This is a genomic window from Pseudomonas sp. EA_35y_Pfl2_R5 (assembly GCF_963970805.1).
Classification (GTDB): Bacteria; Pseudomonadota; Gammaproteobacteria; order Pseudomonadales; family Pseudomonadaceae; genus Aquipseudomonas.
In genome coordinates this window covers 57,539-114,398 of sequence record NZ_CAXAOW010000012.1, presented here as the reverse complement: position 1 = coordinate 114,398, position 56,860 = coordinate 57,539, and the positions used below count along the sequence as shown (strand labels likewise).

The window sequence follows — 56,860 nt, the reverse complement described above, 5'->3', positions numbered from 1 at the left end:
ACTAGCCCCATAAAACAGTCTTTGCCCAGCGAAAGTTGTTAGATCCTGTATCGGGCCGGCTGCGCGTCGGCGATACGGCGTTAGAAATGGCCTCGGGCTGCTCATTTACAACCGTAAACTCCGCGCCCTCGGCCATTTCTGCCTTGTCTCGCTCTAGCTCACGCGCCCCGAAACAGGCTCTAGCCTATATATAGCCAGGTAGTTACTCGCGACTTAACCAAGCCATGATGCGCCGGCTCAGCCAAACAGGCGTCAGTTGGCCGGACCAGTACAACAGCTTGAATGGCAGGCTGATCGGCCGGTGTACCGCATGGCTGCGGCTTTGCGCCCAAGCAGCCTGGGCCACGCGGCCTCGGCCTCAAGCTTGACGCCCAGACGGCGCAGCACCGGGGCCTGGAAGCGTTGGTTATTGAGCATCGGCGTGCTGACAAACGGCGGCATCAAATCGCCGACGCGGATGCCGTGCTTGGCCCATTCCAGATCCAGTGCCTCGGTCAACCCGCGTACAGCGAACTTGGACGCCGAATAGCTGGCCAGATGCGGCACACCGTAAACACCCGAGGCCGAACCCATATTGATCACCTGGGCGTCGGGCGTGGCTTTCAGGTAAGTAAAAGCCGCGTGGGTCATGTTCAGCAGGCCCTGCACATTGATCTGCAGGATGCGCGCATGCTCACTCAGTTCGATTTCTTCAAAGTGTCCACATTGCAGAATCCCGGCGCTGTTGAACAGCAGACGCAACTGGCCGCCATGTAGGCCGCAAAAGTCGGCCAGAGCAACCTTGACCGCGGCCGGATCAGCCACATCCAATTCGGCATGCCAGACATTGCCCAACTCACCGGCCAGTTTGGCCAGCGCCTGATGGTTGATATCCAGCAAGCCGACCTGCCAGCCATGCTGGTGAAACAGCCTGGCAGTCGCTGCGCCGATCCCCGAGGCCGCGCCGGTAATCAGGATATTGCTCACTCAGCAGCCTCGCTCACGCAGAAAGCTCACCACTTCAGCCAGGGCAAAATCGGCAGCCTTTAGTATGCCCGCGTGGGCCTGGAACACATGCCATAGGTCCGGATAACGCTGCAGGCGCACATCCACACCCGCCGCCTGGGCCTTGTCGGCAAAACGCAGGCTGTCGTTACGCAAAATCTCGTCTTCACCCACCTGGATCAACACAGGGGCCAAGCCATGCAGGTCAGCAAACTGCGGCGACAAGCCAGGGTCGTCGTGGGCCAAGCCCGCCGGGCAATACAGCGCCAGGGCCTGTTCCACCCATTTGCGGTGGATCAGCGGGTCACCGGCTGGCGGCTCGTGCAGCTGCGTGCCGGTAAAGTCAGTGACCGGAGAGAAGCACACCAACGCTGCCGGTTGCGGCAGATCCAGATCACGCAAACGCAAACTGGTAATCAACGCCAAGTTGCCACCAGCAGAGTCGCCGCCAATCACGATCTGCTCGGGCGTATAACCCAGCGTCAGCAGTTCCTGAAACGCCGCCAAGGCATCGTCACGGGCGGCTGGGTACTGATGCTCGGGTGCCAGGCGGTAATCCAGCGCGCAAACCTCCATCTGCCCGCGCTTGGCCAGGTTGGAGCAGATCGCCCTGTGGGTATTTGGCCCGCCGATCAGGTAAGCACCGCCATGCAGGTACAGCAGCACCGTGCCGCGGCCGCTCTGCGGTTTATGCCACTCACAAGGTCGCCCGCCCAGGTTGCCAGCGCTACGAGTGATGCCGCGCGGCGCCGGGCTGGCAGCCGTCAGCAGGCGCAGCACCGCACGCTGGCCGGCAATCGGCATCGGTGGGCGCACCAGGCCACGGAACAACAGACGCAAGCTGGTACGCAGCGCACTGCGCAGTAACGCCTGGTCAGCTACGGGTGCGGTGAATTCAACGGGTGCATTCATAGTCATTGGGCTCCGGTGCACGGGTCTGCAGACGGTAAGTGAAGGTATAGCCCGGCCAGTTGTTGGTGCTTTTGCCGGCGGCGGTTTTGTACCAGCTTGAGCAGCCCTGCTCCCATATCGTTCGATGTGAACTGGCTTGAATCTGCTGGTTGTAGCGCTGCTGTACTGCGGCCTTTACGTCGACATAACGGGTGCCTTGCTGGCGCAGCAAATCGATGCAGCCGAGCACATAGCGGAACTGGCTTTCGAGCATGTAGATGATCGAATTGTGTCCCAGGTTGGTATTGGGCCCGTAAAGGATAAACAGATTGGGAAAGCCGCTAACGCTGATGCCCTTGTAGGCCTCGGCGCCGTCGCGCCAGGCCTGGTTCAGGTCTTGCCCGTCGAGGCCGCGAATCTGCATCGGTGCGAGAAAACTCGTGGCGGCAAAACCGGTGCCGTAGATCAGCACATCGCACGGGTGCTCGCGGCCATCGGCGGTGATGATGGCGCGCTCGCTGACGCGGCTGATCGCCTCACTGATCAGCGTCACATTGGGTTGCGCCAGGGCCGGCAGATAGTCATTGCTGATCAGGATGCGCTTGCAGCCCATGGGGTAATCCGGCTGCAGCTGGGTGCGCAGTTGCGGATCACGGATGTGCTGCTTGAGGTGACGTTCGAAGCTGAAGCGAAACAGCTTCATCAGCCACGGCATGCTGATAAAGGCCAAGCCGCGCGCTTCGTATTGCACGTATTTGAGGCCACGGTCGATACGCTGCACCCAGGGCAGCCGGCGCATCACCGCCAGCTCCCACGGCCGATAGGCGCGGTCCGGCTTGGCCAACACATAGGCCGGCGAGCGTTGAAACAGCTGCAGCTGCGCCACCTTGGGCTGGATCTGCGGAACAAACTGAATCGCCGAGGCGCCAGTGCCGATCACCGCCACGCGCTTGCCGGTCAGATCTAGATCGTGTCGCCAGCGCGCCGAGTGAAATGCCTCACCGGCAAACTGCTCGATCCCCGGCAACGCCGGATAGGCCGGCTGGTTAAGCTGACCACAGGCGCTGATCAGCACCTCGGCGCAGAGTTCTTCGCCATTGCTCAAGGTCACCCGCCACAGCGCTGCTGCCTCATCAAATGCCGCCGAGGCCACCTCGGCATTGCAACGAATGCGCGAACGCAGCTGGTACTTGGCCACGCAGTGCAACATGTAGCCGTGGATTTCCGCCTGGGGCGCGAACTTGCGGCTCCAGTCGCTTTTCGGCTCGAAGGAAAACGAATACAGGTGCGACGGCACATCGCAGGCCGCCCCAGGGTAGCTGTTGTCACGCCAGGTGCCGCCGATTTCTGCGGCCTTCTCCAGGATCAGAAAGTCCTCGACCCCAGCCTTCTGCAACTGGATGGCCATGCCCAGGCCGCCAAAGCCGCTGCCGATAATCAGCACGCGCAACGGGGCCTGGTTCTGGGAGTTGTTGTGCATTGTTATGTCCCCAACCGCAATCAGTGCGGATGCCAGGATGCTACTTACCTGGGTAGACAAAGGTTATGGCATAGCCGGACAAAGAATTGTGACTTTCGGACAGCCCGCCTGAGCACGGAGGAAGGCTCTGGCACTAAAAGTAAATTTCCGAGTAATCGGAACACCCACAGAGCTCGAATCAGCAATGGCAAAGTACGCAGATCAACACTCAGTGGGCGCGGATGTGTTCGCAGCGACTACCAGAACTTCCACCAGTGCTTGGGCCGAGTCATGCGGTTGCCGGTGTAGGTCTTCTGCGAAAACTTGGGGAACTCGCCAAAGACTTCGGGTAGCCGGTAGTTGTTCAGGCTATAGCCGTTGTCCAGCGCCTCCTGATAGTAGCGATCAAAGAGGCTCTGCAGGTCTTTGCGTGGGTGCGCCATGATCTGACCATCGAACCAATGCTTTCGCCCTTCCTCGGCCAGACGCGGAACCGAGAGATAGTGGGAGAACTGGGTGCCCATATCCGAGTAGTGAAGAATCTTGATCTGCTCAATCGGACTGTTCTCGCCGTCGATGTTGTTGTACTGGGTATCGAACGGCTGTATCACTCCCGTGTTGACCTTATAGTACTTCTTGAGTTGCTGATGCATCTCCGGCCGGCTCTTGATCTCCTCAATCGCGGGCAGGTGCTTTTCAGCCGCAGCGCAGTCCCACATCGACACGCAGAACCGCCAGGACTCCTGCCCACCCTTAGCCATGACTACCTTGCCGGGCTCAAAAGGTAGCTGCCAGAGCTCAGCCAGGTCGCACAGAACGATAACATCCGTGTCCATATAGATGGCCTTGCCCTGGTAACCGCAGTAGGCCGGAATGCCCCAGCGAAAGCCCGAGAACGGCGTAGTCCAGGCTTCGGTACGCCACCCCTGCTGCTGCGCAGGATTGGAATGCCAGAAACTCTGCGGGTCGCGGGAAAGCTGCATCCAGTGGATCTCGACAGGCATGGAGCAGTGTTTGCGAATGCTGTAGTCCAGCACCATCATTTGCTCCAAATCGCAATCGTTGGGGTCGCAGCCAACGAAAACCTTGATTACTTCCTGCATATATTGGAGTTCCTCTGCCACTGCCTGGCTCCGCTAAAATCTGATGCACTCAGCCCTGGGAGCCGGAGGCAAATTTCGGCGTACGCTAATGCTTTGCCGCTGGTAGATCAAGCACAGGTCTGCTGCCTCGGCAACTGTCTGGGCAGCCTTCGCGCAGCGCACCATCGCTATGGCATATTCGATCACTCTATTGTGACTTCCGGACAAACTCATGTCGGCCGCCCTCACCTCCCTGCCACGGCGCAGCATCACCAGCGTGCAACTGCTCACCCAACTGGGCATCGACCATGGCCTGAGTGTCGAACGCTGCCTGCACAACACCGGCCTCAACCCCCTGCAGCTGGCCGAGCTGCACAGTGAAATCGACGGCGAGCAGGAACTGCAACTGATCCGCAATCTTATCGACGCCCTGCCCGCGCAATACGACTTGGGCCTGCAAGCCGGCCTGCGTTATCAGCTGACCACTTACGGCATCTGGGGTTACGCCCTGCTCAGCAGCCAGACCTTCCGCCAGGCCGCCGAGCTGGGCCTGCGCTACCTGGACCTGACCTTTGCCTTCACCCGCATCACCTTGCGCGAAGACGCCAGCCAGGCGCATCTGCAGCTGGATGGCAGCCATTTGCCGGATCAGGTGCGCGATTTCCTTCTGCTGCGCGACGCCGTGGCGGTGATGGTGATTCAGCGCGAACTGACCGGCGCCAAGCTGCCCCTGTGCCGGGTGCAGCTGAGCATGCCAGCGCCGGCTGATCCTGCACGCTTTATCGAGCAATTCGGCCTGCTGCCGGAGTTCGCCTGCGCACAGAACTGCATCAGTTTTTCCCGTCATCTGCTCGACCTGCCCCTGCCCCGTGCCAATCCGCACAACGCGCAACTCTGTGAGCTGCAAAGCCAGGCTTTGCTAGCCAAACGGCAAGTGCGCAGCGGCCTGGCCGGACAGATTCGTGACCGTTTGCTGAGCACACCTGGCCGGCTGCCGGATATGGAGCTGATCGCCAGCGAGCTGAATCTCAGCGGCCGCACCTTGCGCCGCCGCCTAGAAGATCAGGGCAGCAGCTTTCGCCAGTTGCAGGAAGAAGTGCGCCAGGCCCTGGCCGAAGAACTGCTGGCCATCGCCAGCCTGAGCCTGGAGGAGATTGCCGAACGCCTGGGCTATAGCGAAGTGTCGAATTTTCTGCATGCCTTCAAACGCTGGAAAGGCCAGACGCCAGGCCAGTACCGCCAAGCACTGACCTGAAAGCGCGGCTGACAAGTCGTCGGCGCAGATGGCACTTTGCTATTTCATCCGCCAAATTGGCAGTTTCCACGCTCAAGTCGGCGATCATTTGCGCCGATACTGCTGAACAACCTACTGACTGGAGTTTTCATGCGACAGGGTTTCCTTGGGCAGTTCCTGCCACATGATTTGACCGACCAGGCCAGCATTCTGTTGGCCCGCACCCTGGCCTTCAGCGGCTTGTGCAGCGTGGTGATCGGCCTGTACAGCTGCATCAAATGGGGCCGCATGGGCAACGAGGCGCTGATGTACGGCTCGCTGCTGCTGGTACTGGGCATGCCGCTGATGTTGCTGGTCATGCGCAGCGCCGTGCTGCCGCTGGCCGTGGCGGCGAATATGGCGCTGGCCTGCATGGCCAGCTACTCGATGCTGCTGATCTACCAGCTGGGCGGCCTGCACTCGGCGCATATCTATTGGCCAGCGGTAATCATCGTCTTCGCCTACCTACTGGCCGGCGCACGTAGCGCCATGGTCTGGAGCCTGGTGCAGGTGCTGTTCGTGTTCTGGCTGATCCGCCTGGAACGCAGCGGCGCCAGCCTGCCAGTGTTCGAACTGAGTCCTCGCGATGCCGCAGTGAACACCTATTCGGGGTTTATCCTGCCGGTGCTAACCGTATGGCTGGCGCAGTGGTACAGCGCACAGCTGCGCAATCAGGCGCTGGCCGATGCCGGGCTGGCGCTTAGCGAGTCCCGCGAGTTCGGTCAGCGCGCCGCACGCAATCAGGAGCAGCTCGGCGGCATCGTCGATGAAGTGCGCAGCACCGCCAGCGACCTGCTGAAGATGGCCGGTCAGCTGCAACAGACCCTCGGCGGCATTCGCCAGCGCTGCCAGAGCATCGACACCGATGTGCAACAGCAGGCCGACGCCATGCACCAGTTGGATCTGGCCCTGCATGAAGTGCTCGACAGCCTTGCTTCCAGCACCGACCACATGCAGCAGCTCAGCCAGGACACCCAGCACAGCAGCAGCCAGGTGAATGCCTGCGCACAACGTATGGAAGATGCCCAGGCCAGCATGCAGGCGATTCAGCAGAGCAACCAGCGCATCGCCGAATCCATGCAGATGATCAGCGCCATCGCCCAACAGACCAACCTGCTGGCGCTTAACGCAGCCATCGAAGCGGCCCGTGCGGGCGAACATGGCCGCGGCTTTGCCGTGGTCGCCGATGAGGTGCGCAACCTCTCGCAGCGCAGCAACGAAACCGCGGATACGGTGCAGAACGTACTGGGCCAGTCGCAGCAGATTATCGACACCGGCGCTACCCAGGTCAGCGATGTCGGCACCGCGCTAAGCAGCAATGCCGGGCTGACCGACAACCTATCCAATTCGATCCTGCAGCACAGCCAGGCGCTTACCCACGCCCATCAACAACTGCTGCACGTACGCGACAACAGCGCCGCACAGCGTGACGCTAGCCAACGCCAGCGCGCTGCCAGCGCCGAGTTACTGCAAGCCCAGGAATCCTTGGTGCAGCTCGGCCAGCAGCTGGAGCAGTTATCGCATCAATTGCATCAGCGAGTGGCCAGCGCTTAGCTATGCAGGACCCTCTCCCACATCAGGGAGAGGGTAAAAGCCTCAACCACTCCAGTTTGAAAGTCAGTTCTACGCTGACAGCCAGCCGAGCGACGGGTATTGTTCGGCCATGAGCCAAACACCCAACACCTTGTTACTGACCTACCAACCGCCCTGGCAGTGGCAACAATTCCATGCGCACTTTGCCCTGCGCGCCCTGGCTGGGGTGGAGAACCTACAGTCACATAGCTATTCCCGCAGCGTGCAGTTCGATGACCAGCGCGGCTGGTTCCGCGTGCAAGCGTTGGATGATCAGCACGCACTGCAGCTGCACTACAGCGAATCGCTGCAGCCCTGCCTGGCGACACTTACCGCGCGGGTGCGCAAGATGTTTGATCTAGACTGCCAGCCACAGCAGATTAGCGCGCACTTTGCCGCCGATACGCAGCTCGGACCGCTGGTCGCGCGTAATCCCGGCTTGCGCCTACCAACCGCCTTCGAGCCGTTCGAGCAGGCGGTGCGAGCCATCGTTGGCCAGCAGGTCACGGTCAAGGCAGCAGTGACCATCACCGGTCGCCTGGTTACCCGTCTGGGCGAGCCACTGCAGTTTGCCGATGCACCTGCTATTCAACGGCTGTTCCCCAGCCCAGCTGCCATCGCCGAAGCCAATCTGGATGGCATCGGCATGCCCGGCAAGCGCGTACAGACCTTGCAGCACTTCGCCACGCTGGTGGCCAGCGGTGCGCTGCGCCTAGATCTGCAGGCTGGCTACACGGCCTTTGTCGAGCAGCTGTGCGCCCTGCCCGGCATCGGCCCGTGGACGGCGGAATATATTGCCCTACGCGCCTTTGGCGAGGTCGATGCCTTTCCCGCCAGCGACCTGGGCCTGCTCAAGGCACCGGTGTGGGGGGCGGTTGGCATCGACGCCAAACAGCTCACAGCCCGCGCCGAAGCCTGGCGGCCTTGGCGCGCGTATGCCGCCGCACACCTGTGGCACAACTACTCGGAGGGTTGAAGCGATGTTCTACCGCTACCACGACAGTCCTATCGGCCGCCTGCTGTTGGCGGGTGACGAAACCGGCCTGCAAAAGCTGCTGATGGATATCGACGACAAACCCTGGCATATCAGCGAACACTGGCGCAGCGCCGCAGGCGAGCTGGATGAGGTATGCAGGCAACTGGATGAATACTTCGCGGGACGCCGGCTGTGCTTCGATCTGCGCCTTGCCCCGCAGGGCACCGCTTTTCAGCAGGCCGTGTGGCAGGCGCTGCAGACCATCCCGTTTGGCCAGACAAGCTGCTACAGCGACCTCGCCACCGAGATCGCGCGGCCCAAGGCAGTGCGCGCTGTCGGCGCGGCCAATGGCGCTAACCCGATTGCCATCATCATTCCCTGCCATCGGGTGATCGGCCGTGATGGCAGCCTTACCGGTTATGCCGGTGGCCTGCCGCGCAAGGCGCTGCTGCTCAAACTGGAAGGGTCGCAGCTACCGGAACAGCGCCTGCTGAGTATTTAACCTGCGTCGCGTTTCAGGGCTTAACTCGCGCCAGTACGCGCGCCTGGGCCTCTAGCGGTAACGCCAGAATCAGTCCCTCACCTGATGCCGGGTAAATGCCGGTCAACGCAGTGATATTGACCTGATGGGAAACCAGCACCAACGACGCGCCACGAGCTTGCGCGTTGATCTGTTTGATCAGCGCAGCCGTCTGCTCGCGGGCGGTTTTGGGTGTTTGAAAGAATGAATCCAAAGCAGGCAGCGCTTCGACTGCGCCCAGGCCCATTTCGCGGGTCGTATCCTGCGCGCGGCACCAGCGACTACTGAGCAGGCGCGGCTCAATCCATTGGCTACGCAACAACTGTCCCCAGCGCTGTGCCTGTTCGCGACCAAACTGACTGAGATTGCGCTGAGTACGGCAATCAGTCAGCTGGAAATTCGCCGGATCACCCGTACCCGGCGCTGTGGCATGGCGTATCAGCAGTACGGCGCGGTCTTCACGCAGTGCGGCCCAGGCGCCGTATTGCCAGCCCAAGTAGCTTTTCAACGGCCTGCTAAAACTTGACCGTACCGCGCGGTCCCATCAGCGCCCAAATAATCAGGCCGATTACCGGCAGCAAGACGATCAGCAATATCCACAACACCTTGATGCCCGTTTCGGCGTTGCTTTTGATGACACTGAGAATCGCCCAGATATCCAGCGCCAGAATGACCAGCCCCAATAAACCGTTGAATGTTGAACCCATTATTTGCCGCTCCTATGCGAAGGTTTCGCTTAATTAGGATAGACGCTAGTCATAAGAGTTCAGCACTGCGGCCAATCAGCAGCCATCCAGCCCGGCAAAGGCGGCGGCAAAATCACCCTCAACAGGCACAAAGCCCGGCACCTGCGGGCTATCGAACAGGCGCACTAGCGCAAAGCGCGGATGCTCGCCGCCATCGAACCAGTGCGCGGTGGCAGCGGGCAACTGCAACAGATCGCCCTTCTCGCACAACAGGCTGTAGACATATTCACCGATATGCAGCGCCAGTAAGCCGCGGCCAGCCAGGTAGTAGTGCAGGTGCGCCGGCTGGCAGCTCTGTTCCTCGCGCAGCGCACGGGCCAGCTCACTGCCCTCGCCGCGCTCATCACACAGGCTCAGGACCTCAGCGCTGGCGTAGCCAGACGTCGTCATCAGTTGATCAATCTGTGCGCTGCTGGCCGCCATCAACTCAGCGCTGGCAGTACCGGCCGTAACCGCCTGCTGTACTGGGATCTGGCTGAACTGCACGCCGACCGCAGCCAGGGTGCTGGCAATGTCTTCAATATGGGTCAGCAGCTTGTTCGGGTACTCGGGCGAGGACTGGTGGTAAACGGTCAGGCTGCTCATGGTCAGGGCTCTCGTACGGTCGGTTTCAATTCAGGTGTTCAATTCAACAGATAAGGGCTCAAGATCGCTCATCGCGCATATAGCACGCGGTAATCACCGCAGCCGCCAGAGCAATCAAGCTGGCAATGGCAAAGGTCCAGGCGGCGCCGAGGCTGTGCCAGCTGTAACCGGAATACAGTGCACCCAGCGCACCGCCAACGCCTGCCAATGCGGCGTACAGGGCTTGGCCCTGGCCCTGCTGACGGTCGGCAAAGCTGCGCTGAACAAAATGCATGGCCGCCGCATGGAAGCTGCCAAAGGTTGCCGCATGCATCAGCTGAGCGAACAGCAACACCGGCAGATGCCCGGCCAGGTTACCCAGCAGCAGCCAGCGCACCGCGGTAATCAGAAAACTCGCCAGCAGCACGGTACGCAGGGAATAACGCGCCAGCAACCGGGCCATAACCATAAACAGCACGATCTCGGCAAGCACGCCCAACGCCCACAGCTGGCCGATCACCCCGCGCGAATAACCCAGCGCCTCCAGGTGCAAGCTGAGAAAGGTGTAGTAAGGGCCATTACTCAGTTGCATCAGCCCAACGCTGAGGTAGAAGGCGAGAATCCCCGGCCGCCGCAACTGTTGCAGAAAGCCGCCCTGCTCCATGGTATTCGGGCGCATCTGCGGCTGCGCATTGGGCACCCACCAGCTGCTCAACACGATGCCGCTCATGATCAGGATCAGCGCCCAGGGATAGGCATTCAGGCTGAGCACCTCGAACAGCTTGCCCAGCCCCACCACCGCGACGATAAAGCCGATGCTGCCCCACAGGCGAATCTGGCTGTAGCGCGGCGCCTGCTCCTTGAGGTGGGCAAAAGTGATGACTTCAAACTGCGGCAGCACCGCATGCCAGAAGAACGCATGCAGCGCCATGACCAACGCCAGCCAGGCGTAGCTCTGGCTGATAAAAACCCCGGCAAAGCACAGCAGCGTACAGAGTGCGCCGAAGCGCACGATGGCCAGCCGCCGCCCGCTGTAGTCACCCAGCCACCCCCAGATATTCGGCGCGATGCAGCGCATCAGCATGGGAATGGCGATCAGCTCGCCAATCCGCGCGGCAGAAAACCCCAGATGGTCGAAATACAGCGCGAGAAACGGCGCAGTGGCCCCGAGCAGTGAAAAATAGAAGAAGTAGAAACCGGACAGGCGCCAGTAAGGCAATACGCCGCTCATGGTTTGGCCGTAGCCTGGGTTGAGCAGAGCGATTCCCAGGGGGCGCAGTGTTGGGTATCGCTGCGCTCAACCCAACCTACGCGGGCTGTCACAGCTGCGGCAGCACCGGGGTGCTGACCCGCACGTCGGCATTCTGCGCGCGGTGGCGCAGCAGATGGTCCATCAGCACGATGGCCATCATTGCCTCGGCGATTGGCGTGGCGCGTATACCCACACACGGGTCGTGACGGCCCTTGGTGATGATATCCACCGGGTTGCCGTGAATATCAATCGAACGCCCCGGCGTGGTGATGCTCGAGGTCGGCTTGAGCGCCAGGTGCGCAACAATCGGCTGGCCACTGGAGATACCGCCGAGGATGCCGCCGGCGTTATTGGAGAGAAAACCTTCCGGGGTCATCTCGTCACGGTGCTCGGTGCCGCGCTGCGCCACACTGGCGAAACCTGCGCCGATTTCCACACCCTTGACCGCGTTGATGCTCATCAGCGCATGGGCCAGTTCGGCGTCCAGACGGTCGAAAATCGGCTCGCCCAGCCCCGGCATCACACCTTCGGCAACCACGGTGATTTTTGCGCCGACCGAATCCTGATCACGGCGCAGCTGATCCATATAGACTTCCAGCTCCGGCACCTTGTCCGGATCGGGGCTGAAGAAGGCATTCTGCTCGACGCTGCCCCAGCTCTTGAACGGAATTTCAATCGGCCCCAGCTGGCTCATATAGCCGCGAATCACGATACCCTGGGTGGCCAGATACTTCTTGGCGATGGCACCGGCGGCCACGCGCATGGCGGTCTCGCGCGCCGAACTGCGGCCACCACCGCGGTAGTCACGCACGCCGTACTTATGGTGATAGGTGTAATCGGCGTGGGCCGGGCGGAAGGAATCCTTGATCGCCGAGTAATCCTTGGACTTCTGATCGGTATTGCGGATCAGCAGGCCAATCGAGCAACCGGTGGTCTTGCCCTCGAACACCCCGGCGAGGATTTCCACCTCGTCGTCTTCCTGGCGCTGCGTGGTGTGGCGGCTGGTGCCCGGTTTACGCCGATCAAGATCACGCTGCAGGTCTTCCAGGCTAATCTCCAGCCCCGGCGGGCAGCCATCGACAATGGCGACCAACGCCGGGCCATGGCTTTCGCCAGCGGTGGTGACAGTGAACAGCTTGCCGTAGGTATTGCCGGACATGTGCAAAACGCTCCGCGAAAATCAGCTCCGAGGCTACGCCAGCCGGCGCAAAACCCCACTTGAGTAAAGGCGGCGAGTATACCCGTGGCGTCCGTACAGATCATCCTCGAACCTTCAGGACGGATAAACGTCCAATCGGCTTATCCCTGGCAGTTGCTATTCATGAACCGAGTTCTTTTGTTGCCTCTTCTGCTCTGCAGTACCTTGCTGAACGCCGCTCCTCCTAGTACAGCAGGCAGCAGCAACGCCCACAGCAGCGTGCAACAATCCATGCGCCTGCAGACAGACCAAGGCACTCTGCATGGCACCTTGCTCAAACCCAGCAGCACCACACCCATGGCAGTAGCGCTGTTGATTGCCGGCTCCGGCCCCACCGACCGTGACGGCAACAACCCCGAAGGCGGCCGGAGCGACAGCCTCAAACGCCTGGCCCAGAGTCTGGCCAAACAGGGCATCGCCAGCCTGCGTTATGACAAGCGTGGCGTAGCCGCCAGCCGCGCCGCCACCCCTGATGAACGCGACCTGAGTGTCGAGGGATATGTCAGCGATGCGGTGAGCTGGGCGCAACGACTCAGGGCTGATCCGGCGTTTGACCGGTTGATTCTAATTGGCCACAGCGAAGGCGCACTGATTGCCAGCCTGGCTGCCGAACAGGCCCAGGCCGACGCCCTGGTGGCAATTGCCGGCAGCTCGCGGCCGATTGATCAGCTATTGCGGGAGCAACTCGCTTCCCGTCTGCCGCCGCATCTGCTGGCGCAGAGCAATCAGTTGCTCGACCGACTACTGGCCGGGCAACTCAGCCCACAGGTGCCCAAACAGTTGCAGGTGCTGTTTCGCCCCAGCGTGCAGCCCTATTTGATCTCACTGCTGCGGCAGAACCCCGGCCAGGCCTTTGCCCAGTTGCAGATCCCGGCGCTAATCGTACAGGGCAGCCATGACATCCAGGTTAGTGTCGCCGACGCCCAGGCACTGCAAGCGGCCAAGCCGGATGCCGAGCTGCTGATCATCCCCGGCATGAACCATATGCTGCGTATCAGCGCGCTGGATTTACCGGCGCAACTGGCCAGCTATGACAACCCTCAGCTACCGTTGGCACAGGGGCTGGGCGAGCAGATCGCCGAGTTCATCCAGCGCAGCGGCAAAAAGCCAGCCTCCAGTTAGCCGAGCGGCGGCCGATAAGCGCAAAAGCAGGCGCCCTATAAATTGGCGTCGCGTAAAGGACCGCCGTTTTATGACCGACAGCCCCGCGCCGCAAACCGACACCGACGTTGCCCCACAGGAAGTCGTCGAGCAAGCCCATCCCTGGGCCGAGCTTGCGCCCGAACATTTTCACCTATTGCGCCTGGCTGCCCTGCCCACCGACCGCCACACCGGCGCACGCCCCTTGCGCTTTATCCAGTTTGGCCGCGTCGAGCGGCTGGGCAAGCAACACAGTTTGCTGCGTTTAACCTTGCAGCTCCCCGGTCAGCGGGTGCGCAAGGAGCAGAATATCTTCGAAGTCTGGGCCAATCATGAACAGCGCACCGTGCGCTTCGGCCCCGACACTGGCCTGCTGGTACAGCCGGAAAACCGTGGCCTGGGGCGTTTTATGCTGGCCCAGGGGATTATCTGGGCACGCCAGCACTTCGCTCATTACCAGGTGGAAAACACCCCGCTGGCGAGTAAGGACGCCTTCAGCGATGAAGCCCGCGCCCGTCGCGACCACTGCCTGCAGGCCCAGGGCTTTGTGGTCGAATACCTCGACCCACTAAAGATCAAGGCGCAGTGCGGCGCGCCACGGGTCAGCTCACTGCATGGCGACTGGCATACGGAAAAGGTGCAGATCATCGAGTTACTGGACGCCGCCAGCATGCTGCAACAGGCCGACCAGAGCCTGCGCGAACAAGAGGTGAAAGTACGCAAGCTGGAAGCGCGCATTGATGTATTCAAACGCGAAGACGGCGGTTTGCGCTTCACCATCACCTGTCTGGTGGCCTTCTGCGTGTTTCAGGCGGGGTTGCTGATCTGGATTGCCACGCGCTAACGAATTGTTTGCAGAGGCTTGCTAAGAAATAGTGCTGGCTTGACGGTACTGTTCTGGCGCAACGCCGTAGGCCTGCTTGAACTGCCGACTGAGATGGCTCTGGTCGGCAAAACCCAACTGCATCGCCACACTCAGCGGCGCACAACCATTCCTTAATAAGGCGCGAGCCTGCTCCAGACGGCGCTGCATCAGCCAGCTATGCGGCGGTAGGCCGGTGGCGCGGCGAAACACTCGCGCGAAATGAAACGGCGACAACCCCACCGCCTGCGCCAGTTGCTCCAGTGACGGCGGTGCCGCCAATTGGCTGACCAGTAACTCCTTGGCACGGCTGACGGCACGGGGTTCATCACCTGGCGCCAGGCCTTCAGGCAAGCGCGCATGACGCTGAAACAGCAGCAGAATGGCCTCACGCCAGGCGGTTTGCAGTTGCAGCGCCGATGCTTGGCTGTCCAGCAACTGATGCAGGGCGACGAACTGACGATGCAGCTGCGGATCATGCAACACGCTGAGGGCGAATGACGGCATGCCCTGCTGCCCCAGTTCCAGCTCGGCCAGTACGCCGCAGACTTGCGCGTTGTCCGGGTAGAAGCCGCGGTAGTGCCAGCCTTGGTCATGGGCCTTAGAACCGGTGTGCAACTCATCCGGGTTGATCAGCACCATGCTGCCGGCTGGGGCCAGATGATCACTGCCACGGTGGCGAAAGCGCTGGGCACCCTGCTCGATCACAGTGAAGACAAAGCCTTCATGCACATGGGGTGAAAAACGCTGCTCGATATAGTGCGCGTGCAGCAGCTCGATACCGCCCAGCTCGCGCGCCTGCCAGAAACGTGTCTGTTCGCCACCCGCCTGCGCCATACCTAACCGCTGAAACGCGCCTCCAGCTGCAGCTTGATCACCGGCCAATCATGGTCAGTGATGCTGTACATCACCGTATCGTCCAGGCGCCCATCGGCCAGTCGACGGTGATTGCGCAGCAGGCCTTCACGCTGCGCCCCGAGTTTTTCGATGGCGCGTTGCGAACGCAGATTGCTGGCTGCGGTTTTCAGCTGTACGCGCACTAGCCCCCAGTTCTCGAACGCGTGCTTGAGCATCAGGTACTTGATGGTGGTGTTGAGGCCCGTGCCGTGCTGGCTACGATCCAGCCAGGTCCAGCCGATCTCCGCCGCAGGCAGGGTGTTCATAAAATCGCCGAAACGAGTGGTGCCCAGCAACTGGTCGCCTAGGCGAATAACAAAGGGCAAGGCCCGCCCTTCACGCTGCTCGAGCAAGCCCTGGCGATACCAGTCGAGACGCTGGCTGCCACTCATATAGATCAGCTCCTGGCGATTGGCTTCGGCAAGACTGATCAGGGCGGGAATGTCGGCATCGACCATGGGCTCGATGCGTAATCCGCCACGTTGCAGGGTTATTAGTTGCGGCTTGAACATAGGGTCCCTCCTCGGACAGAGTCGCAGGCGCGACACGCTAACAGGGCCGGCATGTGTGCACAATCCACAACAGCAACACATTCTGCGCCAGTGCGACCTTGGTCGTACCTGACGCACCGTCACTTTGCTGCGAGACTGGCACCCATGATTTGCCGTGGACGCTGATGCGGTAGGCTCCAGGCAGCCGCTGCGCTGCCAGATATGACCCCGGCAGCCCCCTATAAGTTTGTTTTCGGAGTTTGCATGACTTTGTCTAGCGGGCTGATCGCCGCGGTTGCGCTGATTTACATGGCCGTTCTGTTCACCATTGCCTTCTATGGCGACCGCCGTGCCGCGCCCATGCCACCGAAAATTCGCGCCTGGGTGTATAGCCTGTCGCTGGCGGTGTACTGCACCAGCTGGACGTTTTTCGGCGCGGTAGGTCAGGCCGCCGAACAGCTCTGGTCGTTTCTGCCGATTTACCTGGGACCGATCATCATTCTGGTCTTCGCACCCTGGGTGCTGCAGAAGATGGTGATGATCAGCAAACAGGAAAACATCACTTCAATTGCCGACTTTATCGCAGCGCGCTACGGCAAATCCCAGGCCCTCGCAGTGGTGGTGGCGCTGGTTTGCCTGGTCGGTGTATTGCCCTATATCGCCCTGCAGCTCAAAGGCATCGTGCTTGGGGTCAGCCTGCTCAGCGGTGCGGGCTCGGGCGCCAATGGCACTGGCGCCCAAGACACGGCGCTGATCGTCTCGCTGGTGCTGGCGCTGTTCACAATATTGTTCGGCACGCGCAACCTGGATGTCACCGAACACCATCGCGGCATGGTCCTGGCGATTGCCTTCGAGTCACTGGTCAAATTACTGGCCTTCCTCGCTGTCGGCGCATTTGTCACCTACGGCCTGTATAACGGCTTTGGTGATTTGTTTAGCCAGGCCAAGGCCAGCACCGAGTTGGAGAGTTTCTGGGCGGAAACCGTCAACTGGCCGGCCATGATGACCCAGACGGGCCTGGCGATGATCGCCATCATCTGCCTGCCGCGGCAGTTCCATGTGACGGTAGTAGAGAACATCGAACCCAAGGACCTGCGTCTGGCGCGCTGGGTCTTCCCCGCCTACCTGATACTCGCCGCGCTGTTTGTGGTACCCATCGCCCTGGCCGGACAGATGCTGCTGCCGGCTGGTATCACCCCTGACTCCTTTGTGATCAGTCTGCCGCTGGCTGAAGCACATCCCGCGCTGGCGATGCTGGCTTTTATCGGCGGCGCCTCGGCGGCCACCGGCATGGTGATTGTCGCTTCGGTGGCGCTCTCGACCATGATCTCCAACGACATGCTGCTGCCCTGGCTGCTCCGCCGGCAGAACACCGAGCGACCCTTTGAGGCCTTCCGCCACTGGATGCTGAGCGCACGCCGGGTAAGCATCGTGGTTATTCTGCTACTGGCCTATGTGTGTTATCGCCTGCTGGGCTCCAATGCCAGCCTGGCGACCATCGGTCAGGTGTCTTTTGCCGCCATCGGCCAGTTGGCGCCGGCGATGTTCGGCGCGCTGGTGTGGAAACAGGCCAACCGTCAGGGCGTGTTTGCCGGGCTGTTCGTTGGTGCGCTGATCTGGTTCTACACCCTGGTCATGCCGCTGGTGGCACGTGGCCTGGGCTGGCCAGCGGATGCCTTGCCAGGGGTGCAAACCCTACTGTACGGGCCGATTGGTTTTCAGGTAGACCCGCTGACCCGTGGCGTGGTGTTGTCGTTGACGGGCAACTTCCTGCTGTTTGCCTGGGTTTCCTACTTCTCGCGCACCCGAGTGGCCGAGCATTGGCAAGCCGGGCGCTTTATCGGCCATGACCTGGGCAATAAGCCGAGCAACCGCAGCATGCTTGCGGTACAGGTTGGCGACCTGTTGCTGCTGGCCAACCGCTTTGTCGGCGAAGACCGCGCGCGGCAGAGCTTTATGCGTTTTGCCTACCGCCAGGGCAAGGGCTTCGATCCCAACCAGACCGCCAACAGTGAATGGATTGCTCACACCGAACGCCTGTTGGCCGGTGTGCTGGGCGCCTCATCGACCCGCGCAGTGGTCAAGGCGGCCATCGAGGGCCGCGAAATGCAGGTCGAGGATGTGGTGCGCATCGTCGACGAAGCCTCGGAAGTGCTGCAGTTCAACCGCGCGCTGCTGCAAGGCGCTATCGAGAACATCACCCAGGGCATCAGCGTGGTCGACCAGTCGCTGCGCCTGGTAGCCTGGAACCACCGTTATATCGAGCTGTTCAACTACCCCGATGGCCAGGTGTATGTCGGCCGGCCGGTGGCCGAGCTGATCCGTTTCAACGCCGAACGCGGCTTGCTCGGCGGCGGCGATATCGAGGAGCACGTCAGCAAGCGCCTGTATTGGATGCGCCAGGGCACCGCGCACACCTCCGAGCGGCTATTCCCCAACGGCCGGGTGATCGAGCTGATCGGCAACCCCATGCCCGGCGGCGGTTTCGTTATGAGTTTCACCGACATCACCGAGTTCCGCGAAGCCGAGCGTGCGCTCAAGGACGCCAACGAAGGTCTGGAACAACGGGTCGCCGCCCGCACCTTTGAACTGTCGCAATTGAATCAGGCATTGACCGAGGCCAAAGGCGTGGCCGAGGCCGCCAACCAGTCGAAAACCCGCTTTCTCGCCGCAGTCAGCCATGACCTGATGCAGCCCTTGAATGCCGCGCGGCTTTTCTCCGCCGCCCTGTCCCACCAGGACGACGCCCTACCCGCCGACGCCCGCGAACTGGTGCGCCATTTGGACAGCTCGCTGCGTTCGGCCGAAGACCTGATCAGCGACCTGCTGGATATTTCGCGCCTGGAGAACGGCCGTATCACCCCGGATCGCCACGCCTTTGTGCTGAACAACCTGTTCGACACTCTCGGCGCGGAATTCAAGGTGCTGGCCGCCGAACACGGCGTGGACTTCCGCCTGCGCGGCAGCCGCCTGCGCGTCGACAGCGATATCAAACTGCTGCGGCGCATATTGCAGAACTTCCTGACCAATGCCTTCCGCTATGCCAAGGGCCGAGTACTGCTCGGCGTGCGCCGCAAGGGTCAACAGTTGCGCCTGGAAGTCTGGGACCGTGGGCCAGGCATTCCCGACGACAAGCGCAAGGTGATTTTCGAGGAGTTCAAACGCCTGGACAGCCACCAGACCCGCGCTGAAAAAGGCCTGGGCCTGGGCCTGGCAATTGCAGATGGTCTGTGTCGAGTACTCGGCCACCAGCTGGAAGTGCGTTCCTGGCCAGGCAAAGGCAGTGTATTCAGCGTCACCATTCCCCTGGCCTTGCAAGCCGAACCGCTCGTGCTGGCCAGCCAGCCCGAGCACAATGGCCAGGCGCTGGCCGGTACCCAGGTGCTGTGCATCGACAACGAGGACAGCATCCTCACCGGTATGCACAGCCTGTTGTCACGCTGGGGTTGCCAGGTATGGACGGCGCGCAATCGTCTGGAGTGCGAACACCTGTTGAGCGAAGACGTGCGGCCGCAGCTGGCACTGGTGGACTTTCACCTGGATGACGGCGAAACCGGCACCGAGCTGATGGCCTGGCTGCGCACCCGGCTGGGTGAACCGCTACCGGGTGTGGTGATCAGCGCCGACGGCCGCCCCGAGCTGATCGCTCAAGTGCACGCCGCCGGCCTCGATTACCTGGCCAAGCCGGTCAAGCCGGCCGCCTTGCGCGCCCTGCTGAGCCGCCATCTGACATTACGTTGATCAACCATTCAGGCGCTGACGGAACAGCGCCTGGTGCTCACGGCATTGCGCGGCTGCGAGCAGGAATACACCGTGACCGCCGCGCTCGAATTCCAGCCAGGTGAAATCGACTTCCGGGTACAGCGCCTCGACGTGCACCTGGCTATTGCCGACTTCAATAATCAGCAGGCCTTTTTCGGTCAGATGATCCGCCGCCTCGGCGAGCATACGTCGCACCAGATTCAAGCCATCTTCGCCGCAGGCCAGGCCCAGCTCAGGCTCGTGCTGGTATTCGGCCGGCATATCGGCGAAATCCTCGGCATCCACATAAGGCGGGTTGGAGACAATCAAATCAAAACGCTGGCCCGGCAGCCCGGCAAAACCATCGCCCTGCACGGTGTACACACGCTCATCCAGGCCATGGCGCTCGATATTTTGGTTAGCCACTTCCAGCGCCTCAAACGACAGATCACCGAGCGCCACTTCGGCCTCAGGGAACTCATAGGCGCAGGCGATACCGATGCAACCCGAGCCAGTGCACAGGTCAAGAATCCGCGCTGGATCAATCGCCAGCCAGGGCGCGAAATGCTGCTCGATAAGTTCGGCAATCGGTGAGCGTGGAATCAGCACGCGCTCATCGACAATAAACGGCAGACCGCAGAACCAGGCCTCGCCCAACAGGTAAGCGGTCGGTACACGCTCATCAATGCGCCGCGCGAGCAACGCGTGCAGGCGCGTGTGCTCGTCGTCTTCCAAGCGGCAATCGAGGTAGCTGTCGGCAATTTCGTAAGGTAGATGCAGGGCGCCGAGCACCAGTTGGCGAGCTTCATCCCAGGCGTTGTCGGTGCCGTGGCCGAAGAACAGCTCCTCGCCATGAAACCGACTGACCGCCCAGCGAATATAGTCGCGCACCGTGCGCAGGCGGGTTATGTGGGTATGTGTAGCGTCAGTCACGGTAGCTCTCCGCAGGAAAAGTCGCGCATTCTAGCCCATTGCACGCCCCGCAGAGCTCAACCCATGTAGCATGAGAAAGCTGAACCTAAAGTCTGTTGCTGCGCGACTCATTGGCCGACGGTTCATCACGTTTGATACGCAATTCGCGCAGCACAGCGATGGATATCGCCACGGCGAACAACAGCCAGAAATGTTCGGAAAACAGTGCAATTAGGTTCATATTGCAGCTCCTTTGCGTGTAATCGCCGGTCCTCGGCAGCCCCTCGATTCTGCTCGCCGCATAGGCAGCATGCAAGATCATCGACACCAAAGGTTCACAGCAGCGCAGCACAGGCGGACAATGAATGGACTGTCCATGCCAGCCTGGAGTTCCTGCCATGTCCACCCCTAAAACGATGTTCGCCCTCACTGGCCGCAGCCATGCGCCCGCCAGCCTGAGTAATGCGACCTTGCTGATCATTGATGCGCAAGAGGAATACCGCAGCGGCGTGTTGCAATTACCGGGGCTGGATGCCGCGCTGGAGGAAATCGCCAAACTGCTGGCCGCCGCCCGTGAACGGGGTAGCGCCATCGTTCACGTCAAACACCTGGGTATTCCCGATGGCCTGCTCGACCCCCGCGGCCCACGTGGCCTGCACCTGCCGGAAGCAGCACCGCTGCCGGGCGAAATCATCGTCGAAAAACGCATGCCCAACGCCTTCAACGGCACTGACCTGCATGAGCGCCTGCAGGCCCTGGGGCATCTGGACCTGATTGTCTGCGGCTTTATGACCCATTCGAGCATCAGTACCACGGTGCGCGCGACCAAGGACTATGGTTATCGCTGCACCGTGGTCGATGCCGCCTGCGCCACCCGCGACCTGCCGACGCTCGACGGCCAGGTGATCAGCGCCGCCGAGATGCACCGCGCCGAAATGATTGCCCTGGCCGACAACTTTGCTGCCGTGGTGCCACACGCCAGCGCCTTGATCTGAATACGCGCCAGCGCACAGCAGTTCACAACTAGTCTATGAGCGCGAAGGCGCAGTTGAACCACGCTAGCCCTGGCCGGTCATACCGCCGATAGCCACCGAGGAAATAGGCATGAGGAAATCGGAATGAAGCACTCCGATGGTTTTGATGCACGCCGTCTGCGCCCACGCAATGCCGGCAACTGGCGTTTGCGCCTGGGCGCAGGTCTCGCGGCGTTGTTCGCCACGTTCGGCGTGTTGCTGAGTATGGCGGGCATTGCCACCTTTCTCGGTCGGCCGGCCTCGCTTGGCCCACTAAACGAGTCGCCGGCCGCTGCCAGCATTGTTGTCATCAGCGGTCTGCTGTTGCTGAGTTTCGGCGTGACGCTCTGGCGCCGTTGCCGACGCCGCCTGCGCCGCCCCAGCGATCTGAGCATGGCCCCACACCTGATGAAAAAGCGCGACTAGCACCAGGCAAACACGAGAGCCGGCAGCTTGGGTACACTAGCGGCCTTCGCGGAGGCCCTAATGCAAGACGACCCTAAAGACGATAACGAAAGCGCTTTGTTTAAAGCCGAGTTGCGCGGCGTTAAGCCAATCAAACATGACCGCGCCGACACCGGTAAACCGAAACCCAACCGTGCCCAGCTGGCCACCCTGCGCCAGGCGGCCACCGCGCGTGTGGACTCGGTCAAAGTCGATGGCCTGTCCGACCAGTTTGTCATCGACGTAGGCGCCGAAGACCCGCTGTACTGGGCCGCCAATGGCGTGCAGGAAGGCCAGATGCGCAAGCTCAAGCTGGGTCAGATCAGCTTTGAAGGCAGCCTCGACCTACACGGCATGAGCGTGGAAAAAGCCCGCGACACCCTGTGGGAATTTATCGCCGAGGCCAACAAACTGGAGGTGCGCTGCGTGCGCATCACCCATGGCAAAGCGGTACGCATGGACGGCCGCAAGCCAATGATCAAAAGCCACGTCAACACCTGGCTGCGTCAACACCCACAGGTACTTGGCTTTACCTCCTGCCTGGCCAAACACGGCGGCACCGGTGCGGTATATGTGATGCTCAAACGCACCATGATGGATGGTCGCGACGAATAAGCCCCTGTAGCTGGCGGCCTGCGCACTTGCCAGCCCGACCCTCGCGGCCTAACCTGCGCCCTTTAGAAAGACCTACGAGATTGTCCATGTCCCTGGAACAGAACTACACCGCGATCCTTGGCCAGCTCGGCGAGGACGTATCCCGCGAAGGCCTGCTCGACACGCCAAAGCGCGCTGCCAAAGCCATGCAGTACCTGTGCAAGGGCTACCAGCAAACCCTAGAAGAAGTCACCAATGGTGCGCTGTTCAGCTCCGACGCCAGCGAGATGGTGCTGGTCAAGAACATCGAGCTGTATTCGCTGTGTGAGCACCATCTGCTGCCCTTTATCGGTAAGGCTCATGTGGCCTATATCCCCAAAGGCAAGGTGCTTGGGCTGTCGAAGGTCGCGCGCATCGTCGATATGTATGCGCGTCGCCTGCAAATCCAGGAAAACCTCAGCCGGCAGATCGCCGAAGCCATCCAGCAGGTCACCGGTGCCCTGGGCGTGGCAGTGGTGATCGAAGCGCAGCACATGTGCATGATGATGCGCGGCGTGGAGAAGCAGAACTCCTCCATGGTCACCTCGGTGATGCTTGGCGAGTTTCGCGAAAACGCGGCTACACGCAGTGAGTTCCTCAGCCTGGTCAATAACTGATCAAGCTTGTGACACAGAGAAACCGGCCTTGTGCCGGTTTTTTTCTGCCTGCACGCTTTTAAGCAAGTAAAGCAGCGAGGTTACGCCGCCCTGTTGACCCTACCATCCCTGAGCGTGGTCGCATCTCGAACCGGAAAAATCCACGAATATTCTGCTGAGGCTAGCCAGACGCAGTCAGCCCATGGCTTAGGGTTCGAGCAGTTTGTCGAGGGTAATCGGCAACTGACGGATGCGTTTACCCGTGGCGTGGTAAACAGCGTTGGCCACAGCGGCGGCTACGCCGACAACGCCGATTTCACCGACGCCCTTGGAACCCAGCGAGTTGACCACCTGATCGTCCTCGTCAACGAAGATCACCTGGATTTCGCCAATATCGGCCTGCACCGGAATATGGTATTCGGCCAAGTTGTGGTTCATACAGCGGCCGAGGGTGTGATCCACCTTGGCTTCCTCATGCAGGGCCATGCCTACGCCCCACACCACTCCACCGAGAATCTGGCTACGAGCGGTCTTGGCGTTGACCACCCGACCAGCAGCCACGGCGCTTACCACGCGGGACACGCGCACGCAGCCAAGGGCTTCATCCACCTCGACTTCAACGAAAGCCGCAGAGTGTGTGGCACTGGCGAAGTGCTCGCGTAACTTTCCGGGCTGCGCTTGTACCTGTGCCTCCAGCGTTCCGTGGCGAGCGGCCAGAGCGCACAGTTCAACGCCGCGCTGAGCATCACTGCCCTGCTGGATACGGCCGCCTGCGCAACACAGTGTTCGCGCATCGCTAAACGGCGCATCCGCCAGTTGTCGTGCGGCTTCGCACATGCGCTCGATCAAGGCAAGACAGGCTTCACGCACGGCGCTGCCGACTGAGGAGACGGTAAACGAGCCGCCCTGCAACGGTGCGTCAGGCAGGTCGGAGTCACCCAGCCTGAATTCAACCAGGGCTGGGTCCAGCCCCAGGGTTTCTGCGGCAATCTGGGTCATGGCCGTGGCGGTACCCGGGCCGATATCGCAAGTGGCGCTGGAGACGATGATGCGGCCACTGGCGGTGAGCGTGGCGCGGGCGCTAGCCGGCATCTGCATGGCTTCCCAGACGCCGGTGGCCATGCCGTAGCCGACCAGCTGTTCACCCCTGCGCATGCTGCGCAGCTGCTTGCTGCGGCGCTCCCAGCCAAAAGCCTTGGCACCCTGCTCGTAGCAGGCACGCAGCTCCTTGCTGGAATAGGGTTTGCCCTCGTTCAGGTTGCTTTCGCTGTAGTTGATCAGGCGCAGCTCCACCGGGTCGGTATCGGTGGCCCAGGCCAGTTCATCCATCGCTGATTCGAGCGCGAACAGTCCGGTGGCGCCGCCGGGCGCACGCATGTCCAGCGGCGTGTAGACGTCCAACGGTACCAGGCGATAGCCGAGCCGCAGGTGATCGCAGTGATAGAGCATGCCCGACCACTCGGCAACATGTTCGGTGAAGTCTTCGAAGCGCGAGGTCTGGCCGATCACCTCATGCACCAGGCCATTGAGGCGACCATCACGCCAGGCGCCGAGCTGCAGACGCTGAAAGGTGCGCGGACGATAGCCAAAGGTGAACATCTGCTGCCGCGTCAGGGTCACCCTTACGCTGCGCTTGAGCAGTAGCACGGCCATCGCCGCCAGTGGCAGCTGATATTGCGGGCGCAGCCCCGAGCCGAATGCGCCGCCGACGAAGGACGAGAGGACGCGCACCTTGCTAGGTTCGAGCTTGAGCACACTGGCCAGGTACTGCTGGCTGTTCTGTGGGCCTTGCGTCTTATCGTGCACCAGCAGCTTGCCGTCTGCCTGGTAGATCACTGTCGAAGCATGCGGCTCCATGGGGTTGTGGTACTCGTTGGGCAGCTCGTAGCTAAGGTCGAGCCGCACATCCGCAGCGGCGATGGCGGCGTCGGCATCGCCGCGATTGTTCGGCAGCTCAGCGGGCGCAGGATGGGAAGCGTCCAGCAGCGGCTGCAGATCGGTTTGATGAGAATGAGCCTCGTACTCGACCTGCACCAGCGACGCGGCATAACGGGACAGCTCCAGATTGTCGGCCACGACCAACGCCACCGGTTGCCCGCTGTAGCGAATCCGGCCATTGAACAGCGGCCGAAACGGCGAGCCGTCGGCCGCGTCGTCGTCCTCGTAGCTTTCGTCATCCTCGGCCAGCGGCGGACGGTTCTCATGGGTCATCACCAGCACCACGCCGGGCAGTGCCAACGCCGCGCTGCTGTCGATAGCGCGGATGCGCCCCCTGGCGATGGCGCTGCACACCACACTGCCATGCAGTAATGCCTCTGCCGGTTGGTCAGCGGCGTAGCGCGCCAGGCCTGCGACCTTGAGCGGCCCATCGACGCGATCAAGCGGTTTGCCAAGCATTGCGCTAGTCATGAGCTCACTCCTGCGGCTGCGTTGCTCAGCGCGCGCACGATGGCGCGGCGTGCCAGTTCGACTTTAAAGGCGTTATGCGCAAGCGGCTGGGCCCCGTGCAGCATCTGCTCGGCGGCCTGGGCAAAGGCCTGCGTGCCAGGACGCTGCCCCACCAGCACAGCTTCGGCGGCGGAGTTGCGCCAAGGCTTATGGGCGACTCCGCCCAGGGCCAGGCGGGCCTCCAGGATAGTGCCGTCGGCATCCAGCTCCAGGACGGCCGCCACCGAAACCAGGGCGAAGGCAAAGGAGGCCCGGTCACGTATCTTCAGGTAGGCGCTGTGGTCGGCGAAACCGCGCGCGGGAAGCTCCAGTGCCAGTATCAACTCATCATCGTCGAGCACGGTATCCTGCTGGGCACGCTCGCCGGGCAGGCGATGGAAATCGGCAAAGGCGATGCGCCTTTCGCCGCCCTGCCCGACCACCACAACCTGCGCATCAAGCGCGGCAAGCGCCACGCAAAAATCCGACGGATGCACGGCCACACACTGCTCGCTGGCACCGAACAGCGCGTGGTAGCGATTCAAGCCATCACGGGCCGGGCAGCCACTGCCAGGTTCGCGTTTGTTGCAAGGCGTCTGGCTGTCGTAGAAGTAATGGCAGCGCGTGCGTTGCAGCAGGTTGCCGCCGACGGTCGCCATATTGCGCAGTTGCGGTGACGCGCCGGAAAGCAGTGCCTGAGCAATCAGCGGGTAACGTGCGGCTACCTGCGAGTGCCACACCAGATCGGCATTGCTCACCAGCGCGCCGATGCGCAGGCCGCCGTCAGCACTTGCCGTGATCTCGCGCAGTGGCAGCGCGTTGATATCGATAAGCCGCTGCGGGCGCACGAGGTTTTCCTTCATCAGGTCGACCAGGTTGGTGCCACCGGCGATAAAGCGGCTGTCCGGCCCGGCCAGGCTCAGCGCTTCAGGGATGCTGTGCGGTTTGCTGTAAGCAAAGGGAATCATCAGCGGCTCACCTCATCGCAGTCGGCCAGCACCTGCTCAATCGCGGCGAGGATGTTGGGATAGGCGCCGCAACGGCATAGATTGCCGCTCATGCGCTCGCGCAGGTCGCTGTCTTTATCGATGTGCCCTTCGGCGATCATGCCCAGCGCCGAACAGATCTGCCCTGGCGTGCAATAGCCACACTGAAAGGCATCCTGCTCAATAAAGGCCTTCTGCATCGGGTGCAGTTCGCCGTTCTGCGCAAGGCCTTCAATGCTGGTCAACTCATGGCCGTCGAGCATCACCGCCAGCAGCAGACAGGCATTGACCCGGCGCCCGTCGAGCAGAACCGTGCAGGCACCACACTGGCCATGGTCGCAGCCTTTCTTGGTGCCGGTCAGGTGCAGTTGCTCGCGCAGCAAATCGAGTGCGGTGACCCACGGATGGGCTTCGACTTGCACGGCTTGGCCGTTCAGGGAAAAGGCAATAGCTCGACGTTCAAAGCCGTCGTTACTGATCTCGCTCATGGGCCACCTCGATCTGTCGGATGTCTTCTACGTCCGTCGAAACTATGAGGTGCACGCTGCGCAAAACGTTCAGGTCAAACGAGGAGCGGTGGCTGAGCGCCGCTCTCGGTTCGTGCCACTTGGCATTTGAGTAAAACCTTCTACGCATGACTGCGGTCGACAGATTGAACAGTCGCCGCGGCCACCCGGCCGTTGGAGGGAAGAAATGACCATTCGATGCTTGATCGCAGGTTGTCTCTGGTCACCGGGCACCGCCATCCGCATGGGCAGGGAAATCCTTCTGTGCCAGCGCTGCAGTCGTTGCGGCAGTTTCCATTACATACCGGGGTCGCTGATGGAGGACGGCCATCATGCCTAGAGCCATCTGGAAAGGCGCCATCAGCTTCGGCCTGGTGCACATCCCCGTCGCCCTGAGCTCCGCCACCATGACTCAAGGCGTGGACTTCGACTGGCTGGACAAACGCAGCATGGAGCCAGTCGGTTACAAACGGGTGAACAAGGCGACCGGCAAGGAAGTGAGCAAGGAAAATATCGTCAAGGGCGTGGCCTATGAGAAGGGCCACTATGTGGTGCTCAGCGCTGAGGAAATCCGGGCCGCTCACCCCGAGGCAACCCAGACCATCGATATTTTTGCCTTTGTCGACAGCGAACAGATTCCGTTGCAGCACATCGACACGCCCTACTACCTCGCCCCTGACCGCCGTGGCGAAAAGGTCTACGCGCTCTTGCGCGAGGCTCTGAGCAGCACCAACAAGGTGGCGCTGGCCCACGTGGTGCTGCACACCAAGCAGCATCTGGCCGCACTGATGCCGCTTGAGTCGGCCCTGGTACTGGTGATGCTGCGCTGGCCCAGCGAAGTGCGCAGTCTGGCGTCACTGGAACTGGGCGCGGCGGTGAGCAAACCGAAACTGGCCAAGAACGAGCTGGACATGGCCAAGCGCCTGATCAAAGACATGAGCGGCGACTGGCAGCCGGATGAATACGTCGACGAATTTCAGAATCGCATCATGGAGCTGGTGGAACGCAAGGCCAAGGCCGGCAAGATCGAAGTGGTGGATCGCGTCGAGGGTGAAGACAGCCGCCGCAGCGCCGATGTCATCGACCTCACTGAACTGCTCAAGCGCAGCCTGGGTGGCAAGCCGACGGGCAAAACACCGGACAAGAGCAGCGGCTCGCGCAAGCCCGCAGCCAAGACTAAACGCAACTAAGGCGGAGCGACGAGCATGGCCAAGGCGCAGAGTGACTACAACCGCAAACGCAACTTCGAGCAGACCAGCGAACCCCGTGAACAGCCGCGCAGGCGTGGCAGCAAGGCCGGCGCCCTGCGCTTCGTGATTCAGAAGCACGATGCTCGCCGTCTGCATTACGACTTTCGCCTGGAGCTCGACGGCACCCTGAAGAGCTGGGCGGTGCCCAAGGGCCCGAGCCTGGACCCACGCGACAAGCGTCTGGCGGTGCATGTAGAGGACCACCCGCTGGATTACGCCAGCTTCGAAGGCAGCATTCCCGAGGGCAATTACGGTGCCGGCGATGTGATCGTCTGGGATCAAGGCGTCTGGCAACCACATGACGACCCGGCAAGTGCCTATGCGGCTGGCAAGCTCAAGTTCAGCTTGATCGGCGAAAAGTTGAACGGCGACTGGGCGCTGGTTCGCACCCGCTTGCGCGGCAGTGGCGACAAGGAACAGTGGCTGCTAATCAAGGAACGTGACGACACGGCGCGCTCCAGCGCTGAGTACGACATCGTCAATGAACAGCCGCAGAGCGTTATCAGTGGCGCACTGGTGGGAGGGCTGAGCAAAACCGCCAAGGGTAAAAAAGCCGCGAGCACGCCTAAGCCCGCAGCCGCTGCCAGCGACTTTCCTGCCAGCCTGGCACCGCAGTTGGCCACCCTTACCGACCGGCCGCCGGAAGGCGACTGGACGTACGAGGTGAAGTTCGATGGCTACCGAATTCTCGCCCGCATCAGCAATGGCGAGGTGCGTCTGTTCACCCGCAATGGCCATGACTGGAGCGAACACCTGCCGTTGCAGGCAGAGGCACTGGCCAAGCTGGGCCTGCACGACAGCTGGCTCGATGGTGAAGTCGTGGCGCTGAACGAGATGGGCCTGCCGGATTTCCAGCAGCTGCAGAACGCCTTCGATATCGGCCGCAGCCATGACCTCGTCTACTACCTGTTCGACGCGCCCTTTATCAACGGCGAGGATTTGCGGCAAACCCCGCTGGAGCAACGCCGCGCCCAGCTCAAGCAGCTTCTGCCGGGCTCGCGAAAAGGCCCACTGCGCTTCTCCGCCGACTTCAACGCGCACCACCAGGACATTCTCGACAGCGCCTGCGCCATGTCACTGGAAGGTGTGATCGGCAAGCGCATGGGCAGCACCTACGTGTCGCGGCGCAGCGCCGACTGGATCAAGCTCAAGTGCCGCCTGCGCCAGGAGTTCGTCATCGTTGGTTTTACCCAGCCCAAGGGCAGCCGCAGCGGGTTAGGTGCGCTGCTGCTGGCGGTAAATGACGACACCGGCCTGCGCTATGCAGGGCGTGTGGGCAGCGGGTTCGGCGAGGCGGCGCTGAAGACGCTGCATCAGCGCTTGCAAAAACTGGCGCAGGCCGATTCACCACTGGCGCAGAAACTCACCAGCGCGCAGGCCCGCGGGGTCAACTGGATCAAGCCGGAGCTGGTGGGCGAAGTGGAATTTGCCGAGTGGACGCGCGAAGGCATCGTGCGCCAGGCCAGCTTTCTCGCCCTGCGCAGCGACAAGCCGGCCAGTCAAATCATCCGTGAACATCCCCAGTGGCCTGACGCCAAGCCGGAAAAAGCCGCCGAACCCGCCAGCACCAACGCGGCCGGCAAGCCAGTGCTCGCAGGTGTTGCGATCAGCAATGCACAGCGGGTGATCGACCCGCAGAGCGGCACCAGCAAGCTGCAACTGGCGCAGTTCTACGAGAGCGTGGCCGATTGGCTGCTGCCGCATCTGGACGGGCGCCCGGTGTCGCTGGTGCGTGCGCCGGACGGCGTTGAAGGCGAGCAGTTCTTCCAGAAGCATGCCGAGCATCTGGCCATTGCGCATATCAAGCATCTGGACAAAAAGCTCGACCCCGGCCACGCGGCGCTTATGGAAATCGACAGCCTGCCAGCGCTGATCGGCGCCGCGCAGATGGGCTGCATCGAGCTGCACACCTGGGGCGCCAGCAGTACGCGCATCGACACGCCCGACCGCTTCGTCCTTGATCTCGACCCGGACCCGGCGTTGCCATGGCGCAGCATGCTCGAAGCCACCCACCTGACCCTGGGCGTACTGGACGAATTGAACCTGCAGGCGTTTCTCAAGACCAGCGGCGGCAAGGGCATCCATATTGTCGTGCCACTGGCGCGCCGCGCCGACTGGGACACCGTCAAGGCCTTCGCCAAAGCCATCGCACAGTTCATGACCAAACAACTGCCGGAGCGGTTTACCGCAACGTCAGGGCCGAAGAACCGCGTCGGCAAGATCTTCATCGACTACCTGCGTAATGCGCGCGGCGCCAGTACCGTCGCGGCCTACTCGGTACGCGCCCGCCCGGGGCTGCCGGTTTCGGTGCCGATCAGTCGTGACGAGCTGGACCAGGTTCGCAGCGCGCAGCAGTGGACAGTCGCCAACCTCATGCAACGCCTTGAGCAACTCGAACGCGACCCCTGGCATGGCTACACCCATCAGCAGCGCCTCAACCGTGGCATGTGGGACAAGCTTGGCGCCACCCCACCTTGATCCCCAGGAGCACAGCGGTGACCCATCAGGAATCTGTCCTTGTGGCCTCTGCGCAGCCCACACAACTGGATCGCGCGCTAGACGAATTTAGCCGGCGTGCGTGCGAGCAGGCCAACGACGCTGTACCGCAGCAGATGCGTGCGCTAATGGCGGCAGGCCTGGATAAGCTGCCAGCGCCGGGCCGGGGGGAAACCCTGCGGCGCTGGCAGATGCTGGCCAAGGTAGCGGCCGCGGACTTGTCGCTGCTCAAACTGTACGAAGCACACACGGATGCCAGGGCCATTCTGCAAGAGCTTGGCAGCAGCGAAGCGGCGACGGGATTATGGGCCGTCTGGGCAGCAGAACCGCCTCAGGCGCGGGTGGAAATTGCCACACGCAACGCTGACTGCGTGATCCTATGCGGACGCAAAGCCTGGTGCTCGGGCGCCTTGCATGTCGACCACGCGCTGATGACGGTGTGGGACGAACAGGACCGCTCACAGTTGGTGGCGCTGGCGCTCAACCAGCCTGGCGTAACGGTGACCCGCGAGGGCTGGCAGGCGGTAGGAATGGCCGCAGCCGCCAGCTTCGAGATCCACCTCAATGGCGCCAGTGCCCTCTGTATTGGTGAGCCGGGGGCTTATACCGCACGCCCCGGTTTCTGGCATGGTGGCGCCGGCATTGCCGCCTGCTGGTACGGCGCCGGCGTGGCGATCGCCCGGCATGTGCAGCGAAACGTGCGCGACGACCCACATTCACTGGCGCACCTGGGCGCGCTGGATACGGCGCTAAGCGGCGCTCGGCAGGCTCTATATGCCTGCGCCAGCTGGATCGACAAGCAGCCCAGCGCGGCTGCCGAATACCCTGCCCGCCTGGTTCGCGCCCAAGTAGAGGCGGCACTGGAACGGGTCATGCGCCACTCGGGCCGCGCGCTGGGCGCCGCCCCTTTCTGCCGCGACCCGCACTTCGCCCGCTTGCTCGCCGACCTGCCGGTGTTTCTGCGCCAAAGCCATGCCGAGCGTGATCTCGAACGCCTGGGTGAACTGCGGCTGCAGCGCGGCGACAAGGACTGGAATCTGTGAGCGAACACGTCAACCTGATTCAGGGCCAGGGCACATCAGCCCAAGCCTGGGCCAGCTCGCAGCGGCTGGCCGCGCTGCCGCTGGTCTCGCTCGACGAGCTGATCGCCCCGGGTTCGCGACTGGCCATTGTGGCGCCTCACCCGGACGATGAAGTGCTGAGCTGCGGCGGGCTACTCGCGCAACTGGCGGCGAAGAACGTACCGATCAAAATTGTCGCCGTCACCGATGGTGAAGGCAGTCACCCCCACTCCACGCTCTGGCCGGCAGATAGCCTGCGCGCAATCCGCCAGCGGGAAAGCCGCACGGCACTGCGGTGTCTGGGCCTCTCAGCGCAGCGCATCGAGTGGGCACGGCTGCACCTGCTCGACAGCAAGGTGGCGCACGACGAGCCACGTCTGCGCGCGCACCTTGAGCAGGCACTGCCAGGCTGCAGCCATGTCATCACCACCTGGCGCGCTGACGCTCACTGCGATCATGACGTGGTCGGGCGCGTCACCGCCGCTGTTGCCCAGACCACAGGCGCGAGGCTTTACGAGATGCCGGTCTGGGCATGGCACTGGGCGACGCCAGAAGACTCGCGCATCCCCTGGGAACGCGCCTGCAAGTTCCAGCTCGACGAGCAGACCTTGGCCCGCAAGCGCCTTGCCCTGCGCGCGCACCGCTCGCAGCTGCTGGCCGACCCGTCTACCGGGGCGGCGCCGATACTCACCGAGCGCACTCTTGCGCGTTTTTCCCAGCCCTATGAGGTGTACTTTCGATGAGCCTGCCTGCCGATTATTTCGACGCGCTGTACGCCGCCAACGACGATCCCTGGCACTTTCGTAGCCGCTGGTACGAATCGCGCAAACGTCAGCTGACGCTCGCCTCCCTGCCGCGCCAGCGTTATCAGCGGGTTTTTGAGCTGGGCTGCGCCAACGGCGAGCTGAGCGCAGAGTTGGCGCAACGCTGCGAGCATCTGCTGTGCTGTGATGCCAGCCAACGAGCAGTCGCGCTGGCCCGCGAGCGCCTGGGGCATTGTGCCCATGCACAGGTCTACGCGGGGCAGCTGCCGCAGTGCTGGCCAGAGCAGCGCTTTGACCTGATCGTAATCAGCGAGGTTGGCTATTACCTTGACCGGCAGGCGCTGGCCGACTTGCTGCAACGCTGCATCGCCAGCCTTAGCCCCAGCGGTCATCTGCTCGCCTGTCACTGGCGCCATCCCATCGAAGGCAGCCCGCTCGACGGCGAGCAGGTACATCAGTTGCTGCGGCAGACGCTGCCGTTCGAACAAATCGTCTTTCACCAAGAGAAAGACTTCGTGCTGGAACTTTGGAGCGCCTCACCGTTCGCCATGAATTTGCACGAGGTCGCCCTGTGATCGGCGTCGTGGTACCCGCCCACAATGAGGAAGCACTACTGGGCCGTTGTCTGCAATCGCTGTACAACGCTGCCCGCCACCCCGAACTGCATGGCGAGCCGGTATGCATCGTGGTGGTGCTGGATGCCTGCACCGACGCTTCGGCACAGATCACCCAGCAGCATCAGGTCATCAGCCTGAGCATTGCGGCGCACAACGTCGGCCTGGCCAGACGCGCTGGCGCAGCCCACTGCATCGCCCTCGGCGCACGCTGGCTGGCCTGCACCGATGCCGACAGCTGCGTGGCTGCGGACTGGCTAGTGCAACAGCTGCGACACGAGGCGGACGTGGTCTGCGGCACGGTCCACCTGGATGATTGGGAAGACTATGACGAGGCCGTCCAACGCGCGTATCACCAGCGTTACCAGCCAGGCGACAGTCACCGCCATATACACGGTGCCAACCTTGGCATCTGCGTTGAGGCCTATAAACGTGCCGGCGGGTTTCCACCACTTCGCGCCCATGAGGATGTGCGGCTGATCGAGTCGCTGAACAACATTGGCGCGCGCATCGTCTGGAGTGGCAGCAATAGCGTGGCCACCAGCGCTCGCCGCGATTCCCGCGCGCACGGCGGATTTGGCGACTACCTGCAGCGTCTGGCGCAATCGCTGGAAGCGGATCGCTGCGGCCAGCGCTGAAAACTCGCAAAGCGAAACCGATCAGCGATGGCGACGCCATCTGCCTGTAATCACCAAGCGGCGCGAGGCGCTACCGCTGCTCCGAAGGTGTGAACTTCGCGGCAAGGCTGTTCCTCCTAAATAGTGACTCCAGTCGACCCCGCAGCCAGAGGCTTTGCGTTTCTGGCGGCTGCAGGTGACAGCCACTAACCAAGGAGAACTGCCATGAAACGTTATGCTGGCAACCAGTACAGCATGCAGAACCCCCTGACGCAGTACCCACAACCGGAGTTCCCGGCGCAGCACCAACCCGAGCCAGGACTGGACAGCAAGATGAGGCCCGAACCGGATCACGGCGAAGCAAGCTATGTGGGGTTCGGCCGGCTAAAAGGCCGCAAAGCCCTGATCACGGGTGCCGACTCTGGCATCGGCCGAGCGACGGCCATTGCCTATGCCCGTGAAGGCGCGGACATCGTGCTCAACTATCTGCCCGAAGAGGAATCCGACGCCCAGGAGGTCGTGGCGCTGATCACTGCCGAAGGTCGTCGAGCTATCGCTCTGCCCGGTGATTTGAAGAACGAAGCGTTCTGCAAGTCCCTGGTCGGCAATGCCGTAGAGGCGCTGGGCGGGCTGGATATTCTGGTCAACGTCGCCGGCAAGCAAATCGCCCAGCACCACATCAGTGAGCTGAGCAGCGAGCAGTTCGACCACACCTTCAAGACCAATGTCTACGCGCTGTTCTGGCTGTGCAAAGCCGCCGTGGCCCATATGCCACCGGGCGCCACGATCATCAATACAGCGTCGATCCAGTCCTACGACCCTTCGGCAACCCTGCTCGATTACGCCTCGACCAAAGCCGCCATCGTTGCCTTCACCAAGGCGTTGGCGTCGCAAGTGATCGATCAGGGCATCCGCGTCAACGCTGTTGCACCTGGCCCGATCTGGACCGTGCTGCAGCCCACCGACGGCCAGCCCGCGGAAAAAATCCCCACGTTCGGTGCCCATGTGCCGATGAAGCGGCCGGGTCAACCGGCCGAATGCGCGCCGCTGTATGTACTGCTGGCCTCCCAGGAATCGAGCTACATCACTGGCGAAGTGTTCGGCGTTACCGGCGGCAACCCACTGCCTTGAACAGCCGGGGCACGGGCAGCGACACGACTCACGTTATCCAGCCCCGTCTTTCGGGGCTGAAGATCGAGCGAATTAGCCATGAGCACAACAGTTGCAGAGTTCATCGTTGAACGCCTCTATCAGTGGGGCGTGCGCCGTATCTATGGTTATCCCGGTGACGGCATTAACGGCGTGTTCGGCGCGCTAGCGAGCGCCGAAGGCGAGATCCGCTTTACTCAGGCGCATCATGAGGAGATGGCGACCTTTACAGCCGACGCCAAGCTTTCCGCCGAACTGGGCGTCGGCATCGCAACTTCCGCTCCTGGTGCCGCGCACATGCTGACCGATCTCTACAATGCGCGTATGAATCCTATGCCGGTGCTGGCCATCGTCGGCCAACAAGCACGCAACGCCCTTGGCGGCCACTAGCCACCTGGTGGACCGCAGCATTCGCACAGTGCGGGAGCGCTACCAAGCTGATCGCGGTTTGCCGTTGGGCGCAGCCGCTACGCCAAGGCGGGGAAACTCGGGTAAGCTGCGCGCCCCTGTTTATCGACTCAAGGTTTGCTCCCGCATGATTATCAAGGCACTGCGCATCGGCCTCGGCCAGTTGATCGTCTTCCTCGATTGGATCAGCCGCCCGGCCAAACTCAAACGCACCAGCGAAGCTCAGGCTGCGGTCGAGAAAAACGCCAGCAACCTCGCGCTGTATCAGTTCCACGCCTGCCCGTTCTGCGTGAAAACCCGCCGCACCCTGCACAAGCTGAATGTGCCCGTGGCCCTGCGCGACGCGAAAAACGACGCACAGGCGCGCAGCGAGCTTGAGCAACAAGGCGGCAAGATCAAGGTGCCGTGCCTGCGTATCGAAGAAAACGGCCAAAGCACCTGGCTGTATGAATCCAAGGCGATCATCGCTTATCTCGACGAGCGCTTCGCGGCAGCCTGAACAAACAACCGGGGCCGCTAAGCTGCCCCGGTTGTTTCAGCGATATGGTTGATCACTCAACCCAATGTATTCAGTTCGCCAACACCCGCACCTTACCCACCATACCGGCCTGGTAGTGGCCGGGAATCAGGCAGGCAAAGTCGAATTCACCAACACGGTTGAAGGTCCAGATAACCTCCTCCCGCTGTCCCGGTGCAACATGCGTCATATCCGCTGATTCATGCTGCATGCCTGCTGATGTCACCATCATCGCAGCATGCTCCTGCAACTCAGCCAAGGTACCGAGCACAAACTCGTGCATTACCTGCCCTTCATTGCGATGGATAAAGCGGATGGTTTCGCCCTGCTTGACTTCAAGCTGGTCGGGGCTGAAACGCATCTGATCACTCATGCTGATCTCGATGGTACGGCTGACCTGCTCCGCTTCTCCGACAATACCCCAGGCTTTCTGCTGTTTGGCCGGCGCTGCCGCGTGATGTGCGCCGTGATGTTCGCCAGCAGCCAGCGCAGCATCGACCTCCAGCAGAAGGCCCAGACTCAACAGCAACGCGACAGAAATTGAAGAGGTATGCATGGTTACGTTCTCGAATTAGAAACTGAATAAACGCTGTGAGCAGACCGCTCCACAGAGCTAGCCGCGACAGCAAGACAATCTTCAGGCGAGAAATAACCGCGGCGGACGTTCGAGGGGGTCGCTGATAAAGCCGATAAACTCATCCAGCCGCCCCAGAGAGGGCTCGACCGCTTGCAGTGGAGTATTACTGGTAGCCACAGCGTTCAGAGCCACCGCACCGACACAGAAGGCGCAGAGGCTGCACAGACTGTTATCGGCGGCAGACACAGACTTACTGGAGCTGTCGCTGGGATGGTGTTCACCATAAACAGAAGCCTCGGCAGCCTGAGCCATGATCATTGCGCCGGGATGATACGCCGCCATCTGCGGGTCAGCCTGGGCCATCAACCCGCTCTGCTGGGTTACCGCGCATAACTGCATGCTGATGGCAGCCATGCTCTGCGCCGGGAGGGCGAGCATCAGCATCCAGATCAGAGCGGTACGCAGTGAGCACATAGCAGCGGAGGTTATCGTGGACAGTGGCATGGAGGCGGATTATCCGCCCAACAGGCTATTTGTCCACACCCGAGCATGGGCAAAAGCCCCCGTAGCTGGCTATGATCGGAGCCCATGACCAACACCCCACCCTTGCGCCAACCCTGCCCACCCGGTGCCTGCGATTGCGGGCGCGAGCAGCTGTTGCAGCAAGCCAACAGCGATGTGCGCATCCTGTTACTCACCCGCAACGAGGAAAAGCGCCTGCTAGAGCGCCTGGAAAACCTGGAAAGCCTGGCGGACCTGGAAAAGCTGCAGCGGCGCATCTACGAACAACTCGGCGTGCGCGTCGCCGTCGCCCCCGGCTTTAATGAGGTGCGCAGCATGCGCGGCATCGCCATCCAGATCGATGAACTGCCGGGGCTGTGCCGCAAAACTCGTCAGGCGATTCCTACCGCCATTCGGCGCGGTTTGGAAAAACGTCCGCAGATTGCCTACGACTTGCTTAACGCCCATGACTTGTTTCGGGATATTTGAAGTTATGGTTGGGTCGCGGATGCTTGTAACCACATACCTCCCTGTTTGCACGGCGCGCCGATTAATGCGTCTAGTGAGAGCCAACAAGTGTTAGTTGCCATTTCTTCTCGATTCTCAGCACTAAACAATCACGACGAAATAGTCTTCTCGCCCTCATCCTTGCCCTCGCGGGAAAGATGCTCAATTACCGCATTCATCTCCGCGCCGAACAGCAACACCGCCGAGGAGATATACAGGTACATCAGGAAGATAATGATGGCGCCGATGCTGCCGTATGTGGCGTTGTAGTTGGCGAAGTTCTGCGCGTAGTAACCAAAGCCCAGCGACGCCCCTATCCATACCACTACCGCGAGCACCGAACCGGGGGTAATAAACCTGAACTCCTGCTGCACATCCGGCGCAACGTAATACACCACCGCCACCACCAACATCAGCATCCCCACCACCAGCGGCCAGCGCAACCACGTCCAAATCTCGATAACCAGCTGTTCGATACCGAAATAATGCGCCAACCAACTCAGCACCTGCGGCCCCAACACCATAAAGCCCGCCGCCAAGAGCAGGGTTGCAGCAATCACCACCGTGTAGAGCAGCGACAACGGCAAGCGCTTCCAAGCCGGCCGCCCCTCCTTTACTCCATAGGCCTTGTTGGTGGCGTCCATCACCGAGCGCACCGCCGCAGACGCCGTCCATAGCGCCAGCAAGATACCCAGGGAAAACAGCCCTGTCTTTTGCGTCTGCAGTTGTTCGATGACCGCGTCAATCAGCTCCATCGCCGTCTGCGGCATCATCAATGCTGCTTGCTGACGCAGCCAGTCGAAGAAGGGTTGCAGATCCAGCACGCTGATCAGCGCGACCAGAAACAGCAGGAAGGGAAACAGCGAAAAGAACAGTTGAAAAGCCAAGGCCGCGCTATAGGTCGGCAGCTCGTCCTTGATGAAATCGGCCACCGTGCGCTTGATCACCGTGCCAAATTTGATGCCCTGTAAATCTGGAAAAAAACGCATACCGCCTCCCCAAAATCGCTTGATCGCGTGCTGCTCACTAGATTTTGGAACGGGCCTGACGCCACTGAGTTCAGAGCATATCTATCACCCCGCACGGCGAAGTTCGGCAGACATGGATCTAATCAACTACTACCCTCGCCCGCCAATACCCGCGTTGCCTAAGGCTGCAGCTCAACGCGGGTGCAGCAACAGGGCAAACAGTTCGGCGTGACCGCTGACGTTGAGTTTGTTGTAAAGGTTGCGCCGGTGCACCTTCACCGTTTCCGGGGAAATGCCCAGGCGCTGGGCGATGGCCTTGCTGGAAAAGCCCTGCAGGATCAGGCGCGCGGTTTCGATTTCCCGCTCCGTCAGGCGCGCATCCAGGCTGTCCAGCAATGCCAGCAGGTCGCCCGCCGCCGGAGCGACCTTACCCTCAGGTGGTAGCAGCTGCACATGTCGGCGCATGGCCGCCAACACCCAGTCACGCACACACAGCAAACGCCCTTGCTCCTCGGCGCTAAAGGCGGTGGCGCGCCCCAGCGACAGGCCCAGCACCACGCCGTCGAGGGTGCAGAAGAACTGCAGCTCACCGATGCCGATCACCGGGTGGAAGTAGCTCAGGTAGTACTCGCTGTGCTGAAACTGATCGGGGGCGACCGATTCAAGGCTGTGCAGGCCATCGGCGATGCCGTTGCAGGCGGCCTGGTAGAAGGGGTCGAGCAAATACATGCCGGCGCAGTAGTCGGCCAGACCCTCGCGCTCATCCACCTCGGCACGAAACTCAAAATCGGCCAGCAGCGTGGGCACCCGGCCTGTTTGCATCAGAGTCACCAGGGCGTTGTCCAGCGGCACCAGCAGGCGCAGGGTGTCCACCAGGCTGCGCCAGAAGTTGTCCTGACCAACGGCGGCGAACATCCGCGCCAGGCTCTGGTGCATGGGCAACTCTTTCAACAAGGCGTCCACTGACTACCCCTTTCGCGTAACCCGTGATGGGAATTGGTCTGACCCCGGCGCGGCACTAGCCTGGGGTCTCCTGAATCAACCGGCCTGCAGCAGGCCAGGAGTGCCGCATCATGCGTCGTCAGCACGCGCATCTCAACCTTGCAATCGTCCTTGGACTCAGCCTCTGCCTGTCGACGTCGATAGCAACAGCCGCAGCGGCTACGCCAACCGTGCATGTGTACAACTGGTACGACTATATCGGCCCCACCACCCTCGCTGACTTCAAGCGCGACCTGGGCATCACGCCGATCTACGACACCTTCGACAGCGCCGAGGCCCTGGAGAGCAAGCTGCTCACCGGCCGCAGTGGTTACGACGTGGTGGTGGCGAGCAACTTCAGCCTGCCGACCCTGATCAAGGCCGGCGTACTTGAGCCGCTGGACCCGACCAAGCTGCCCAACCTCAAGCATCTGGACCCGGAGTTGCTGGCCAAGCTGGCCAACAACGACCCCGGCAACCGCTACGCCGTGCCCTATATGTGGGGCACCAACGGCATCGGTTACAACGTCGACAAGGTGCGCGCTGCGCTCGGTGACAACGCCCCGGTCGATTCCTGGGACCTACTGTTCAAGGAAGACAATCTGGCCAAGCTCAGCCAGTGCGGCGTCGCCCTGCTCGACTCGCCATCTGAGATTCTACCGATTGTGCTGAATTACCTGGGCTTGCCGCCCAACAGCACAGACCCGGCGCACTACCAGCAGGCCGAAGCGCTGCTGCTCAAGCTGCGCCCGCATATCGCCTACTTCAACTCGTCGAAGTTCATTACCGACCTGTCCAACGGCGATATCTGCGTTGCTGTGGGCTGGGCCGGCGGCATGCTCGATGCCAAGGCCAGCGCCGAAGAAGCCAACAACGGTGTGCACATCGAATACAGCCTGCCGAAAGAAGGCGCGCCGGCGTGGTTCGACACCCTGGTACTGCTCAAGGACGCGCCGCATCCCGAACAGGGCTGGGCCTTTATCGACTACCTGCTGCGCCCGGAAGTGGTCGCGCCGATTACCGACTACCTGCGTTACCCCAACGGCAACCGTAGCGCCACGGCCCTGCTCAACCCGGTAACCCGCAGCAATCCGGCGGTTTATCCACCGGCAGAAGCCATGGCCAGGTTGTTCAGCCTGCAGCCTCTGCCAATGAAGGCCGAACGCATCCGCACCCGCGTGTGGAGCAAGGTCAAGAGCGGCCGCTGAGTCAGCCAAACCTCGTTTGCAATAACCCCGCTATTGAGAAAGAGCAGTGAGAAAGACCATGAGAGAAACAATGAAGCCCCGTGCCCGCGATCTGCATATCCAGTTCGGCCAACTGCAGCCTGGCCCGTTCAATGCCATCACCGATGTACCCGGCGTGCGCGTCGGCCACTGCGATATACGTGGGCGCAACGCCGCGAGCCGCGACATCAACACCGGGGTCACGGTGATCGAACCGCGCCCCGATTCCACCACCGAGCAGCCGTGCTTTGCCGGCGTGCATATCCTCAACGGCAATGGCGACGCCACCGGCCTGGAGTGGATTCGCGAAGCCGGACTGCTGACCAGCCCGATAGCCTTTACCAACACCCACAGCATCGGTGTAGTGCGCGATGCGCTGATCGCCCTGGACCGAAAGAAGCAGCCCGCGGATGGGCGTTTGTACTGGAATATGCCGGTGGTGCTGGAAACCTTCGACGGCCTGCTCAATGACATCAACGGCTTTCACGTGCGCCCCGAGCATGTCGCCGAGGCGCTGGAATCCGCCAAGAGCGGCCCGGTAGCCGAAGGCGCGGTCGGCGGCGGCAGCGGCATGATCTGCCACGAATACAAGGGCGGCATCGGCACGGCTTCACGTCGCCTGAGCGCGGCGCAAGGCGGCTGGACAGTCGGTGCCATCGTCCAGGCCAACCACGGCACGCGCCGTGAACTGCGCGTGGATGGTTATCCGGTGGGGCGTTATATGGAAAAAGCCACTTCACCCTTCCTGCGCGCCGACCTGCCGCATCCCGGCATGGGCTCGATCGTAGTTTGCCTCGCCACCGACGCACCGCTGCTGCCGCACCAGTGCACACGCCTGGCCCAGCGCGCCAGCATCGGTATCGCCCGCACCGGCGGCGGCAATGAGGATTGCAGCGGCGATATCTTTATCGCCTTCTCCACTGGTAACCAGCAGATTGAGGCCACCGCCTATGAGCGCAAAGGTGCGTTCACCTGCGACGGCCTGCGCATGGTCAACAATGACCATATCGGCGACCTGTTCCTCGCTGCCTCAGAGGCCGTTGAGGAAGCCATTATCAATGCGCTGCTGGCGGCCAATACGATGGAAGGCAATGGACATAGAGTTCAGGGGCTGGACCGCGAAACCCTGCTCGAAGCCCTGCAAAAAGCCGGCTGGCCTGGCGCGCAATAACCAGCGCGTTAACACTTATGGAGGGCTGCGAGATGGGCAGCCCGCCGCAACACCTAAGGAGCGCTTGTGAAGATCGAATTGATGCAACTGGCCGGTCGCGATGGCGACACCGCCTACAACTTGCAGCGCACGCTACAGGCCATCGCCAGCTGTGCCGACGATGCGGACCTGCTGGTGTTTCCCGAAACCCAGCTAACGGGTTTTGTTAACGCCGAGCAACTTGCCGCAGTTGCCGAGCCGCTCAATGGCCCGAGCCTGCAGGCGGTGCAACGCGCCGCCCGTGAGCGCAATGTCGCAGTGGTGTTAGGTCTGGCGGAAAATGACGCCGGCACCTTCTACAACACCTCGGTGCTGGTGACGCCGGAAGGCATTGCCCTGAGCTACCGCAAAACCCACCTGTGGCCCGATGAACGCGGGCTGTTCGTACCGGGTGATCGCTTTACCACGGTGCTCTGGCGCGGCGTGCGCGTCGGCCTGCTGATCTGCTACGACATCGAACTGCCGGAAACAGCCCGCGCGCTGGGCCAGCTGGGTGCCGAGCTGATCCTGATCACCAACGGCAATATGGATCCCTACGGCCCCGTCCACCGCACCGCAATCATGGCACGCGCCCAGGAAAACCAGGCGTTTGCCGTGATGGTCAATCGTGCAGGCACTGGTGATAACGATCTGGTATTCGCCGGCGGCAGCGCCGTGGTCGATCCCTTCGGCCGGGTGCTGTACGAAGCCGGCCGCGACGAATGCCGACAACTGGTCAGCCTGGACTTCGACCAGCTACAAGCCGCCCGCCGCGATTACAACTACCTCAACGACCGCCGCCTGCGGCTGACTGGCGAGCTGATCGAACACCCCGGTGGGCGCCGCGAATGGTTAATTACCTAGCCGGCTGCCGCCGCTACGAAACACGTGCAGCATAAGGCTGCTTCAAACGTGGACAGTTGGGACACAGTTCCACCCCAGGCAGCACGTAGCGGATGCAGCACATACGGCGCTGCCGCCACGGGCGCACCTGACCGTCGGCGTGCTCGATATCGATATAACGGATCGGCGCGTACAGCGGGTTGCGCGAGCCATCTGGGCGCTGCGCGGTGCTCAGCAAGCGCTCGCCATCAAGCAGTAGCTGTGGCTGATCGCTGCGTTTTTGCAGCTGCCCAAGCCAGGCCTCGAAATAGTTGCCGGCATTGCTCCAGAGCACCTTCGCGGATACCCCGGTATGGGCACAGAGCGCCTGGATAAACGGCTGCAGATTGTCATCCAGCAGATGAGCAAAGCGTTCAAAGGGATTTTGCGGCGATGGCAGCGGCTCACATGGCCCGGGCAGCTTGAACACCAGCGGTAAGCCTTCGCTGTCAACGACGATCGACAGCTGCTCGAGCTGCAGCGGCATGCGCTGATCCAGTAACAGCGCCGCACTGATCACCGGTGGAAACAGACGCATAAAGTATTGATTGGCCCAGATCGAGGCCAAGCCGCGCTGATCTGCCGCGGCGAATTGTGGACGGAAGCGCGCCATCAAGGCACTCAACGTCTGTGGCTGAAGAAATTCCACACCACTGATGGCCTCACGCGGATCATCCGCCGCCACCAAGACATTGCGGTAACGCGCCAGATCACCACTGAACAGCGTGGCCAGCCCGGACAGCATCTCCCCTGCCACGTGGGTATCCGTTGGGGTCGCTTGGTCAGCCATGACAGACAAACGCTGCGGCTCAGGCGCAGCGTTGTTCTCGGGAAAATCCTTGGCGCGCAATGCCTTTACTCGTCAAAAAGGCCAATAGTAACGCTAACGATTAGCGTTTGCGAAATACTGTTTCATTACTTAAGATGCAGCCCGCGCCAAATCTAGAGCAGTTAGACCCATGGATGACGTAGGACACCCGAAAGCAGCTGTGCATCTGGCGATGCTGATCAACCTGCTTTCCATCGGCAGTCTGATGATGGTGATGCCTCTCGGTCCGGACCTGGTTCGTCACCTCGGTATGCAAGCCAGTCATGTCGGCTATATCAGCGGCGGTGCCACGCTCGCATCGGCCCTAAGCATGGCCCTGGCCGCCCCCTGGCTGGATCGCCTAAAACGCAAACAGGCGTTGGTGGTCCTTCTGACCCTACGCTTCGCCTTGCTGATGGCCTGCGCCCTAACCAGCAATGCCGAGCAACTGATTCTGTTGTTTGTGCTCTCCGGCCTAGTTGCCGGGCCCATGGGCGCGCTGCTAATGGCGACCATGCTCGATATCATCCCGCCGGCCGAACGTGGGCGAAAACTTGCCTATATCGGCATGGGCTTTTCCCTCGCGGCCATTGTGGTGGTGCCCCTGGCTCTGGAACTGGCGCTGCGCTGGACGTGGCAAGCGCCCTTTATCATCTTCGGCGGCCTGGGCCTGGCGTTGGCGTTGCTGTGTCACCTGCTGTTGCACATCCCGGTCAGCAACGCGCGCCCCAGCGGCTCGGTTTTGCCGCTACTGAAATCACCGCTGTGCCTGGGTGCCCTGGCGATCACCGCGCTGCAGGTATTCGGTCATTTTCTGCTGGTGCCGCATTTCTCCAACTACTTCCAGTTCAATCTGAGTTTTCCGCGTGAGCAGATCGGCCTGCTGTTTCTCTATGGCGGCCTGGCCAGCCTGGCCGCCATGCGCCTGGGCGGTATCTGGATTGACCGGGGTCACGCGCTGACGGTGATTCTGCTCAGCAGCTTCGGCTTAGCCCTGACCACGCTGCTGGGTTTCGCCACACCCATTGGCCTGTCGATTTATCTGGTCTTCGTCGTGTTTATGGCTGCCAGCGCCGTGCGCACCAACAGCAGCATGACCATCGCTGCGGCGATCCCCCCGCCGCATCAGCGCGCCGCGTTTATGGCGTTTCAGGGCACCGTCAGCAATGTCGCCGCCGGGCTCGGCAGCCTGTTCTCGGCGTTCTACCTGAGCACCGGAGTGGACAACCAGCTGCAAGGTTTCGAGCAACTTAGCGGCGTCTATGTCGTCATCGGCTTATTCACGGGGGCGGGCATGTGGCTGCTCCAACGTGGCATCAAGCGACGCGAGGCTGTCGACCACCAAGCACACATAACAACACAGGCGGGCTGAACCCGCCGAGCACCAGTGATCAGCTGCAAACGAGCCAACATTTACTAAAAATGGAACCTGTCATGTCTCTTGTCAGAAACATCAATCGTCGTCACGCCATCTCTGTCGGCGTGCTCGGCGGTCTGTTGCCGTTCGCGGCACTCGCCGACAACACCGTCAAGCTGGAAGACAGCGTCGTTACCGCCTCGCAAACCGCGCACAGCCAACTCAGCGCCCCAGCCAGCGTGTCCGTCGTGACCCGCGCCGAGCTCGACAAAATGCCGGTCTATGACCTGGCCGATGCGGTGAAGCGTTTGCCCGGCGTACATATCAACACCTCCTCGGCCTATGGCCGCAAGGAGATCAAACTGCGCGGCATGGATTCGGACTACACCCTGCTGCTGGTCAACGGTCGGCGCATAAACTCGCGTGACGCCCTGACCTCCAACTACGCCAACGACTTTGATTTGTCGTCGATCCCGATGGCCGCCGTCGAGCGCATCGAAGTGATCCGTGGCCCGATGTCCTCGCTGTATGGCGCCGACGCCCTGGGCGGCGTGGTCAACGTGATCCTGCGTCAGCCCACCAACACAACCGCAGCCGGTGTGGCGGCAAGTTATGAGAACCCTACCAAGGGTGAAGAAGGTGACAACCTGAAGACCAGTGGCTACCTCAGCGGTGCACTGATCGAAAACACCTTGCTCGGCAACCTGATACTCGAGTCCACCGACCAGGAGGCCTGGCAGAGCAGCCAGCTCAATCTCAAAGGCACCGATGCAGCCGAAAAACGCCGCGGCACCAACGCGCTGGGCTCGCTGAGCTGGCTGCTTGATGAGCAACAAAGCATCGACCTTGACGTCAGCCATCGCGAGGACACCCGCAAGGCGCGCTGGGACAACGCGACCGCCCCTGCCGCATCACGTCTGATCACCAACATCCAAGAAATGCAGCGCACCACCTTTGGCCTGAGCCATAACGGCAATTGGGACAGCTTCAACTCCCGCGTGCGCTACTACTACGAAGACGTCGAGCTGACTGACGACTCGCAGATCATGACGACACTGCGTGGACGCGTGGGCGAAGTGGAACAAAAGAACCACACCCTCGACGGCCAGATCTCGACCACCCTCGGCAGCCATCTGCTTACGGCAGGCGGTGAGTACCGCCGAACTACCCTGGAACACAACCAGAACCTTGGCACAGAGACCGAAGTCGATCAGCAGGCGGTCTATCTGCAGGATGAGTTCTCTCTGGGTGCACTCGATATCACCCTTGCCGGACGCTGGGATGACCATGAAACCTTCGGCGGCAAATTCAGCCCACGCATCTACGGCGTCTATAACCTGACCGACAACTGGGTGATCAAGGGCGGGGCCGGCAAGGCGTTCAAGGCACCGGACATTCCTCAATCCGACGAAACCTACAGCGTGTTGGCCTGCCGCGGCATGTGCCAGATCGTCGGCAATCCAGACCTGAAACCCGAAACGTCCGTCAGCTATGAGCTGGGCACCCAGTATCAGAACGAGCGTCTGCAAGCCGGGATCATGTTCTTCAACAATGACGTCGAAGACATGATCGTCAGCGACAGCTGGAACCCACCAGCAGGTTACAGGCCGCCAGTGATGACTTACACCAACGTCAGCAAGGCACGTATCCAGGGCTACGAACTGCAAGGCCGTTACGCCTTCAACGACGCTCTCGCCGCGCGCGCCAACTACACCTACTCCGACGCCGAGAATCGCGATACTGACGAGCCGCTGAATTACACCCCACAGCACATCGCCAATATCGGCCTCGACTGGCAAGCCACGGCTCAGCTTGGCTTCAACCTGGACTACCAATACACCGGCAGTCAAATGCTGGTAGTCGTGCGCCCGGGCGTTAATGGCAGCTTCGAATCAGGGGCGTATTCCACTCTAAGCCTGGGCAGCAACTTCCAAGCGACCAAAGAGCTCACGCTCAAGGCCGGCCTGAACAACATGACCAACACCAAGCGTGATGAAGTTGCACAGTCAGCCGACCATATCCTGATGGGCCGCACCTTTTACCTTGGCTTTAGCTACGACATCTAACACCCACTGCAACAACCCGTACCCCGGCGACGCTTGTCGCCGGGGCTACCCGAATTCTCTGTGACGGCCCCATGAACAAACGCCCCCACGGCTTCGATACCCGCCAGCGCATTGCAGTGATCGCCGGCAGCGTCCTGCTGCTCGCTCTGCTGGCGCTGTCGCTGGCCACGGGCGCGGGCCAGTACGGCGCGGCGGATGTGCTCGGCTATCTACTGGGCGACCCTACCCGCTTACTCGATGACAAGCTGGCCATGGTGGTGGACAGCCTGCGCCTGCCGCGCACCCTTGCCGCGCTGCTGGTCGGTGCCAGTCTCGCGCTAGCCGCCACCCTACTGCAGAGCGCCACACGTAACCCGCTCGCCGAACCCGGCCTGCTCGGCGTTAACGCCGGCGCGGTGTTCGGGTTGGTGATCGGGCTGATCTACTTTGGCGTCGAGTCGACCCAGGGCTATTTGCTCTGGGCCGGTGCCGGGGCGCTGCTGGGTAACCTGCTGGTGCTTGGCATTGGCGTAATGCTCGGCCAGGCCAGCCCGCTCAAGCTGATCCTTGCCGGCATGGCGCTGGCGGCGGTGTTCGGCGGCATCGCCAACTTTCTGCTGCTCTCGACCCGCGTCGCATTAGAGCAGTTTCGCTATTGGAATCTGGGCTCGCTGTCGGCTTCCGAGCTGTCAGCCGTGATCACAGTCAGCCCCATGGCCCTGCTCGGCCTGGTACTCGCGATTCTGCTGTGCCGGCAACTGACGCTGATGCAGATGGGCGACAGCCAGGCCCGCGCCCTGGGCATTTCCACCACCTGGGTGCGCATCGGCGTGCTGCTCGCCGCCACCCTGCTGACCGCCTGCGCCATCGCCCTGGCAGGTCCAATTGGCTTTGTCGGCTTCCTCGCGGCCTACTGCGCGCGGCTGCTGGAACCGGTGGCGCTGCTGCGCCAGCTGCTGTTCTCCAGCCTGTTCGGCATGCTCTTTCTACTCGCCGCCGACATCCTCGCGCGCTGGCTGGTGCAACCCTTTGAGCTGCCAGTCGGCACCCTGCTGGCTGCGCTCGGCGCGCCGGCCTTGATCGCCATCGTGTTACGCGGCGGCTTCCGTTCCTTGCTGGCGGTGAAATAGACATGTCATCGAAGCATCCTTCCGGACTCTGGCACCTGCGCCTGGGGCCAGTCAGCCTGCTGCTGCACCGGCGCACCTGGCTACTCAGCCTGCTGATGCTGGCGGTGTTACTTGCGTTGGTAGTCGCGGCCATCAGCCTCGGTTCCGGGCGCATGGGCGTGACCGATGTGCTGGCCACCCTGGGCGGCCAGGGCAGCAAGCTCAATGACATCATGGTGTTCAAGATCCGCATGCCACGGGTCGCCGCCGTAGTGGTCGCCGGACTTGCCATGGGCATGGCCGGTTGCCTGATCCAGACCCTGGTGCGCAACCGTCTGGCCACTCCGGACATGATCGGCGTCAACGAAGGTGCCTCGCTGGCGGTGATCGGTTTCGCCCTGTATCTGACCGTCGGCAGCTGGCCCTGGTGGGCCTCGCCATTGGGGGCGGCACTGGCCGCCGTGGCGTTGTTCGTCTTGTGCCGCCGCCCCGGCGAGCAAGGCTATCTGTTTATCGTGATAGGCATCGCCCTGTCGGAACTGCTCGGCGCCATCGGTGACTTTATGATGGCCACGCAGCCGCTGGTGCACCTGGGTAGCATTTACCTATGGACCATGGGCCATTTCGCCGGAGCCAGCTATTCAACGGTCGTCCCGATTGCGCTGATTCTGCTGGCGCTGTGTCCGCTGCTGGCCTGGCTCAATCGCCCGCTGGCGCTGCTGCGCTTTGGTGAAGCCACCGCGCAGAACCTCGGCATCAAGGTCGCCGCCTTGCAACTGGCGGTACTTGGTGTGGCGATTCTGGTGGCCGCGCTGGGCACCGCCATCGGCGGGCCGGTGGTGTTTATCGCCATGGCCGCACCGATCATCGCCTCCTGGCTGAGCCGTGATCACCTCGCGCCAATCTGGCTGGCCGCGCTGTGCGGCGCGGTGTTACTGGTGGGCAGCGACACTCTGTCGCGTCTGCTAGCCCAACCCGAAGAAATTCCCACCGGGATCATGACCCGCCTGCTCGGCGGTGTTCTGTTGCTAATCCTGTTGCTCAAAGACCGCAAGGGTTCCGATTGATGACGCCGTTAGCCCCGCCCGCTCCTGCGCAGTTGCGCGCACACAAGCTGAGCTTTGCCTACCCGGGTAAAAGCGTGTTGCAGGACATCTCGTTCGAGCTGCCCAAGGGCAAGCTGATCGGCATTGTCGGGCCCAACGGCAGCGGCAAATCCACCCTGCTCAAACTACTGGCGCGGCAACTACCGCTGCAAGGCGGTGAGGTGCAAATCAACGGCACGCCACTGCAACGCTACGCAATGAAAGCCCTCGCCCGCGAGCTGGCCTTTCTGCCGCAACGCCCGGTGATGGCCGAAGGCATTCGCGTCGAACAATTGGTGCAATACGGCCGTCATCCGCACCAGGGCTGGTTCAACCAGTGGAGCGAAGAAGACGCCTTGCAAGTCGCCCGTGCTCGCGACGCCATGCAACTGCAGGACATCTGGCAACAGGTCGCCTCCTCGCTGTCCGGCGGCCAGGCCCAGCGCGCCTGGCTGGGCATGATCCTGGCGCAGAACACCGAGCTGGTGCTGCTCGACGAGCCCACCAGCGCCCTGGATATCGGCCACCAGGCCGAGGTCATGGAGGCGGTGCTGAATATCGTCGGCGAGGGCCGCACCGTGCTGATCGTGATTCACGACCTGGGCGTGGCCGCGCGCTACTGCGATGAAATTATCGCCCTGGATAACGGCCGCATCGCCGCCATGGGCCCGGCCCGTGAGGTGATCAACAAGGCCCTGATCGACCAACTCTATGACACCGACGTAGACATCCTCGCGGCGCCCGATGACGGTGCGCCGGTGGTCGTGCCGCGCCGGCGCAAACCCATCCACTCTGCACAGGACTAACCCGATGACTACCGTATTGCGCTGGAGCCTGCCCCTGCTGCTGGTCAGCCAGCTGTTAAGCGCGGCCGCCGTGGCCGACACCCGTCAGATCGAAGATGCCTTCGGCAACCCGGTGACGGTGCCGAGCGCGCCACAACGGGTGATCACCCTCAGTGAGCTGGATCTGGATGCCGCCCTGGCCCTGGGCATCACCCCGGTGGGCACGATCAACGGCCGTGGTCAGGCTGCGCCACCACGCTACCTGGACAACCAGGCCGTGGCCGCAATCAAGGTGGTCGGCGATATCGACAACCCCAACCTGGAAACCCTGCTGGAGCTGGAGCCCGACCTGATCCTTACCGGCCCGGTAAAACCCGAGCAATTGGCGATCCTCAATGAAATCGCCCCCACGGTGATCACCTTCGGCTGGGCCAAGCCCTGGCAGGAAAGCCTGCAACGCACCGCCAACGCGCTCAACCAAAGCGCTGCCGCCGAGGCCTTGCTTGCGCGCTACAACGCTCGCGCAACTGAGGCCCGCGAACGCCTAAAAGCGCATCAGGGTGAGACCTTTAGCATCGTGCGCTGGAACCCCAAAGGCCCGTCCTACATGTTCAAGGATGCCTTTGCCAGCAGCGTGATCAGCGACGTCGGCCTGGTGCGCCCGAGCTATCAGCAAGACCCCGGCCACACCCACTCCATGGCCCTTAGCCTGGAATCGCTGCAACTGCTGGACGCCGACTGGCTGGTGATCGGCACCCTAAGCACCAGCGGTGAAGCCGTGGAAGCCCTGCACCAGGCCGAACAGACACCAGCGTTCAAACAGCTCTCGGCCATCCAGGGCAAACGCTTCGGTGCCGTCGACGGCTCGCTGTGGACGTCCCTCGGCGGCCCGCAAGCGGCCTTGCAGGTGATTGCCGATATCGAACAATTGCTCGGCAAAGCCGACGCTCAGCCGATCAAGCGCTGAGTGAGCGAACCAACCGTTAATGGCACAGATTTGTAGGATGGGTTGAGCGCAGCGATACCCATCGTGACCAAGCCAGTAATGGGTATCGCAAGCTCAACCCATCCTACGGCCCCTCCTAACACCTCACGCAGCCACGCGGCTGCTACATACCCTCTGGAGCCGGCAGGCTTTTGCGATCCAACTTGCCGCTGGCGGTTTTTGGCAAGCTATCCAGCACGATAATGCGCGCCGGGATCATGTAATGCGGCAGCCTTTGTTGCAGCGCACGGCGGATTTTCATACGACCTAAACCGCCACCCTCGCGCAGCTCCACATAAGCCACCAGGCAGGCCTCATCGCCGCTGCCGTACAATCGCACTGCCGCATCCTGCACACCTTCAATACAGCGCAAACTGACTTCAATCTCGCCCAGCTCGATGCGAAAACCTCGCAGCTTGATCTGCTCGTCGCGCCGGCCAAGATAACGGTAGGCGTCCTCGCCAACCCGCTGCACGCGGTCACCGGTGCGATACAGCTGACGCCCTTGCCAAGTAATAAAACTCTGTGCAGTTAGGTCGTCACGCGCCCAGTAGCCGCTGGCCAGCGATGGCCCCTCGATACACAGCTCGCCCTCGCCGCCAATGGCCAACGCGGCGCCCGCCTCATCCAGCACCCAATGGCGATAACCGTCCAGCGACTGACGCAGCAACACGCCCTGCTCGCCCAGGGGTAGCTCGACCCGCGCCATCAGCGACCAGACGGTAGCCTCGGTGGGGCCGTAGCAATTCCACAGCTGGCCGACCAAGGGCGCCAGCCGCTCGGCCAGGGTGGCATCCAGGGCTTCGCCGCCGCACAGCGCGATAAGCCCGGCGCGCCCCGGCCAGCCGGCCTTGAGCAGCATGCGCCAATACGCCGGGGTAGCCTGCAGGGTGTTAATCTCGGGGTGCGCAGCCAATAGCGCAAGCAGCGCGTCCGGGTCTTTGTGCGCGGGGCTTGCGACCACTTCCAGTGCACCGCCGGCCCACAGTGGGCCGAGCATTTCCAGCAGGGAAATATCGAACGCCGGGGTGGTGATAAACAGCCAGCGGGTAGCGCTGCTCAGCTGTAAACGGCGACTGGCGGCGCTGAGGAAGTTGGCCAAGGCGCGGCGACTGATCACCACACCTTTGGGCCGCCCGGTGGAGCCCGAGGTAAACATCATATAAGCCGGCAGTTGCTCATCCAGCGCCGGCCAATTCAGCTCACCAGACTCGCCCGCCCGCAGATGCAGGCTGGGCATGGCGAAGCTGCCCTGGCCTTCGGCATCCTGCAGCACCAGCGCCAGCTCGGCGTCGCTGGCGATCCCCTGCAAACGCTCAAGGGGGAACTCCGGGTCCAGCGGCACAAAACACAGGCCGTTATGCAGGCACGCCAGCGTGGCGGCCAACAGATCGGCCGAACGCTGCAAGTACAGGCCGACCCGCGCGCCGGATGGCACGCCTTGAGCGGTTAGCTGCGCGGCAATCGCCGCCGTACGCGCGGCCAGGCGGGCATAGCTGTATGCCTCGCCTGCCCAGCCCAACGCCAAGGCCGGCGCCTGCTCGCTGAACACCTGCCCCAGGTGTGCACCCAGCAGCGGTACGCCGAGGTTGTGCTGCATCACACTCATGCCGGCACCTCCACGGCCAGCCTGGCCAGCTCACTCAAGTGCTGACGCACACGCTGCAGCAGCTGCTCGCTAAGGTCGCCACGCAGACAGCCGATCTGGCGCAGGGTCAGACGACCATCGAAAATCCCGCCATGCAGACTGACCAGCTCCGCCGAGCGGTTGTTCGCCGCGCTCGGGCGGCCCGGCGCGACGGGCAGTGGCTGCCAGTCGCCCTGGCCACTGCGGGCGCTGCCCAGGTAGTTCAACGCCACCGGCGGCAACGGCAAGGGGTTGGGTTCCGTCAGGCTGGCACGCAGCGGCATATAGCCGACGCCGTTATCCGGCACCTGACGCAACTGCTCGCTGCAATGGCTAATCAGCTGCGCCCAATCCGCCTGATCATCCAGCACCAGCGGGTACATGCTGGTGAACCAGCCCAGAGTGCGGCTGACGTCCAGGCTCGGGTCAATCGCCTCGCGGCCGTGGCCCTCCAGCAGAATCCACTGGCGCTGGCCCAGGCCCATCTCGCTCAGCGTGCGGGTCAAGGCGGCCAGCAGCAGGCTGCGCATCTCGCCAGCAAACATCTGGGTAGCATGCTGACTCAACTGCTGGGTCAGCTCGGGTTCCAACTCGAGCAAATGCACCTGGGTTGGCTCGTTGCTGATCCAGTCCGGCGCTATTGGATAATCCATACCGGCCATGCGCTCGCGCCAGTAACGCAGCTGCTCACCGGCCTGCAGCACGTAGCGGGTCAAGCCCTGGCCCCACTGGCGATAACTGCTGGTCTTGGCTGGCAGCGCTTCACCACGGTGCAGGCGCGCCAGGTCATCGGCGAGGATGCGCCAGGACACCGCATCGACCACCAAATGGTGACAGGCGATAAACAGCGCGCGGCCCTGCGGCAGGTTGTCCACCACGCCCCAGCACAGCGTGCGCCCCAACATCGGCTCAAAATGGCTTTGCAGTTTGGTTAACGCCAACTGCAAACCGCTGTCGCCCAGCTCGCGGTAATCCAGCAGCGCAGGTGAGCCCAATGGCAGGTTCTCCAGGTAACGCTGGCCACGCTCCGTCACCGCCAGGCGCAAGGCATCGTGATGCTGCAACAGCTGTTGCAGATAACTGCGCAGCTGCGCCACATCAACGTCCTCGGGCAAACGCAGGAGCACGCCCTGGTTCCAGTGTTGCGGGGTGGCCAACGGTTGCTCATAGAACCAGCGCTGAATCGGCTGCAAGGCAAACTCACCGGTGAGCACGCCCTGCTCGGCCTGCAGCGCGATCTCTTCGCGCTTGCTGCCCAGCACCCGGCACAGGCGGCGCACGGTCTTGGCCTCGAATACCTCTTTGACCGAGCAGACATAGCCGGCGTCGCGCAGGCGCGTGGTCAGCTGAATACTCAGGATGGAATCGCCGCCCAACTGGAAGAAGTCGCTCTGCACACCCAGCGGCTGATTCAGCACGCGCTGCCAGATGGCCAGAATTTCCGCCTCAAGGGCGGTGGCCGGCGGCGTGTGTTCGCCGCCATCGGCCAGGTCGATTTTCGGCAGCTGGCGCAGGTCGAGCTTGCCGTTGGGCGTCAGCGGCATCTGCTCGAGCAGCACCAGCTGGCTCGGCACCATATATTCCGGCAGGCGCTGCGCCACGTCGTGCAGGATCGCGTCGAGCAGCGGCGCAGCCCCGCTGGGTTTGACTGCGGCGTAGGCCACCAGCGCCTGGCGCTGACCATCGCGTTGCACCAGCACCTTGACCTGTTGCAGCGCCGGGCAGCTAAGGCTCAGCTGGGTTTCGATCTCCCCCGGCTCGATGCGATAACCGCGCAGCTTGATCTGCTCATCGAGCCGCCCGAGGTATTCGTAGTCGCCATTGCCCAACTGCCGTGCGCGGTCGCCGCTGTGGTACAGGCGCAGGGTAACGCCGGCCACCCTGTGTTCGCGGAACACCGCAGCAGTGCGCTCCGGCTGGTTCAGATAACCACGGGCCAGGCCCAGGCCGGCCAGGCACAGCTCGCCCGGCACACCGACCGGGCAGAGGTTACCCAGCTCGTCGAGAATCAGCGCCTGCATGCCGTCGATGGGCGTGCCGATGGTCAGGCTGCTGCCGGGCAGCAGGTGCTTGCACAGCGCAGTCACCGTGGCCTCGGTCGGGCCATACATATTGATCAGGCGCACGCGCCCGGCCCAGCGCTCGACCAGCCCGGCCGGGCAGGCCTCGCCACCGAAGCCGATAGCCTGCAAGGCCGGTAACGCGCGCTCGGGCAGGGTTGCGAGCAAGGCTGTGGGGCAGATCATATGGCTGCTGGCGCTGCGTTCGAGCTGCTCCAACAGGCCCTCGTCCGGGTCGCCCCACACCAGGCTGGCGCCCTGGGTCAGCGGCAGCAGCGCGCACATATTGCCGGCATCGAACGACAACGACATGCAGTTGAACATGCGTGCCTCGCAGCCCAGTTGCAGGCGCTGGGCATGGTCCTGCAGCAGGTTGACCAGGCCACCCTGCTCGACCATCACACCCTTGGGCAAGCCGCTGGAGCCGGAGGTGTAGATCACCTGGGCGAGCTGCTGCGGGTCGTGGCCGAGGGCCGGCGTGGTCGGCGCCATGGCGTCCAGTTGCGTTTGCAGGCTGGCGTCTTGCAAATCAATCCAGCGCACTCCGGCGTCCAAGGCAAAGGGTGGCTCGCCCTGGGCGACGATCAGCTCGATGCCGGCGTCGCCGAGAATGTGCTGCAAGCGTTCGCGCGGGTACGCTGGGTCGAGCGGCACGTAGGCGGCGTTGATTTTCCAGATGGCCATCACCGCCACCGCAAAAGCATTGTCGCGGCGCGCCAGTACCCCCAGCAGCGCACCCGGACCGCAGCCCTGGCTGAGCAGCCAATGCGCCAGGCGGTTGGCCCGCGCATCGAGTTCGGCATAGCTCATGGCCGCGTCGCCAAAACCGAGCGCCGGACGCTGCGGATGCAGCCGCGCCATGTCCTCGAACAAGCCTAGCGCCGTGCGCCGGTTGGGGTATTCGCGCGGCAGCACCGCCAGGCGTGCGGCAGTCTCCTGTAACTGCGCCTGCTCAAGCAGCGGCAGCGCCCAGATATCCATTTCTGGCTGTTCGACCACCGCCTGCAACAACAGCAGCAGGCGCTCGGCGTAACGCTCGAGCGTGGCGTGCTCGAACAGCGCCGTGGCGTACAGCCAGTCGACCCGCACCGAGTCCATCAACTCGGTGACCTTGACCGAGATATCGGTCTTGGCCGGCAGCACCGGCGAGGTTTCCTCGACCGCCTGACAGCCAGGAATCAGGTCGTTGAAATCGACCCGCGCCTGGTACACCAGCATGATCTGAAAGATCGGATTAATCGCCGTATGCCGGTCCATACCCAGCGCCTCGCTGAGCGCCTCGAAGCGGTACAGCTGGTGGTCGAAAGCTTCCAGGTCATCCTTGCGGCAGGCTTGCAGGTACTCGGTAAAACTCTGCCGCTCGGGCAGCTGAGTACGCAGCACCAGGGTGTTGACGAAGAACCCCACCAACGCCTCGATATCCGGGCGCTCGCGGTAGGCCAACGGCGTGCCGATAACGATGTCACGCTCGCCGCTGTGACGTGCCAGCAGCAGCGCAAACACGGCATGCAGGCCGATAAAGGGCGAGGTGTTGTGGCGTTGGCACAGCTGTTTGAAGCGCGCCCACAACTCATTGTCGATGGTCGAGAACACCAGCTCGCCGCCGCTGGCCTGGTGTGCCGGGCGCGGTTTGTCCAGCGGCAGGCTGTGCACATCGGCGATGCCGCGCAGGCGCTCGACCCAGAAGGGTTTGAACTGCTCGTGGTAGTCACGGAACAGCGGCGAATTAAACCAGCTGGCGTAGTCGATATAGTTCAACGCCGGCGCCGGCCAGTTCAATGGCTGACGATTCTGGAAGGCCAGAAACGCGGTCTTGATATCGGCAAACATGTTCTTCACCGACCAGCCGTCGGAGATGATGTGGTGCTGGGTGATCAGCAGCACATGCTCGCGCGCATCGAGGCGCAGCAACTGCACGCGGGTCAGCTCGCCCGTGGTGAGGTCGAACGGCCGGTTGATTTCCTCGCGTACGCGCTGCGCCACCCGCGCTTCGCGAGCCTGCAGCTCAAGCGCCGAATAATCCTCAACCTCCAGCTGGAGTGGCCGCTGCGGCAGAATCTGCTGCTCGCCGCGGCCCTGGGCATTGCGCACAAAACGCGTGCGCAGGCTGGCGTGGCGCTGCGCCAG

General features: G+C 62.2%; 52 protein-coding genes and 2 pseudogenes (1 of these 54 only partly in view). 31 read left to right on the top strand and 23 right to left on the bottom strand.

Annotated features, from left to right (window positions below; translation table 11 throughout):
- Positions 1 to 202: 202 nt before the first annotated feature.
- From AACX99_RS17860 to AACX99_RS17845, 4 genes and pseudogenes are all read right to left on the bottom strand, one after another.
- Positions 203 to 966 (bottom strand): annotated as a pseudogene (locus AACX99_RS17860) (SDR family oxidoreductase).
- Positions 967 to 1,896 (bottom strand): alpha/beta hydrolase, encoded by a 930-nt coding sequence (locus tag AACX99_RS17855; RefSeq protein WP_339413766.1) that lies wholly within the window; start codon positions 1,894 to 1,896, stop codon positions 967 to 969.
- Positions 1,880 to 3,355, bottom strand: a complete 1,476-nt coding sequence (locus AACX99_RS17850) for a flavin-containing monooxygenase (protein ID WP_339413765.1) — start codon at positions 3,353 to 3,355, stop codon at positions 1,880 to 1,882. Before AACX99_RS17850 ends, AACX99_RS17855 begins: the two co-directional genes overlap by 17 nt.
- A 236-nt stretch (positions 3,356 to 3,591) precedes the next feature.
- Positions 3,592 to 4,437, bottom strand: coding sequence for a glycosyltransferase (locus AACX99_RS17845; protein WP_339413764.1), 846 nt, complete (start codon positions 4,435 to 4,437; stop codon positions 3,592 to 3,594).
- Positions 4,438 to 4,648: 211 nt separating this feature from the next.
- On the opposite strand from AACX99_RS17845, the gene AACX99_RS17840 reads away from it, so the two are divergent.
- From AACX99_RS17840 to AACX99_RS17825, 4 genes are all read left to right on the top strand, one after another.
- Entirely contained in the window at positions 4,649 to 5,671 is a 1,023-nt protein-coding gene (locus tag AACX99_RS17840; RefSeq protein WP_339413763.1) for an AraC family transcriptional regulator, read from the top strand.
- Positions 5,672 to 5,800: 129 nt separating this feature from the next.
- The gene (locus AACX99_RS17835) at positions 5,801 to 7,243 is read left to right on the top strand and encodes a methyl-accepting chemotaxis protein (protein ID WP_339413762.1); all 1,443 of its coding nucleotides are present in this window, start codon (positions 5,801 to 5,803) and stop codon (positions 7,241 to 7,243) included.
- A gap of 109 nt (positions 7,244 to 7,352) precedes the next feature.
- Complete coding sequence (locus tag AACX99_RS17830) at positions 7,353 to 8,237, top strand: DNA-3-methyladenine glycosylase family protein (RefSeq protein WP_339413760.1); 885 nt, start codon at positions 7,353 to 7,355, stop codon at positions 8,235 to 8,237.
- A 4-nt stretch (positions 8,238 to 8,241) separates the two neighbouring features.
- Positions 8,242 to 8,739 carry a methylated-DNA--[protein]-cysteine S-methyltransferase gene (locus tag AACX99_RS17825; protein ID WP_339413759.1) on the top strand — a complete coding sequence of 166 codons (498 nt, stop codon included), beginning with the start codon at positions 8,242 to 8,244 and terminating at the stop codon, positions 8,737 to 8,739.
- Between the two features lie 13 nt (positions 8,740 to 8,752).
- Here the strand turns inward: AACX99_RS17825 and AACX99_RS17820 are convergent, their stop codons facing one another.
- From AACX99_RS17820 to aroC, 5 genes are all read right to left on the bottom strand, one after another.
- Positions 8,753 to 9,265 carry a histidine phosphatase family protein gene (locus AACX99_RS17820; protein WP_339413758.1) on the bottom strand — a complete coding sequence of 171 codons (513 nt, stop codon included), beginning with the start codon at positions 9,263 to 9,265 and terminating at the stop codon, positions 8,753 to 8,755.
- 7 nt (positions 9,266 to 9,272) lie between these two features.
- A complete protein-coding gene (locus AACX99_RS17815) occupies positions 9,273 to 9,464 on the bottom strand; it encodes a PLDc N-terminal domain-containing protein (protein ID WP_275961538.1) in 192 nt (63 codons plus the stop codon).
- Positions 9,465 to 9,539: 75 nt separating this feature from the next.
- Complete coding sequence (locus AACX99_RS17810; RefSeq protein WP_339413757.1) at positions 9,540 to 10,088, bottom strand: acireductone dioxygenase; 549 nt, start codon at positions 10,086 to 10,088, stop codon at positions 9,540 to 9,542.
- A 58-nt stretch (positions 10,089 to 10,146) separates the two neighbouring features.
- A complete protein-coding gene (locus AACX99_RS17805) occupies positions 10,147 to 11,298 on the bottom strand; it encodes an MFS transporter (protein WP_339413756.1) in 1,152 nt (383 codons plus the stop codon).
- Between the two features lie 88 nt (positions 11,299 to 11,386).
- Complete coding sequence (aroC, locus tag AACX99_RS17800) at positions 11,387 to 12,478, bottom strand: chorismate synthase (RefSeq protein ID WP_339413755.1); 1,092 nt, start codon at positions 12,476 to 12,478, stop codon at positions 11,387 to 11,389.
- Positions 12,479 to 12,640: 162 nt separating this feature from the next.
- Between aroC and AACX99_RS17795 the strand changes: the two genes are divergently transcribed.
- Both AACX99_RS17795 and AACX99_RS17790 read left to right on the top strand, forming a co-directional pair.
- Entirely contained in the window at positions 12,641 to 13,639 is a 999-nt protein-coding gene (locus AACX99_RS17795) for an alpha/beta hydrolase (protein ID WP_339413754.1), read from the top strand.
- A gap of 70 nt (positions 13,640 to 13,709) precedes the next feature.
- Entirely contained in the window at positions 13,710 to 14,501 is a 792-nt protein-coding gene (locus AACX99_RS17790) for a hypothetical protein (RefSeq protein ID WP_339413753.1), read from the top strand.
- 21 nt (positions 14,502 to 14,522) lie between these two features.
- On the opposite strand, the gene AACX99_RS17785 is transcribed toward AACX99_RS17790, so the two are convergent.
- Both AACX99_RS17785 and AACX99_RS17780 read right to left on the bottom strand, forming a co-directional pair.
- Positions 14,523 to 15,356, bottom strand: coding sequence for a helix-turn-helix transcriptional regulator (locus tag AACX99_RS17785; protein WP_339413752.1), 834 nt, complete (start codon positions 15,354 to 15,356; stop codon positions 14,523 to 14,525).
- Between the two features lie 2 nt (positions 15,357 to 15,358).
- Positions 15,359 to 15,928, bottom strand: a complete 570-nt coding sequence (locus AACX99_RS17780) for a GNAT family N-acetyltransferase (RefSeq protein ID WP_339413751.1) — start codon at positions 15,926 to 15,928, stop codon at positions 15,359 to 15,361.
- Positions 15,929 to 16,171: 243 nt separating this feature from the next.
- Here AACX99_RS17780 and AACX99_RS17775 point away from each other — a divergent pair, with 243 nt between their 5' ends.
- Entirely contained in the window at positions 16,172 to 19,648 is a 3,477-nt protein-coding gene (locus tag AACX99_RS17775; RefSeq protein ID WP_339413750.1) for a hybrid sensor histidine kinase/response regulator, read from the top strand.
- On the opposite strand, the gene prmB is transcribed toward AACX99_RS17775, so the two are convergent.
- Entirely contained in the window at positions 19,649 to 20,557 is a 909-nt protein-coding gene (gene prmB, locus AACX99_RS17770) for a 50S ribosomal protein L3 N(5)-glutamine methyltransferase (protein ID WP_339413791.1), read from the bottom strand.
- Positions 20,558 to 20,666: 109 nt separating this feature from the next.
- On the bottom strand, positions 20,667 to 20,801 hold the full coding sequence (locus AACX99_RS17765) for a hypothetical protein (protein WP_339413749.1): 135 nt from the start codon (positions 20,799 to 20,801) through the stop codon (positions 20,667 to 20,669).
- 157 nt (positions 20,802 to 20,958) lie between these two features.
- On the opposite strand from AACX99_RS17765, the gene AACX99_RS17760 reads away from it, so the two are divergent.
- From AACX99_RS17760 to folE, 4 genes are all read left to right on the top strand, one after another.
- Complete coding sequence (locus AACX99_RS17760) at positions 20,959 to 21,555, top strand: cysteine hydrolase family protein (protein WP_339413748.1); 597 nt, start codon at positions 20,959 to 20,961, stop codon at positions 21,553 to 21,555.
- 123 nt (positions 21,556 to 21,678) lie between these two features.
- Positions 21,679 to 21,999 (top strand): hypothetical protein, encoded by a 321-nt coding sequence (locus AACX99_RS17755; protein ID WP_339413747.1) that lies wholly within the window; start codon positions 21,679 to 21,681, stop codon positions 21,997 to 21,999.
- Positions 22,000 to 22,059: 60 nt separating this feature from the next.
- Positions 22,060 to 22,632, top strand: a complete 573-nt coding sequence (locus AACX99_RS17750) for a Smr/MutS family protein (protein ID WP_339413746.1) — start codon at positions 22,060 to 22,062, stop codon at positions 22,630 to 22,632.
- An 86-nt stretch (positions 22,633 to 22,718) separates the two neighbouring features.
- Positions 22,719 to 23,267: a GTP cyclohydrolase I FolE gene (gene folE, locus AACX99_RS17745; protein ID WP_339413745.1), complete on the top strand. Its 549-nt coding sequence runs from the start codon at positions 22,719 to 22,721 to the stop codon at positions 23,265 to 23,267.
- A 186-nt stretch (positions 23,268 to 23,453) separates the two neighbouring features.
- On the opposite strand, the gene AACX99_RS17740 is transcribed toward folE, so the two are convergent.
- The 3 genes from AACX99_RS17740 to AACX99_RS17730 are packed head-to-tail and all read right to left on the bottom strand — an operon-like array spanning position 23,454 to position 27,147.
- Positions 23,454 to 25,655: a xanthine dehydrogenase family protein molybdopterin-binding subunit gene (locus tag AACX99_RS17740; RefSeq protein ID WP_339413744.1), complete on the bottom strand. Its 2,202-nt coding sequence runs from the start codon at positions 25,653 to 25,655 to the stop codon at positions 23,454 to 23,456.
- A complete protein-coding gene (locus AACX99_RS17735) occupies positions 25,652 to 26,641 on the bottom strand; it encodes an FAD binding domain-containing protein (protein ID WP_339413743.1) in 990 nt (329 codons plus the stop codon). The genes AACX99_RS17740 and AACX99_RS17735 overlap by 4 nt, the downstream gene beginning before the upstream one ends.
- Positions 26,641 to 27,147, bottom strand: a complete 507-nt coding sequence (locus AACX99_RS17730) for a (2Fe-2S)-binding protein (RefSeq protein ID WP_339413742.1) — start codon at positions 27,145 to 27,147, stop codon at positions 26,641 to 26,643. Before AACX99_RS17730 ends, AACX99_RS17735 begins: the two co-directional genes overlap by 1 nt.
- 205 nt (positions 27,148 to 27,352) lie before the next feature.
- On the opposite strand from AACX99_RS17730, the gene AACX99_RS17725 reads away from it, so the two are divergent.
- The 10 genes and pseudogenes from AACX99_RS17725 (at position 27,353) to AACX99_RS17680 (ending at position 36,023) form a co-directional block, all read left to right on the top strand.
- The gene (locus AACX99_RS17725; RefSeq protein WP_339413741.1) at positions 27,353 to 27,505 is read left to right on the top strand and encodes a PSPA7_2676 family Cys-rich small protein; all 153 of its coding nucleotides are present in this window, start codon (positions 27,353 to 27,355) and stop codon (positions 27,503 to 27,505) included.
- Positions 27,498 to 28,355, top strand: a complete 858-nt coding sequence (ku, locus tag AACX99_RS17720; protein WP_339413740.1) for a non-homologous end joining protein Ku — start codon at positions 27,498 to 27,500, stop codon at positions 28,353 to 28,355. The genes AACX99_RS17725 and ku overlap by 8 nt, the downstream gene beginning before the upstream one ends.
- 15 nt (positions 28,356 to 28,370) lie before the next feature.
- Positions 28,371 to 30,893: a DNA ligase D gene (gene ligD / locus AACX99_RS17715; RefSeq protein WP_339413739.1), complete on the top strand. Its 2,523-nt coding sequence runs from the start codon at positions 28,371 to 28,373 to the stop codon at positions 30,891 to 30,893.
- A 41-nt stretch (positions 30,894 to 30,934) separates the two neighbouring features.
- The gene (locus AACX99_RS17710; protein WP_445261886.1) at positions 30,935 to 31,954 is read left to right on the top strand and encodes an acyl-CoA dehydrogenase; all 1,020 of its coding nucleotides are present in this window, start codon (positions 30,935 to 30,937) and stop codon (positions 31,952 to 31,954) included.
- A complete protein-coding gene (locus AACX99_RS17705; RefSeq protein ID WP_339413738.1) occupies positions 31,951 to 32,715 on the top strand; it encodes a PIG-L deacetylase family protein in 765 nt (254 codons plus the stop codon). The genes AACX99_RS17710 and AACX99_RS17705 overlap by 4 nt, the downstream gene beginning before the upstream one ends.
- A complete protein-coding gene (locus AACX99_RS17700; RefSeq protein WP_339413737.1) occupies positions 32,712 to 33,311 on the top strand; it encodes a class I SAM-dependent DNA methyltransferase in 600 nt (199 codons plus the stop codon). Before AACX99_RS17705 ends, AACX99_RS17700 begins: the two co-directional genes overlap by 4 nt.
- On the top strand, positions 33,308 to 33,988 hold the full coding sequence (locus AACX99_RS17695; protein ID WP_339413736.1) for a glycosyltransferase: 681 nt from the start codon (positions 33,308 to 33,310) through the stop codon (positions 33,986 to 33,988). The genes AACX99_RS17700 and AACX99_RS17695 overlap by 4 nt, the downstream gene beginning before the upstream one ends.
- 204 nt (positions 33,989 to 34,192) lie before the next feature.
- On the top strand, positions 34,193 to 35,098 hold the full coding sequence (locus tag AACX99_RS17690; protein ID WP_339413735.1) for an SDR family oxidoreductase: 906 nt from the start codon (positions 34,193 to 34,195) through the stop codon (positions 35,096 to 35,098).
- Between the two features lie 78 nt (positions 35,099 to 35,176).
- Positions 35,177 to 35,503: pseudogene (locus AACX99_RS17685) on the top strand (thiamine pyrophosphate-binding protein); the annotation flags it as partial.
- 148 nt (positions 35,504 to 35,651) lie between these two features.
- On the top strand, positions 35,652 to 36,023 hold the full coding sequence (locus AACX99_RS17680) for a glutaredoxin family protein (RefSeq protein WP_339413734.1): 372 nt from the start codon (positions 35,652 to 35,654) through the stop codon (positions 36,021 to 36,023).
- Between the two features lie 70 nt (positions 36,024 to 36,093).
- Here the strand turns inward: AACX99_RS17680 and AACX99_RS17675 are convergent, their stop codons facing one another.
- Together AACX99_RS17675 and AACX99_RS17670 are read right to left on the bottom strand one after the other, a co-directional pair.
- Positions 36,094 to 36,597 carry a cupredoxin domain-containing protein gene (locus tag AACX99_RS17675; RefSeq protein WP_339413733.1) on the bottom strand — a complete coding sequence of 168 codons (504 nt, stop codon included), beginning with the start codon at positions 36,595 to 36,597 and terminating at the stop codon, positions 36,094 to 36,096.
- 81 nt (positions 36,598 to 36,678) lie between these two features.
- Positions 36,679 to 37,122 carry a hypothetical protein gene (locus AACX99_RS17670; protein ID WP_339413732.1) on the bottom strand — a complete coding sequence of 148 codons (444 nt, stop codon included), beginning with the start codon at positions 37,120 to 37,122 and terminating at the stop codon, positions 36,679 to 36,681.
- A gap of 84 nt (positions 37,123 to 37,206) precedes the next feature.
- Here AACX99_RS17670 and AACX99_RS17665 point away from each other — a divergent pair, with 84 nt between their 5' ends.
- Entirely contained in the window at positions 37,207 to 37,608 is a 402-nt protein-coding gene (locus tag AACX99_RS17665; protein ID WP_339413731.1) for a hypothetical protein, read from the top strand.
- Between the two features lie 128 nt (positions 37,609 to 37,736).
- Here AACX99_RS17665 and AACX99_RS17660 read toward each other — a convergent pair whose 3' ends face one another.
- Positions 37,737 to 38,615 carry a YihY/virulence factor BrkB family protein gene (locus AACX99_RS17660; RefSeq protein WP_339413730.1) on the bottom strand — a complete coding sequence of 293 codons (879 nt, stop codon included), beginning with the start codon at positions 38,613 to 38,615 and terminating at the stop codon, positions 37,737 to 37,739.
- A gap of 171 nt (positions 38,616 to 38,786) precedes the next feature.
- On the bottom strand, positions 38,787 to 39,557 hold the full coding sequence (locus AACX99_RS17655) for a helix-turn-helix transcriptional regulator (RefSeq protein ID WP_339413729.1): 771 nt from the start codon (positions 39,555 to 39,557) through the stop codon (positions 38,787 to 38,789).
- A gap of 110 nt (positions 39,558 to 39,667) precedes the next feature.
- Here AACX99_RS17655 and AACX99_RS17650 point away from each other — a divergent pair, with 110 nt between their 5' ends.
- The 3 genes from AACX99_RS17650 (at position 39,668) to AACX99_RS17640 (ending at position 42,854) form a co-directional block, all read left to right on the top strand.
- The gene (locus AACX99_RS17650) at positions 39,668 to 40,783 is read left to right on the top strand and encodes a polyamine ABC transporter substrate-binding protein (protein WP_339413728.1); all 1,116 of its coding nucleotides are present in this window, start codon (positions 39,668 to 39,670) and stop codon (positions 40,781 to 40,783) included.
- Positions 40,784 to 40,853: 70 nt separating this feature from the next.
- Positions 40,854 to 41,972 (top strand): DmpA family aminopeptidase, encoded by a 1,119-nt coding sequence (locus AACX99_RS17645; RefSeq protein WP_339413727.1) that lies wholly within the window; start codon positions 40,854 to 40,856, stop codon positions 41,970 to 41,972.
- A gap of 66 nt (positions 41,973 to 42,038) precedes the next feature.
- Positions 42,039 to 42,854 carry a carbon-nitrogen hydrolase family protein gene (locus AACX99_RS17640; protein ID WP_339413726.1) on the top strand — a complete coding sequence of 272 codons (816 nt, stop codon included), beginning with the start codon at positions 42,039 to 42,041 and terminating at the stop codon, positions 42,852 to 42,854.
- A gap of 13 nt (positions 42,855 to 42,867) precedes the next feature.
- On the opposite strand, the gene fhuF is transcribed toward AACX99_RS17640, so the two are convergent.
- A complete protein-coding gene (gene fhuF / locus AACX99_RS17635; RefSeq protein ID WP_339413725.1) occupies positions 42,868 to 43,722 on the bottom strand; it encodes a siderophore-iron reductase FhuF in 855 nt (284 codons plus the stop codon).
- Between the two features lie 109 nt (positions 43,723 to 43,831).
- Here fhuF and AACX99_RS17630 point away from each other — a divergent pair, with 109 nt between their 5' ends.
- The 6 genes from AACX99_RS17630 to AACX99_RS17605 all read left to right on the top strand — a co-directional run bounded on the left by AACX99_RS17630 (position 43,832) and on the right by AACX99_RS17605 (position 51,028).
- A complete protein-coding gene (locus tag AACX99_RS17630) occupies positions 43,832 to 45,052 on the top strand; it encodes an MFS transporter (protein WP_339413724.1) in 1,221 nt (406 codons plus the stop codon).
- A 62-nt stretch (positions 45,053 to 45,114) separates the two neighbouring features.
- Positions 45,115 to 47,103: a TonB-dependent receptor domain-containing protein gene (locus tag AACX99_RS17625; RefSeq protein ID WP_339413723.1), complete on the top strand. Its 1,989-nt coding sequence runs from the start codon at positions 45,115 to 45,117 to the stop codon at positions 47,101 to 47,103.
- 71 nt (positions 47,104 to 47,174) lie between these two features.
- Entirely contained in the window at positions 47,175 to 48,212 is a 1,038-nt protein-coding gene (locus tag AACX99_RS17620) for a FecCD family ABC transporter permease (protein WP_339413722.1), read from the top strand.
- A gap of 2 nt (positions 48,213 to 48,214) precedes the next feature.
- Positions 48,215 to 49,258 carry a FecCD family ABC transporter permease gene (locus tag AACX99_RS17615; protein WP_339413721.1) on the top strand — a complete coding sequence of 348 codons (1,044 nt, stop codon included), beginning with the start codon at positions 48,215 to 48,217 and terminating at the stop codon, positions 49,256 to 49,258.
- Entirely contained in the window at positions 49,258 to 50,082 is an 825-nt protein-coding gene (locus tag AACX99_RS17610) for an ABC transporter ATP-binding protein (protein ID WP_339413720.1), read from the top strand. The genes AACX99_RS17615 and AACX99_RS17610 overlap by 1 nt, the downstream gene beginning before the upstream one ends.
- A 4-nt stretch (positions 50,083 to 50,086) precedes the next feature.
- A complete protein-coding gene (locus AACX99_RS17605) occupies positions 50,087 to 51,028 on the top strand; it encodes an iron-siderophore ABC transporter substrate-binding protein (RefSeq protein WP_339413719.1) in 942 nt (313 codons plus the stop codon).
- 142 nt (positions 51,029 to 51,170) lie between these two features.
- Here the strand turns inward: AACX99_RS17605 and AACX99_RS17600 are convergent, their stop codons facing one another.
- Together AACX99_RS17600 and AACX99_RS17595 are read right to left on the bottom strand one after the other, a co-directional pair.
- Positions 51,171 to 52,655 (bottom strand): amino acid adenylation domain-containing protein, encoded by a 1,485-nt coding sequence (locus tag AACX99_RS17600; RefSeq protein ID WP_339413718.1) that lies wholly within the window; start codon positions 52,653 to 52,655, stop codon positions 51,171 to 51,173.
- Positions 52,652 to 56,860, bottom strand: the 3' portion of a protein-coding gene (locus tag AACX99_RS17595; RefSeq protein WP_339413717.1) for an amino acid adenylation domain-containing protein. Its footprint extends 354 nt past the window's final position; 4,209 of the gene's 4,563 nt are visible here — the last part of the coding sequence; the start codon falls outside the window, past its right edge; the stop codon is at positions 52,652 to 52,654. Before AACX99_RS17595 ends, AACX99_RS17600 begins: the two co-directional genes overlap by 4 nt.

Excerpts from the sequence above, each read along its gene's own strand:
- AACX99_RS17620 (WP_339413722.1), top strand. The coding sequence starts at position 47,175 with ATGAACAAACGCCCCCACGGCTTCGATACCCGCCAGCGCATTGCAGTG.
- AACX99_RS17700 (WP_339413737.1), top strand. The coding sequence starts at position 32,712 with ATGAGCCTGCCTGCCGATTATTTCGACGCGCTGTACGCCGCCAACGAC.
- AACX99_RS17785 (WP_339413752.1), bottom strand. The coding sequence starts at position 15,356 with ATGGCGCAGGCGGGTGGCGAACAGACACGTTTCTGGCAGGCGCGCGAG.
- ku (WP_339413740.1), top strand. The coding sequence starts at position 27,498 with ATGCCTAGAGCCATCTGGAAAGGCGCCATCAGCTTCGGCCTGGTGCAC.
- AACX99_RS17610 (WP_339413720.1), top strand. The coding sequence starts at position 49,258 with ATGACGCCGTTAGCCCCGCCCGCTCCTGCGCAGTTGCGCGCACACAAG.
- AACX99_RS17815 (WP_275961538.1), bottom strand. The coding sequence starts at position 9,464 with ATGGGTTCAACATTCAACGGTTTATTGGGGCTGGTCATTCTGGCGCTG.
- AACX99_RS17615 (WP_339413721.1), top strand. The coding sequence starts at position 48,215 with ATGTCATCGAAGCATCCTTCCGGACTCTGGCACCTGCGCCTGGGGCCA.
- AACX99_RS17725 (WP_339413741.1), top strand. The coding sequence starts at position 27,353 with ATGACCATTCGATGCTTGATCGCAGGTTGTCTCTGGTCACCGGGCACC.
- AACX99_RS17755 (WP_339413747.1), top strand. The coding sequence starts at position 21,679 with ATGAAGCACTCCGATGGTTTTGATGCACGCCGTCTGCGCCCACGCAAT.
- AACX99_RS17645 (WP_339413727.1), top strand. The coding sequence starts at position 40,854 with ATGAAGCCCCGTGCCCGCGATCTGCATATCCAGTTCGGCCAACTGCAG.
- AACX99_RS17855 (WP_339413766.1), bottom strand. The coding sequence starts at position 1,896 with ATGAATGCACCCGTTGAATTCACCGCACCCGTAGCTGACCAGGCGTTA.
- AACX99_RS17605 (WP_339413719.1), top strand. The coding sequence starts at position 50,087 with ATGACTACCGTATTGCGCTGGAGCCTGCCCCTGCTGCTGGTCAGCCAG.
- aroC (WP_339413755.1), bottom strand. The coding sequence starts at position 12,478 with ATGTCCGGCAATACCTACGGCAAGCTGTTCACTGTCACCACCGCTGGC.
- AACX99_RS17675 (WP_339413733.1), bottom strand. The coding sequence starts at position 36,597 with ATGCATACCTCTTCAATTTCTGTCGCGTTGCTGTTGAGTCTGGGCCTT.
- AACX99_RS17650 (WP_339413728.1), top strand. The coding sequence starts at position 39,668 with ATGCGTCGTCAGCACGCGCATCTCAACCTTGCAATCGTCCTTGGACTC.
- AACX99_RS17825 (WP_339413759.1), top strand. The coding sequence starts at position 8,242 with ATGTTCTACCGCTACCACGACAGTCCTATCGGCCGCCTGCTGTTGGCG.
- AACX99_RS17830 (WP_339413760.1), top strand. The coding sequence starts at position 7,353 with ATGAGCCAAACACCCAACACCTTGTTACTGACCTACCAACCGCCCTGG.
- AACX99_RS17660 (WP_339413730.1), bottom strand. The coding sequence starts at position 38,615 with ATGCGTTTTTTTCCAGATTTACAGGGCATCAAATTTGGCACGGTGATC.
- AACX99_RS17740 (WP_339413744.1), bottom strand. The coding sequence starts at position 25,655 with ATGACTAGCGCAATGCTTGGCAAACCGCTTGATCGCGTCGATGGGCCG.
- AACX99_RS17760 (WP_339413748.1), top strand. The coding sequence starts at position 20,959 with ATGTCCACCCCTAAAACGATGTTCGCCCTCACTGGCCGCAGCCATGCG.
- folE (WP_339413745.1), top strand. The coding sequence starts at position 22,719 with ATGTCCCTGGAACAGAACTACACCGCGATCCTTGGCCAGCTCGGCGAG.
- AACX99_RS17665 (WP_339413731.1), top strand. The coding sequence starts at position 37,207 with ATGACCAACACCCCACCCTTGCGCCAACCCTGCCCACCCGGTGCCTGC.
- AACX99_RS17795 (WP_339413754.1), top strand. The coding sequence starts at position 12,641 with ATGAACCGAGTTCTTTTGTTGCCTCTTCTGCTCTGCAGTACCTTGCTG.
- AACX99_RS17845 (WP_339413764.1), bottom strand. The coding sequence starts at position 4,437 with ATGCAGGAAGTAATCAAGGTTTTCGTTGGCTGCGACCCCAACGATTGC.
- AACX99_RS17670 (WP_339413732.1), bottom strand. The coding sequence starts at position 37,122 with ATGCCACTGTCCACGATAACCTCCGCTGCTATGTGCTCACTGCGTACC.
- AACX99_RS17810 (WP_339413757.1), bottom strand. The coding sequence starts at position 10,088 with ATGAGCAGCCTGACCGTTTACCACCAGTCCTCGCCCGAGTACCCGAAC.
- AACX99_RS17780 (WP_339413751.1), bottom strand. The coding sequence starts at position 15,928 with ATGTTCAAGCCGCAACTAATAACCCTGCAACGTGGCGGATTACGCATC.
- AACX99_RS17625 (WP_339413723.1), top strand. The coding sequence starts at position 45,115 with ATGTCTCTTGTCAGAAACATCAATCGTCGTCACGCCATCTCTGTCGGC.
- ligD (WP_339413739.1), top strand. The coding sequence starts at position 28,371 with ATGGCCAAGGCGCAGAGTGACTACAACCGCAAACGCAACTTCGAGCAG.
- AACX99_RS17765 (WP_339413749.1), bottom strand. The coding sequence starts at position 20,801 with ATGAACCTAATTGCACTGTTTTCCGAACATTTCTGGCTGTTGTTCGCC.
- AACX99_RS17750 (WP_339413746.1), top strand. The coding sequence starts at position 22,060 with ATGCAAGACGACCCTAAAGACGATAACGAAAGCGCTTTGTTTAAAGCC.
- AACX99_RS17840 (WP_339413763.1), top strand. The coding sequence starts at position 4,649 with ATGTCGGCCGCCCTCACCTCCCTGCCACGGCGCAGCATCACCAGCGTG.
- AACX99_RS17850 (WP_339413765.1), bottom strand. The coding sequence starts at position 3,355 with ATGCACAACAACTCCCAGAACCAGGCCCCGTTGCGCGTGCTGATTATC.
- AACX99_RS17600 (WP_339413718.1), bottom strand. The coding sequence starts at position 52,655 with ATGAGTGTGATGCAGCACAACCTCGGCGTACCGCTGCTGGGTGCACAC.
- AACX99_RS17730 (WP_339413742.1), bottom strand. The coding sequence starts at position 27,147 with ATGAGCGAGATCAGTAACGACGGCTTTGAACGTCGAGCTATTGCCTTT.
- AACX99_RS17680 (WP_339413734.1), top strand. The coding sequence starts at position 35,652 with ATGATTATCAAGGCACTGCGCATCGGCCTCGGCCAGTTGATCGTCTTC.
- AACX99_RS17805 (WP_339413756.1), bottom strand. The coding sequence starts at position 11,298 with ATGAGCGGCGTATTGCCTTACTGGCGCCTGTCCGGTTTCTACTTCTTC.
- AACX99_RS17630 (WP_339413724.1), top strand. The coding sequence starts at position 43,832 with ATGGATGACGTAGGACACCCGAAAGCAGCTGTGCATCTGGCGATGCTG.
- AACX99_RS17775 (WP_339413750.1), top strand. The coding sequence starts at position 16,172 with ATGACTTTGTCTAGCGGGCTGATCGCCGCGGTTGCGCTGATTTACATG.
- AACX99_RS17835 (WP_339413762.1), top strand. The coding sequence starts at position 5,801 with ATGCGACAGGGTTTCCTTGGGCAGTTCCTGCCACATGATTTGACCGAC.
- AACX99_RS17735 (WP_339413743.1), bottom strand. The coding sequence starts at position 26,641 with ATGATTCCCTTTGCTTACAGCAAACCGCACAGCATCCCTGAAGCGCTG.
- AACX99_RS17790 (WP_339413753.1), top strand. The coding sequence starts at position 13,710 with ATGACCGACAGCCCCGCGCCGCAAACCGACACCGACGTTGCCCCACAG.
- AACX99_RS17690 (WP_339413735.1), top strand. The coding sequence starts at position 34,193 with ATGAAACGTTATGCTGGCAACCAGTACAGCATGCAGAACCCCCTGACG.